Origin of the sequence: Clostridium saccharobutylicum DSM 13864, from assembly GCF_000473995.1 — a bacterium.
Lineage (GTDB): Bacteria > Bacillota > Clostridia > Clostridiales > Clostridiaceae > Clostridium > Clostridium saccharobutylicum.
This window is the reverse complement of the sequence record NC_022571.1, coordinates 1257844-1315514: the sequence shown is the minus strand read 5'-3', so window position 1 is coordinate 1315514 and position 57671 is coordinate 1257844. Positions and strand designations below refer to the sequence as shown.

Sequence of the window (57671 nt, the reverse complement as noted above, 5' to 3'; positions counted from 1 at the left end):
AAGCTTGGAACAAACATATTAATGTTTTACACCAAAAGGTGACTGAATTAAATGCTCATAAATTTGAATATCTACATTTTACAAATTCACTTGGAACTGACTTGAAGGTGGAACTTGTTGAAAATCATATTTGGTGTGGAGGCGAAGATACTGCTGAAGCTGGATTTAAATTTATTGCAAATATGCCAACTGAAGAAGTATACACAACACCTAAATTAGATGGTGTAAATGGAATTGTATTTAGTTCAAAACCTCTAAGTTATTGTGGAAATATAATAAATAATTTTTCACTAACATTTAAAGATGGTAAAGTTATTGACTATACTGCTGAAACAGGATTAGATATTCTAAAGCAGCTATTAGATACAGATGAAGGGTCAAAGAGCTTAGGTGAAGTAGCATTAGTACCATATAATTCTCCAATATCGAACTCAAATATAATCTTTTACAACACACTATATGATGAAAATGCCTCATGTCATTTAGCACTAGGTTCATCATATCCATCATGTATTAAAAATGGTGAAAACATGACTAAAGAAGAACTTTTAAAGGCTAAAGCTAATGATTCATTGACACATGTAGATTTTATGATAGGAACAAAAGACACTAATATACTTGGTGTTAAAAAAGATGGTACACAGATACAAATCTTCAAAGATGGTAATTGGGCTTAGTTAGGCACATTCAAAAAAATAACAAAATTAGATTTATGCTTTGTAATGTTATCCTAACTAGAAAGAAGCTGTATTCTTTTTCTAAGTGTTGCATTTATAATTTAACTGTATGTATTTCTCCATAAGAAGTTGCACCCATTTCTGCTTGTCCCCAACTTGTTTGAGGCGCATGCAGAAATAGGTGTAACTTTTGATGATAGAAATCCACAGCCGAATTATACAGCAACCGAGAAAAAGAATACAGCTTATTTCGATAAATTACCACCTAACTCTAAACTACAAGCTGTTTACCTATATAACTCTTTTGTATATATTAATTTCTCCTGACTTTTCGCGTAAAGCTCCCATCATTGGAACTATTCTCTTAAAGTGTTCAGATTCCATATGTTTATTTAAAGCATCTCTGCTTTCCCATTCTTCTATCATTGTTAATATAGTTTCATCATTTTCATCTTGATACATTTCATATTTTATACAACCTTCTTCTTTAACAGTAATTTCTGCTAATTCCTTTGCTAGCTTTAATACTTCCTCTATCTTATCATGCTTAACATTACTTTTTGCCACTACTTTTATCATTTTCAATCATCCTCTCATACATACTACAATATGAAACTTCATAACACTTTTATATTTTAATTGCGCTTTGCCATATTTTTCATTATATATAATTATGCAAATAATGTCTATAACCCCATCTCTTTAATATATTTTTATCGCTATAATTAAATTTCAAAAAATCCATGTACTGTAATTCTATAAAAATAATTATATTTTAAATAATTATTTACATAATTATTTTTATAATTGGAAAAATTACTATATGATATTGATTAATTAAAGGAGTGACAATTTATATGAATGAAACTAAAATAGAAAACAACGAAGGAAGAGTAAGTTATCATGATTCTGTTGAAGAAATGCTTAAAAGGATCAGAAGCGATGGGTTGTCCAACGTATTTGATAGATATAAATCACAAGAAAAAATAAGATGTACTTTTTGTCTTAAAGGACTAAGTTGTCAATTATGTTCAAATGGTCCTTGTAGAATAAATGAAAAAACTGGTCAAGAAAAAGGTGTATGTGGCATAGATCCAGATGCTATGGCAATGAGAAACTTCCTTCTTAAGAATATAATGGGAGCTGGTACATATAGTCATCATGCTTATGAAGCATTTAGAACCTTAAAAGCTACAGGCCAAGGAAAAACACCATTTAAAATTACTGATGTAGATAAACTAAAATGGATGTGCGAAAAAGTAGGTATAGATACAAATCAAGAAATTAATAATATGGCAGTCCAACTAGCAACACTACTTGAAGAACAACAGCACATTGATAAAGAAGATAAAAATATTATGGTAGAAGCCTTTGCACCAAAAAAGAGAAAAGAATTATGGAAAAAATTATCTATATATCCAGCCGGAACAGTTCACGAAGAACAAAATTGTGTAGCAAGCTGTCTTACCAACGTAGATGGAAGCCATGTATCATTAGCTATGAAAGCCCTTAGACTTGGTATTGCTACAATTTATAATACTCAAATAGGTCTTGAGATGACTCAAGATATACTATTTGGAACTCCTAAACCACATGAGGTTAATATGGATTTAGGAATCATGGATCCAGATTACGTTAACATAGTTTTTAATGGACATCAACCTTGGCCTGGAGTTGCAACAATATTAAAAGCAAGAACTAATGAAGTTCAAGAAATGGCAAAAGCTGCTGGTGCTAAGGGACTTAGAATTGTTGGTTCTATAGAAACTGGCCAAGAATTATTGCAAAGATTTGAAATGGATGATGTTTTTGTAGGACATATGGGTAATTGGCTTACTATTGAACCTCTATTAGCTACAGGTACTGTTGATGTATTTGCCATGGAAGAAAATTGTTCTCCTCCTGCTATAGATGTGTATGCTGAAAAATATCAAATAACTTTAGTATCTGTAAGCACTATTATTGATTTACCTGGAATTAAATATAAAATTCCATATGAACCTGCAGAAGTTGATAAAATGGCTGATAAGTTAATTGAACTTGGCATAGAAAACTTTAAAAAAAGAAAAGAAAGAAAAATTGAACCATTAGTTCCTAAAAAAACGCAAAAAGCTATAGCTGGTTTTTCTACTGAAGCTGTACTAAGCGCCTTAGGAAACAAGATTGAACCACTAGTAGATGTAATTGTAGCTGGTAAAATTAAAGGAGTTGTAGCACTTGCTAACTGTTCAACTTTAAGAAATGGACCTCAAGACTGGATGACTATAAACCTTACAAAAGAACTAATAAAAAGAAATATATTAGTTGTAAGTGGTGGTTGTGGAAATCATGCTCTCGAAGTTGCTGGTTTGTGTACAGTAGAAGCCGCTAATGAGATTGCTGGAGATGGCTTAAAAGAAGTATGTAACATGTTGAAAATACCTCCTGTATTGAGCTTTGGTACTTGCACAGATACTGGAAGAATATCAATGCTTGTTACAGCACTTGCCGATCATCTAGATGTTGATGTATCTGCTCTTCCAATAGCTGTTACTGCTCCAGAATGGATGGAACAAAAAGCAACTATAGATGGAATCTTTGCACTAGCATATGGTACTTATACACATTTATCTCCTACACCTTTCATGACAGGAGCCCCTAAATTAGTAGAACTTCTAACTGAAAAAGCAGAAGATGTAACCGGAGGAAAAATAGCTTTAGGTGATGATCCTGTTGAAGTTGCCAATAACATAGAATCTCATATAAATGAAAAAAGAAAAGGATTAGGATTAAAATAATTCCTGACAAACAGAAATGTAGTTGCCTTATTTAAAAAATAATCCAACTACATTCCTAAAATTTTCAGTTATATAACAATAACATATTAAATATTCAATTTACGCAAATTATTCTAAATTCTCACTCACTCTTTCCAAATTACTCCACACAACAATTCAAACAATTCTAATAAATTTTTCAGGTTTTTCCTGTTAATTGTTTAATTCTTTCTAGTCTATAATTTAAAGTATTTCTATGTATATTTAATCTACTAGATACACTATTAATGTCACCATTCTCCTCTACATATGCTTGTATAGTTTGAATTAGCTCTAATTTACTTCCAACATTATCAAGACTAGAAATCAAAGAAACTAGTGATTCCTTAGTATCATAAGATAAATGAATAAAAAACTTTAGCTCATTATAATTGTATATTAAAGTTGATGGCTTTATCTTAATGCCAAATTTCATTGCTAATTCTGCATTTTCTAATGAAATAGCAATAATCTTTTCTTCTCCTCCAATACTTATCTTGTTTATCTCTTTATTATTCTTCAACTCTTTTAATAACAAATTATATGATTGATCAGCTTCAATAAAAAATACTCCTCTATTATTATCTAAATCACAATAATGAGTATATTTATTGCATATTATTTTAAACTTTTGCGAATTTATATTCCCGTTCACAAGAATGGTTTGATATTTTTTAGTAAGATCCATTCCATAAATTTTAGCTCTCCCATAAAATTTCTCATCATATTCTATCTTTCTATGCACTAATTCATGGTAAAATTTCTGCATATTTAATTTTTTATTTTGAATTTCTTCATCAAGTTGACATTGTTCAATTAATAAAACTGCAGTCGCACGAACAAGCTTACTAAATCTCCTCACTTCATCAGGTGGACCTGTAATTCCTATTACACCTATTATATTGTCTTCTATAATTATAGGCTCATTAACTCCAGGTTTCATTCTCTCTTCTTCTTCATATACTTCATTTACAAATTGGTTATCAATTGCTTTTTTAGCTCCTTCATGAATATTTCCAATACGTCTTATATCTCCACTGCCTATAATAACCCCATTTTCATCCATAACATTTATATTATAAGGAATCACATTCATCATTTCTAAAACAATTTTTTGTGCTATAGTTTTTGATAATTTTATATTAATCACATCCCTTGAATAATATTAAGTATTAGCAAATGCGTAAATAATTATTTAATAACAAATTATTTATTATTTTAATTTTATTATCTCAGAACATAGTTCATAATACTAATCTTTTTAAGACAATTAAATATTATATATTTTTTTCATTTTCAAACTTTAATACGAATAAAAAGTGCGTCTAAAAATTAAACGCACCTTCAATCCTTCTATATATTTAGATATTCTAAGTCATAATTGCTTTGTAATAATTTTTTCTTACTATAATAAGTTCATAAGTCTTATTATATTTTCAGCTGTTTTTTCAATATTTTCTTGACCGTTTGCTAAAGCTTCCTCGATAGGTGCTACCCCTTTCATTATTCCAAATATTGAATCTATTCCTTTTTCATATAGGACATCTATACCTTCACCAACTCTTCCAGCTAATGCAATGACTGGCTTATTATATTTTTTTGCAACCGTTGCAACTCCCAAAGGAGTCTTACCATATTGAGTTTGAAAATCTATACTTCCCTCTCCTGTCCAAACCATGTCTGCATCTTTCACTTTTTCTTCCAATGACGCATATTCTATTACCATTTCAATACCTTTTTTCAAAGTACCATCTAAAAACGCCATAAGTCCTGCTCCAAGTCCTCCTGCAGCTCCAGCCCCTGGCTCATTCAATACATCTTTTCCAAGTTGTCTTTTAATTATATCTGCATAATGTTTTAAATTATTATCTAATATCCCTATCATTTCTTTTGTAGCTCCTTTTTGTGGACCAAATACGTTAGACGCACCTTTTTCTCCGCAAAGTGGATTATTAACATCACAAGCTACTTCTATAACAACATCCTTTAATCTAGAATCAAAGTTTTCTAAATCTATGCTATTTAGTTTTCCTAATTCTCCACCACCAAAACTTAATTCGTTTCCTTGTTTATCTAACAATTTCACTCCAAGTGCTTGTATAACACCTGCACCACCATCATTAGTGGCACTTCCACCAATACCGATCAATAATTTTTTTACTCCATGATCTAAACAAGCCTTTATGAGCTGACCAGTGCCATAAGTTGTAGTTAATAGCGGATTTCTTTTTTCAGTAGATACTAAATGTATTCCACTAGCGCTTGCCATCTCTAATACTCCTACATCTCCATCTCCTAAAATGCCATATTGTGCCTCCACTTCATTTCCAAGTGGTCCAACTACTTTTAAAGAATATACTTTACCATTAGTAGCATCTACTAATGATTGCATAGTTCCTTCTCCACCATCAGCCATAGGCACATGAATACATTTGATACTATCATTTACTTTTTTTATTCCTCTTTCCATTGCTTCACAAGCTTCTTTTGCTGTCATGCTTTCTTTAAAAGAATCAGGTGCTAATACAATAGTTAAATCTTTTTTCATATTTACCGCTCCTAACTTATTATATATATTTTAAAATTTGTATTATTCCATAAATTATTAACCTTTATTTTATTACAGAATCGTATATAAAATTCAATCTATTAACTTATAATTACTTTAAAAATCCATATATAATTGTTGCTACAATAGCCATAGTTCCTCCAACTATAGATTCGTATGGCATTAATTTCATACGTTCCTTTATATTCATTTTTACTGCATCCGCTGATGCATGAAAGAAATTCCCATGAGGAAGATGATCTATAACTACAGCTCCTGTATTAATCATAACAGCTGCACTTAAAGGTGCAATTCCCACAGCTAGTATTGCTTTTCCAAAAGTTCCTGTAGCTACAATTGATCCTGTAGAAGTTGAAGCTGTAGCTGCTGCCATTAATATACCTGATATAGGTGCTAAAAATACTCCTGAAATACCCGTTGATTGAATACAATATACTACTGCATCGCTTAAATTTGATTTAGAAATAATGCCCGCTATTGCACCTGCACCAATTAATATCATCACAGTTGGCGTCATCCTATTTAACCCTGCTGTTGTATAGTCAAGGATCTTATCACGTTGTCCCATTGCAAACAAGCCAATTAATCCTGCTATAGGTAATATATACATAGCATCTATTTGAAGGTTAGACAAAAAACTCATATGTAGCATTTTTCCAACAGGGTTAAACGCTAATAATATTACTGCAACTATTGGTGCTACCATTGCCTTTCCAAAGCTTGGTTTTGTTTTGTTATCTACTCTATTTGGTATTTCTGATTCCTTAATCATTTCTCCTTTTTTACTAATTAAAGTTGCAACAAAATATGTAACAATAAGCCCTATTACAGCTGGTATAAATGCACCTATCATTACCTGTGCTAATTCTACGTTAAATCCTTTAGCTACTGCAATTGTATTAGGATTTGGTGAAATTATATTTCCGGCCTTTCCACCACCTATCATAGCTAAAAGTATAGAAGACTTAGTAATTCCAACCTTTTTAGCTACTGGAAGTGCTATTGGCGCAACTATAATAACCGTAACTGGTATAAATACTCCAACAGCAGTAATTATCATACTTGATAATGCAATTGCCAGAAGAACTTTTTTCTCACCAAGTTTTTCTACTATAGTCTCTGCAATTTTTTCTGCTGCACCAGATTCAATTAAAATTCCTGCTAGTACCCCTGCTGCAAGTACTCGTACAACTGCACCCATTACACTATTAGTACCATCAATGATAAATTGTGTTGTTTGCGCTAAACCAGCACCACCAACTAATCCACCTACAATAGCACCTCCAAAAAGTGCATATACAGGATTTACTTTTCTTAATATTAGTATTATTGCAATCACTAACCCAATAACTGCTCCACTCCAATGAATAACCGTCATTTTATTTCCTCCTTAAAATCAAATAATTTCAAATTTTTTATTTATAGTAATAACCATACGCACGTTAACGTTTACTCGGATTATACAATATATAATAGTACATTTAATATTACATTGATATTGTTTACTTAACGTATTTTTTTGTTCATTTGCACAATATCCTTTATAGTACTTGACATATTATCCATTTTAAACACTAATTCAACTGAAAATTACTTTAACTTTGAAATCAATATAAAAATAAATTAAATTTATTTTTATAAGTAGTAAAAAGGTAACAAAACTAAAATACCAACAGTTCATTATTTTCATGAACTGTTGGTATTACTAATTTTATGGCTACCGGGGTAAGATTCGAACTTACAACATGCAGAGTCAGAGTCTGCCGTTCTGCCATTGAACTACTCGGTATTAATATAAACAATTTACTTAACAATACTATTTTACACATATTTAGTATTAATTTCAATAAAAATTTTAATATTTTAATTAATTTTTTTATTTTTAACAGAACATATTAAAATATTATAAAAACATACATGTTGCAAAAAATACTTCATACTAGTAATAGCAATTTACTTTTACCAAAAATATTAAATGTATAACGATATATTGTTAAATAAAAAAAGAAATAAGATACACATATTGGTATCCTATCCCTATTTAACAAATTTAAACCCTTAATTATTACAATTAACAAATTAAAGCATTGCTTCTAATGTTTTTCTTGTAGCTTTAATAAACTCAAATGTATTTACTCTTTTAATGTTATCATGTTGTGCAAGTGCTGCTAAATCTCCAGTCATAACTCCATCTTCAATTGTCTTTAATGAAGATTTTTCTAACTTATTTGCAAACTCAACTAAATCTTTATTATTATCTAGTTCACCTCTTTTTCTTAACGCACCAGTCCATGCAAATATCGTTGCAACAGAATTAGTAGATGTTTCTTCTCCTTTTAAATGATTGTAATACTGGTCTTGAACTGTTCCATGAGCTGCTTCAAATTCGTAATTTCCTTCTGGTGAAACTAATACAGAAGACATCATAGCAATTGAACCAAATGCAGCTGCTACCATATCACTCATTACATCACCATCATAATTTTTACAAGCCCAGATTATTCCACCCTTACATTTCATAATATTCGCTACGGCAGCGTCTATTAATGTATATATATATTTAATTCCTGCCTCTTCAAATTTTGTTTTATATTCATTATCATATAATTCTTGAAATACATCTTTAAAAGTATGATCATATTTTTTTGATATTGTATCTTTACTTGCAAACCATAAATCCTGCTTAACATCTAATGCAAAACTAAAACAGCTTCTTGCAAAGCTTTCTATGGATTTGTTTAAATTATGCATCCCCATAACAACACCATCATCTGAAAAGTTGTGTATTAATTCCCTTTTTTCTTCACCGTTTTCAGTAGTAAGTACAAGTTCACATTTACTTTTTCCTTCTACCTTCATTTCTACAGCCTTATATATATCCCCATAAGCATGTCTTGCTATTGTAATTGGACTTTCCCATGATCTAACATATGGCTTTACGCAGTCCACAGTTATTGGCATTCTAAAAACAGTACCATCTAATATCGCTCTAATAGTACCATTAGGACTTTTCCACATTTCTTTTAGATTATATTCTTTCATTCTTGCCCCATTAGGTGTAATAGTTGCACACTTTACTCCTACTTTATGCTTTTTAATAGCTTCCGCTGCATCAACAGTAACTTGATCATTAGTATTATTTCTATGCTCTAATCCAAGATCATAATATTCTGTATTTAATTCAATAAAAGGATTTAATAATTCCTTTTTTATTTCGCCCCAAACTATTCTTGTCATTTCATCTCCATCCATTTCAACTATTGGATTAGACATTTTTATTTTTTCCATTTTTTTGCCCCCTTAAATTGCTATTTAAATTTTAAACTTATAGTAATGATTATACAGTACCGTCTAAGTTTTATCAACTTTTTTTGCATGATTATATTTTCACTCTTGCAAAATCAAAGAATTCTATAGTTTTATTTTCATTTAAACGCCAAAATAAGCTCAACTACTGCAACACTCTTATATTTTTATTGCAAAATCTCAAATTACCCAAATCGCATTTTTTATTAATATATATATGTTAAAAATTGAAATCTACATTAAAACTATGTACCGTATAACTAAATAAATTTATAAATCATATTGCACCATATATACAGTTAGTAGATTAATTAATCAACAAAAAAACTCAGTCAATTGAACTGAGTTTAAATTCATATTAAATCTTATGTGTTATTTTATTTATTATCTACGTCCTCATACTCGACATCAATAACTTCTCCGGTTGTATATTCTTCTGGTGAAGTCTCATAATTATTTTCATCTTTATAATTATGATTATATTGAGATTGGCTATTACTTTTTTCAGCTTTCTTCTTCTTAATAAACCTGTTAATTCTTATTCCAATATAAGCTATTACTCCAAGCATTAAAAGGAACGGAAGAAGATGCAAAAATAAAGCACCTGCTAGAAATATTACACAAATTGTTCCTGCTATATATATATATCTTTTAAATTCTTTATTCATCATAATCAACCTCTGCGTTCATTAATTTCATGTACCTTATTCTATTATACATTAACACTGCCTTAATGTACAATGTTGATTGTTCCTTAATTTATTATCCTTTGAATATATGTAATACTATTCAATATAAAAGAAAAAGTGGTATTAAAAATTTTTCAACACCACTTTTTCTTTATTTTTCTGAATGCGCCTTAAGCTCTTAAGAATTTATCAACTGCTATTCCTGCTGCTATACCTTCACTTATAGCTGTTACAACTAATGATTGACCACGTCTTGCATCACCTGTTGCAAATACTTTCGGTACATTAGTCATAAAGTCAACATTACCAGCTTTTACATTGCTTCTTTCATCTGATTCAATACCAAAGGCATTTTTAAGATAATCTTCTGAACCTGTGAATCCCATTGCAAGTAATATAAGTTCTGCTGGCCAGTTCTTTTCCGAACCTTCAACATGAGCTGGGAACATTCTTCCATTGTCACCTTTTTTCCATTCAACTTTTACAGTATCTACGCTTTCTAGATTTCCATCTTTATCTGAATGAACTGCTGTAACTGTTGTTAAATATTCTCTAGGATCTTTTCCATATAGTTCTATAAATTCTTCTTGGCCATAATCAACCTTAAGAACTTTAGGCCATTCTGGCCATGGGTTGCTTTCAGTTCTTTCGTGAGCTGGTTCACCCATTATTTCAAATTGAACTACTGATTTACATCCATGTCTAAGAGATGTTGCAACGCAGTCTGTTCCTGTGTCTCCACCTCCAATAATAATTACATTTTTATCTTTTGCAGAAATGTAATTATTATCTTCATGATCTGAATCTAAAAGACTCTTAGTATTAGCTTTTAAGAAATCTACAGCAAAATGGATACCATTAACATTATCTCTTCCTTCAGCTTGAAGATCTCTAGGCTGAGATGCTCCTGTCGCAAGAACTACTGCATCAAATTCATCTAAAATTTCCTTTGCATCATAGTTGTCACCAACATTTGCATTGTTTACAAATTTTATGCCTTCTTCCGCCATAAGGTGAACTCTTCTTAAAATAACTTCTTTATCAAGTTTCATATTAGGAATTCCATACATTAATAGTCCACCTGGTCTATCACTTCTTTCAAATACTGTAACCTTATGACCACATTTATTTAACGTATTAGCAACCGCTAATCCCGATGGACCAGAACCAATTACTGCAACTTTCTTTCCTGTTCTCTTAAGAGGTGTATTTGCTTTAACAAATCCATTTTCAAATGCATTATCTATTATAGATCTTTCATTTTCCTTAATAGTTATTGCTGGACCATTCAATCCTGCAGTACATCCAGCTTCACAAGGTGCTGGACATACTCTTCCTGTAAATTCTGGGAATGGATTAGTCTTATTTAATCTTTCATAAGCTAATTCCCATTTTCCTCTGTATACTAAATCGTTCCATTCAGGAATTAAATTGTGAAGCGGACATCCTGATACCATACCTGAAAATAATACTCCAGCTTGGCAAAATGGTACACCACAATCCATACATCTTGCGCCCTGAATGCATTGCTTTTCTAGAGGAAGCCTTTGATGAAACTCTTTATAATCTTTCAATCTTTCTTTAGGTTCTCTATTTCTGCCTACTTCTCTATCATACTCTAAAAATCCAGTTGGTTTACCCATTCTTCTAGCCCCCTATATTCCTTTAATTTCTTGGAAAGTCTTAATTAACGCTTCTTCTTCATCAGATCCAAGATTCTTATACTTTTCAACAGTTTCTAATACCTTCTTATAATCCTTAGGAATTATTTTATGGAACTTAACTTTTTCTGTTTCAAAGTTATATAATATTTTATTTGCTTTAGGAGAGCCAGTAACTTTTACATGTTCTTCAATTAGAGCTTTCAATTCTTCTTCATCATCTATGTTTAACTCTTCTAGTAAAATCATTTCTTCATTTAAGTTTATTCTGAAGTTTGGATCTTCCTCATAAATGTAAGCAACTCCACCACTCATACCAGCTGCAAAATTAATTCCTGTTTTACCTAGAACAACAACTTTACCACCAGTCATATATTCTAATCCATGAGCTCCTACTCCTTCAACAACAGCAGTTGCACCTGAATTTCTAACGCAGAATCTTTCCCCAGCAATACCGTTTATAAATACTTTTCCTGAAGTTGCACCGTATAAAGCAACATTTCCAATTAAGATGTTATCTTCTGCAATAAATGTAGATTTCTTTGGAGGGTATACTATAAGCTTACCACCTGATAATCCCTTACCAAAATAATCATTAGCATCTCCTTCAACTTCAAAAGTTAATCCTTTTGGAATAAATGCTCCAAAACTTTGTCCTGCCGCACCATTACATTTTATACTTATAGTATCTTCTGGTAATCCGTCAGTTCCATTAACTCTAGTTATTTCTGATCCTAGTATAGTTCCAAGAGCTCTGTCAGTATTAGTTACATCAATTTCAAAATTAGTCTTTATTTTATTTTCTATGGCATCTTTAAATTTATCTAAGAATATTTTTTCATCTATTACTTTGTTTAATTTAAAGTCATATTTCTTAGTTTCATCAAATTTAACTACTTTACCTTTATATTTGTCTGGAGTATAAAGCACCGCACTTAAATCAACGTTCTTAGCTTTCCAACCATGAATATTTTCTTTTTGTTTAAGTTTATCTACTCTACCAATCATTTCATCAAGCTTTCTAAATCCAAGCTTAGCCATGATTTCTCTTAATTCTTGTGCTATAAAATACATAAAGTTAACAACATATTCTGGTTTTCCTTTAAATCTTTTTCTTAATTCTTCATTTTGAGTCGCAACACCAACTGGGCAAGTGTCTAAGTTACAAACTCTCATCATTACACAGCCTAAAGTTACTAATGGTGCAGTTGCAAATCCAAATTCTTCTGCTCCAAGAAGTGCAGCAACAGCAACATCACGACCACTCATAAGCTTACCATCAACTTCAACTCTAACTCTTTCTCTCAAATCATTAAGAAGTAATGTTTGATGTGCTTCTGCAAGTCCAAGTTCCCAAGGAAGTCCTGCATTCTTAATAGAGTTCTTAGGTGATGCACCTGTTCCTCCATCATATCCTGAAATTAATATAACTTCTGCTCCACCTTTAGCAACTCCAGCTGCAACAGTACCAACTCCACATTCAGAAACTAGCTTAACAGATACTCTAGCACCTGTATTAGCATTCTTTAAATCATATATTAATTGTGCTAAATCTTCTATTGAGTAAATATCATGATGTGGTGGTGGCGATATTAACCCAACCCCTGTAGTTGAATGTCTAGTCTTAGCTATCCATGGATAAACCTTAGTTGCAGGTAATTGACCACCTTCTCCTGGTTTTGCTCCTTGTGCTAATTTAATTTGAAGTTCATCTGCATTAACTAGATATTCTGAAGTTACTCCAAATCTACCAGATGCAATTTGTTTTATTGAAGATCTTCTTGAATCTCCATTTGCATCTAAAGTCCATCTTTCTTTATCTTCTCCACCTTCACCAGTGTTAGATTTACCACCGATTCTGTTCATTGCAATAGCTAAAGCTTCATGAGCTTCTTTAGAAATTGATCCATAAGACATAGCTCCTGTTTTAAATCTCTTAACTATCTCTGAAACTGATTCAACTTCCTCTATTGGAATTTCTTTAGAATTATAGTTGAATTCTAATAATCCTCTTAAATTTATTTCAGCTTCTTCTTTATCAATTAAAGAAGTGTATTCTTTAAATAATTCATAATTTCCTGTCTTTGTAGATTCTTGAAGTTTATGAATTGTTAAAGGATTATATAAATGCTCTTCTGCTCCATTCTCACCAGATCTAAGTTTTTCATATCCTGGTGAATCTAATGTAAAATCAGCAGCATAAGTCTTATCATTAAATCCTTTTTCGTGATTTATTTCTGCTTCTCTTTGAATTTCTTTTAATCCTATTCCACCAATTCTGCTTACGGTATTAGTAAAATATTTTTCAATAACTTCTTTACCTATACCTATAGCCTCAAATATTTGAGCTCCTTGGTAAGATTGTATTGTTGAAATACCCATCTTTGAAAGTATTTTTATTATTCCCTTAAGAACTGCTTTGTTATAATTATAAACAGCCTTATCATAATCTAATTCAAGTAATCCTTCTTCCCTTAATCCTCTTAAAGCTTCATAAGCCATATATGGATTTACAGCTGATGCACCAAATCCAATTAAAGTAGCAAAATGATGTACTTCTCTTGGTTCTCCACTTTCTAATATTATTGCAACTGAAGTTCTTGTTCCTTTTTGAACTAGATATTGATGAAGTGCAGATACTGCAAGTAATGAAGGAATTGGAACCTTTGCTTCGCATACATTTCTATCAGATAATATTAATATAGTATATCCTTTTTCATATGCTTCTTGTGCTTTTTCAAATACTTCATGTAATGCATCTTCTAAAGATCCGCCTTTATCAAATACAATATCTATTACCTTTGGTTTTAAATTTTCTTTATTGTATTCTTTTATTTTCGCTAATTCTTCATTATTGATTATTGGTGAATCAAGCTTAATTAATTCACAATTTGAAGACTTATCTTCTAAAATATTTCCTTCTGGTCCAAGATAAACATTAGACGCTGTAACTATTTCTTCTCTAATCGCATCTATAGGCGGATTAGTTACTTGCGCAAATAATTGCTTAAAGTAATTGAATAATGGTTGAGATTGTTTAGATAATACTGCTATCGGAGTATCTACCCCCATTGCTGCTAATGGTTCTGCACCAGTCTTAGCCATTGGAAGCATTGTTGTTTTTACTTCTTCATAAGTATATCCAAAAGTTTTTTCTAATCTCTTTCTAGTTTCTTTATCATATTCAATTTTGAATTTTTTGCTTTCTTTCATCTTATCTAAAGTAACTAAATTTTGTTCTAACCATTCACCATAAGGATTTTCTTTTGCATAAGTATCCTTTAGTTCTTCATCACTTATAACTTCCTTTTTAACTGTATCTACAAGTAACATTCTACCTGGCATTAATCTATCTTTCTTTTCAACAATTTCTGCTGGTACATCTAAAGCTCCAACTTCTGATGAAAGTATAAGTCTTCTATCTTTAGTTATATAATATCTTGATGGTCTTAAACCATTTCTATCTAAAACTGCACCAACTCTTTCACCATCTGTAAATACTATAGCTGCTGGACCGTCCCATGGTTCCATTAGTGTAGCGTTATATTCATAAAAATCTCTTTTTTCTTTGCTCATAGTTTTACTCTTATACCATGGTTCTGGAATTGCCATCATTACAGCTCTAGGTAAATCCATACCATTCATATATAAGAATTCTAAATTATTATCAAAAATTGCTGAGTCTGATCCTTCTTTATTTATGATAGGTAATACTCTAATTACGTCTTTTCCAAGCACTCTAGATTTAACATTTGTTTCTCTAGAATAAACCTTGTTAACATTTCCTCTTAAAGTATTAATTTCGCCATTATGAATCATAAATCTATTTGGATGAGCTCTTTCCCAACTTGGGAATGTATTCGTACTATATCTTGAATGAACTAATGCAAGAGAGGTTTCAACTCTTTCATCTTCTAAATCCTTGTAAAATACTCTTAATTGAGTAGATAAAAGCATTCCCTTATATACAATTGTCTTAGACGAAAAAGATGCTATGTAAAAAGTTTCATTTAAGAATTTGCTTATCCACGCTGCTCTTTTTTCTATGTTTCTTCTAACAATATATAATTTTCTTTCAAAATCTTTTTCTTTTTTTGTGCCATTAGGTCTCTTTACAAAAGCCTGCATAATATATGGCATAGCTTCTAAAGATGCTTTTCCAAGTATTGAAGGGTTTGTTTGAACTTCTCTCCACCCAATAAGTTCAAGTCCTTCTTCCTTTGATATATCTTCAAAAAGGCTGACAGCTTCTTTTCTAGCCTTTTCATCTTGAGGTAAGAACATCATTGCAACTGCATAGTCTCCCTCTTCTTCAAGTGTTATACCTTTTGATTGTAGCTCTTCCTTAAAGAACTTATGTGGTATGTTAAATAATATACCAGCGCCATCTCCAGTATTTTCATCAGCTCCCGTACCGCCTCTATGTTCTAATTTTTCTAGGATTGTTAAACAATCTGATAAAATTTCATGTGATTTTTCACCATCTATATTTACTATAGTTCCGATTCCACAAGCATCATGCTCAAAAGATGGATCATATAACCCTTGAGCATTCGGAATATTATTTTCCATTGTAATTCCCCCTTGAAATTTAATAATATATTTGTTTATAGCAAAATAACGAGTAATAGATATCTATTTTTTTGATATAATTACTCGCATTCTGCTGTAATTGATAATTTATTGTATTTCACTTAATATTAAACTAGCAATATCTTTCATTCTTTTCCCCGAATCCATGCTTATTTTCTGCATATATCTAAATGCTTCATTTTCAGTAAGTCCTGAAGTTGACATGAGTTGACCTTTAGCCTTTTCAATAAGCTTTCTATCTTCTAGAGTATGTTCTAATTTTTCTACCTGCTCTTTTAATTTTTTGATTCTTCTTTTACTTTGAAATATCAAATCAATGGCATTAGTTAAAAGTACATTTGAAATTTTAGTACCAATACAATATATATCTGTATCTTCTTCTATAAAGGATCTATATGGCTCATTTACAATAGCCAAAAAGCTAGTTAAATCTACTAAGTTTTCATACACATCCAGTAAACTCATGTCCTTAAACTTATATCCTACTAAAACCAGGTCTGGGGAATATTGCATAACTAATCTAATTAATTCATTTCCTGAAGTACATAGGGCTATGATATCAAACCCTTCTTGCGTTAGCAAAGTTTTTAATTTTTTTGCTATCTCAACATTGCTTAATGCTATAATAAGTTTTCCTTTTTCACTTTGGACCATTGCAATCCCCGCCTTAACTAAAAGTAATTACATTACTAGATTAGGCACATGAAAGAAAATAATAGACCAAAGATGCGACGTATATTTTGTGTCATGGAAGTAGGAACTTTTAGCTCATAGCAAGCAATTAACTGAAAGTTCCGACGCAGTATGAAGCAAAACAGACAAGCATACTGGTCCATTATTTTTTTGATTGTGCCTTAGTATTTATTTAGATAATTCTCTAATTCCCAATCATGTACTTTTGTTCTGTAATCATCCCATTCTGCTGCTTTTCCTGCAACATAATTTCCATATACATGATCTCCTAAAGCTTTTTTAGCTAATTCATTTTCTTTCATGTAATTTACTGCTTCATATAAATTGTTTGGCAGATTATCAATTCCATTTTCTTTTCTTTCTTGCTCAGTCATTGCAAAAATGTTTGCTTCAACTTCAGCAGGTGGTTGTAAATTATTTTTAATTCCATCTAATCCTGCTTGTAATAAACATGCTAATACTAAATATGGATTAGAACTTGGATCTGGACATCTTAATTCTACTCTAGTCCCTGCACCTCTAGCTGCTGGTACTCTTATTAATGCTGTTCTGTTTTTGCAAGACCAAGCTAGATATACTGGTGCTTCATATCCTGGTACTAATCTCTTATATGAGTTAACTAATGGATTAGTTACAGCAGCCATTCCTTTAATGTTCTTTAATAATCCAGCGATAAATTGATAAGCAACTTTACTTAATCCATTTTTATCATTTTCATCAACAAAAGCATTTTTTCCATCTTTGAATAATGACATATTTACATGCATTCCAGAACCATTAATTCCGAATATTGGTTTTGGCATAAACGATGCATGTAATCCATGTCTTTGTGCAATAGATTTAACAACTAGTTTAAATGTCATAATATTATCAGCTGTAGTTAATGCATCTCCATACTTAAAGTCAATTTCATTTTGACCCTCAGCAACTTCATGATGAGATGCTTCAATTTCGAATCCCATTTCTTCTAAAGCTAAAGTCATGTCTCTTCTAGCATTTTCTCCTAAATCTGTAGGTGCTAAATCAAAATATCCAGCTTTATCTTGAGTATTAGTTGTTGCTCTGCCATTTTCATCTGTTTCAAATAAGAAGAATTCACATTCTGGTCCAACATTCATTGTATATCCTAATTCTTTTGCATCTGCAATTGCTCTCTTTAGGACATGTCTTGGATCTCCTTCAAATGGTGTACCATCTGGCTTATATACATCACAAATTAATCTTGCAACTTTGCCTTGTTGTGGTCTCCATGGAAAAATAACAAAACTATCTAAATTAGGTCTTAAATTCATGTCTGATTCTTCAATTCTAACAAAACCATCAATAGATGATCCATCAAACATACATTCATTATCTAATGCTTTTTCCAATTGTTTGTCTGTAATCGCCACATTCTTTAATGTTCCAAAGATATCAGTAAATTGAAGTCTTATAAATTTTACGCCGTTTTCTTTTACTAAATTAATGATATCTTCCTTTGTGTATTTTGCCATTTTACAACTCCCCCTTTACATTTTTAAAAAAAGCGCACAATAGACAAGTATAAACTTCTATCGAACGCCTTTGCTCAATTCATATAATAACTAAATTATACTTCCCTTTTTTTAAGAAATCAAGTGATTTTTTTAGTAAATAAATATTTTCGTACTAAAAACTTTACAATATAAATAATTTGATACGTTTTTCTTTAGATTCTAAAGTTATCAGGATTATTTTTCCATTTTAAAAATTTATAGTCTCATTTTTTATTACAATATATATCCTTTATTATATAAATTTTATTTAACATTATACTATGCTCCATTCTGTAATTTTGTATATAATATTGTAATGAAAAAATTTTATAAATAATGCATAAATTTACAAAAAAAACGAAGTCACGAGACGGCGTACCTCTATGACTTCGTTGTCAGCATATATTTATCTGTACTTTATTATAAAAGGTATGCTAAATACTGTCAACTATCATATCTCTTAGTTCAATTTTAAGATATGCACAAAAAAAAATTTTTATTCACAATATAATTCTACAATTAAATACTCTTTTATTATTAATAATTATCTTGAACATTTTTAGATAAATTGCTACAATCTTATATATAAAATTTATAATATATTGGGGGCTATACTTATGAACACAATTATAACAAAATTTGGTGGCAGCTCATTAGCTGATGCCAATCAATTCAGAAAGGTTAAAGACATAATTTATTCTAATGATGCAAGAAAATATGTAATACCTTCTGCGCCTGGAAAAAGAGACTCTAAAGATTCAAAAGTAACTGACTTATTATACCTTTGTCATGCTCATGTTGCTGCTGGAATCGCTTTAGATGATGTCTTTAATCACATAAGACAAAGATATTCTGATATAATAAATGATTTAAAATTAGATTTTAGTATAGAAGATCAATTAAATACAATAAAGAAAGACCTTGAAGCTGGTGCATCAAGTGATTACGCTGCAAGTAGAGGCGAATATTTAAATGGTTTAATTCTTGCGAAATATTTAGACTTTGAATTTGTTGATGCTAAAGATGTTATAGTTTTTAAAAAGGATGGCTCATTAGATAATGAAGCTACAAACTGCGCTCTACACAACAGATTATCTAATGTTTCTAAGGCTGTTATTCCTGGATTTTATGGTGCTGATAAATCTGGTAACATTGTTACATTCTCAAGAGGTGGTTCTGATGTTACTGGAGCATTAGTTGCTGCAAGCATCAATGCAAATCTTTATGAAAATTGGACCGATGTTTCTGGTTTCTTAATGGCAGATCCTAGAATAGTTGAAAATCCAAAGCCAATCAGTAAAATAACTTATTCAGAACTTAGAGAACTTTCTTATATGGGAGCTTCGGTATTACATGAAGATGCTATATTCCCAGTAAGAAAAGCTGGTATTCCAATAAACATAAAAAATACAAATAGACCACAAGATGAAGGTACATTTATAGTACAAGATGAGGATGATTCAATTAAGCCAACTACAATAACTGGTATTGCTGGAAAAAAAGATTTTACTGTAATTTCAATTACAAAAGCTATGATGAATTCAGAACTTGGATTCTGTAGAAAGCTATTATCAATTCTTGAACAGCACAAAATTTCATTTGAAAATATGCCTTCAGGAATAGATACAGTTTGTCTTGTAATTTCAGATTCCGAATTAAAGAACAAACATCAAGTTGTTCTCGAAGAAATCCAAAACATATGTAACCCAGATTCTATAGAAGTTCATCCAAATATGGCTATGATTGCAACAGTTGGACGTGGAATGGCTAAACAAACAGGAACTGCTGCAAAAATATTCACAGCACTTTCAAATGCAGAAGTTAACATAAGAATGATCGACCAAGGATCTAGTGAAATGAATATATTAGTTGGAATTGAAAATGATGACTTTGAAAAATGCATCATTTCAATATATAATGCATTTAACTAAAGTTAACTTGTTTTTATATAAAAAAACTATTTCAATCTGAATTTAAAAGAGGCGTGGTATACCACACCTCTTTTAATATATATTATAATTTATTTTTTATACAACTTCATTATATTTGTTCATCTTACTTTTAACAAATCCAATAATCCCTGGAAGAATAGAAATTACTATTATTCCTATAACTACAATTGTAAAGTTTTCTTTAACTACTGGAATATTTCCAAAGAAATATCCACAAATAGAAACTACTAATACCCAAAGAATTCCACCTAATGCATTGAAAGAAATAAAATGTCTATAACTCATTTTCCCTATTCCAGCTACGAAAGGTGCTAATGTACGAACTATCGGAACAAATCTTGCAAATATTATTGTTTTCCCACCATGCTTTTCATAAAACTTGTTAGTAATTTCAATGTGCTCCTTCTTAATTAACCGTTCACTTTTTATCAATTTTTCACCCAAATGTCTACCTATTTCATAATTTGCTGTATCTCCTAAAATTGCTGCAACCATTAACACTCCAACTAATATATAAATATTTAATGCTCCTAATGCTGCAAAAGTAGCTGCTGCAAAGATTAATGAATCTCCTGGCAAAAATGGAGTTACTACTAATCCTGTTTCTAAAAATATTATAAGAAATAATATTAAGTAAGTTTCAAAGCCATAATTATTTATTACAGTACCTAAATATTTATCAAGATGTAAAAAGACATCTATTATATACGCATAAGTATTCATACTTATTCCTCCTTTAATCTCAATATAATTTAATAATACAGGATATACAAATAAGCAAAAAATCAGTTCATAAAAACCTAAAATTTACAATTAGTAATATAGATTATGTGCTAAAATTACTTATAAGAAATTTAAATTATATATAACTTGAAACATTTATAACAAATTTACCCTAAATCTCAAATCATACATTTTTAACTTTAAGTTTTCTTATAATATATATTTCATGCTCCATAAGAAATCCTTAATTATATTTAATATGGTTATTATACATTAATAATAGTTCAAATACATTAAATTTTTATTAAAAAACTATAAATTGTAAAGAAAATAAAATTCCTGCACTCTATTAGACATCAAAAAAGAAGCTATATTAATATAACTCCTTCATTGAAATCATAATTACAATTTTTTGTGCTACTGCAAATTTCTAATAATATTTTTTCTTTTTTTCTTATCTTCATACATTCTTTCATCTGCAATTCTTAAGAGCTCATCATAATCTTGTCCATCCTTTTCATACTTTGAATATCCTATGCTTATATTCATATTCTTATTTTCTTTTAAAAAAATATTTGAAACTCGTATTTTTATAGAATGTTTAATCTTTTCTATGTCATATTCATTTACATTTTCTAAAAATGCAATAAATTCATCGCCACCAGTTCTTCCCACAAAACCAATCTTACCCATCTCATCCTTTATTATTTTAGCTGCACTTATTATATATCTATCTCCATTTAAATGTCCAAAATTATCATTTATCTCCTTTGTTTTATCAAGATCTAAAACCATAACATAAAAAGATTCTTTTTTTCTAGAACTTTTCTTCATTAATTCTCTTTCAAATCCAATTCTATTATACACTCCTGTCATAGCATCAGTATGTGCGTGTTGATTAAGATTAGCAAGGATCTTCGCTATATGATTGCTCCATAATATTATATATGTTACAAATATAATTGCTCCGGCTGTAAAACATATTTGAATTAAGTTTCTAAATTTCATCCCTGATAAGCTTGATATCACATCAAAAAATGTACCTATGGAAATCAATCCCAAGCCACTTATCATTAAAGCAGACAATAATTTCTTATGACCAAATTTATTTAACACACTGAAGTTAATCCATATCATATAGACAAAAAGAAATGATACAAATATGAATACTATCACTTTTCTTAATTCAACCATAAAAAGCCACCTTCTTTTATAATTCACATTTAGTATTAATGTACATAAAATTATTAATATATAAAACATTATTTTAATTTTCTGTATAAGTTATTGTAGTTGAACATAACATAATGTTACAACTATTATATTATATATATAATCCTTTTATGTCTTAAATAAATATTAAATTTTAAAATAATTCTGGTAACTCTTTAACTATTACATGTAATGTTGCTATTGCATTCGCATTATCAACTGTTATATGGTTAGTATAAAAGTGGCTTTCTGTAGGTTTAGGTAACGTTTCATTATATATAACTAGAATATTACCTTCCTCACTAAAATTAAATTTATAATTGTTATTACTTCCATCGGGAACCATCTTTCCTATAAGATTTAACTTTCCATCAACTATTTTATATACATTAATGTTGTCTCTATCAACATTCCCTGTATCAACAATAAGATTTGCCACACTTCCATTATAAGCTTTAAATGTTGCCCCTAACCTAACATTAGTTCCCTGCAAAAAATCCTTTGATGTCGCACTTTCTATATTAGGCGTTCCATCTTCATTCATTCCACTATAAAGCCCATGAATTACTTCTTGTATTCCTCTAACGTTTATAATAGGTGTTTCTATAGGCTTACTTATTGATTTGCCTAATAAACTAGTATATGAAATCGTATTTGGTGTGCCAAATCCTAATGCTTCTTCATATTTCTTTGGTTTTACTTTAAAAGATACATAAAATAAGTTTTTATCACTGCCCCATGTCTTATATTGACCATCTTTATCTTCATACCAAGCTACATATTTACCAGTACTGTCCAGCCTATATTCAATAGTAGGTAAAGTTAATGTTAAATTGTCATCCCCTGTAACTTCCATATTCTTAACTAAATCCGAATTAGAATTTTGAACTAACTGAAAATTATCACCAAGATTAAAGTTTAATTTCAAATCACTAAAGACATATGATGACATTGCACCACCTTTTAGTCTCTTTGCAATTGCATCCATTATACTATTAGCTATATTGTTATCATCATTTAAACATGGATTAGAATTGCTTTCATCATAATTTTTATTTATAAAATAATCTTCTTTTTGTCCACCTGATTTTAAATGAAAATATTTTATAAAATGGTTGTTACCATTATTCTCATCATTATCATCGTTATATAAAATATCGTCAACATTGGCACTATTAATATTAGATAAATCCAAACTAATTAAATTGTACTTACCTTTTATCTCATCTATTTTAGCATCTATGTCCTTTATACTGCCACTTGCTTTTCCTGACGATATAAGAAGAATGTATTTTTTAGCGTTACTTCTTCCTCCTTGAAATAAAGTTTGTGCTTTATTAAATGCGTCTACTATATTTCTTGCTCCATTTTCAGGTCCAATAGACTTCAATACATTATCATTAAAACTTGTAATTTCTGATTGTGAACTTACAAAATCAGACTTTATAGTCGCACTATTATTATAAGTTACTAAAGCATAAGATGTTTTTTGATTCTTCAATGTATTATCATTAAGTATTTTATTAAATAAGTTGTCCTTAATTTTTCCTAACTTGCTGTCTCCCATTACATTCGAATTATCTAATAATATAACCACATCTTTAAGATCTGATCCATTATTGTTTGCAAAAGTAAAACTATTAGGATTTATTCCATAATTTAAAGTTATCTCTTGATTTAAATTATTAATAGGATTTGGTGCTGCACTTTCTAAATTTGCCTCTATATTAGGAAGTTCATTATCCTTTATTATTATTTTTAAATTATTTTGATTTATAGGTCCACTTATTGCATTACCTTCCCATGTAAATGTTACATTAGAATCCTTAAATATATTATTATATTCACCTGGTTTACTTCCTTTAATTATAAAACTAAATGGTATTGATGCTGCTTCATACCTCCATTTTCCATTCGTTTCTGAATTATCCACTTTATTATAAACAATGTTATCAAGCTTTACTGTATTTCCACCAATATTTAAAGTAAAACCATCATTAGAATTAAAATTCATATTAGCCGTTAAGGAATCTATGGTGTAGCTTTTTATAATTTCATCGGCTATTCCGCTGAAAACCCCATCTATTGCACCTGCGCCTGTTGCAAAGAAATGTTTATTATCAGATATTCCTCCCATAGATTCATGAATATCTTTCATAGTCTCATTTCCATAGTCCTCCAATCCATAACCTATCGAAAATATATTACTTTTATTTTGCTTTATTATAGCACCTATTTTTTCAGCATATTCCTTACAATATCCCTGTTCATCTGAATTACCTGGTCCTCCATGTGCTGGGTTAGTATTATCGATTGAAGTATAATAATCATAATATCTTCCATAGTTCCGCTCATATTTTTCCTCCGCTGAATAAAACGTTGGTTCTCCATCTGACATAAAAACAATTGATTTTTTTGCATCCGTTTCACCATTCTTTAACATGTATTCAGCTTTTCTTAGCCCTTCTCCTGTATTAGTTCCTCCATCAACTCCTAACCCATTAACTATGTTGTGCAAAGTGTCACTATCATCTAGAAAACCATTCTGATATGTTCCTGGATTAATAGTTGCGTTAGTAGAATAAGCTACAATGCCTATTTTTAAATTAGAAACACTTTTCATCTTATCGATAAAATTATTTGCCGCTTTCTTAAGTTCAGTTATCTTTGTTGAATTATGTTCTCCTATTTTTCCGTGTTCTTCACAATAATCATCTACATAATAATGACCATTTTTATAAATTATATCAATTCCCTTATAATATAATTGGTTAGCCTCATACCATGATACTTCATGTCTTCCCCTTTGATTGGTACACTTTGTATCAACTTCGTCATCCATACTACCTGATACATCTAATACTAAAACTATTTCTTTTTTTTGAGATTTCGCTTCGGTTTCAAAAGGCTGTGGCGTTATTGTTCCATTGATTGTTATATCTTCACCTATTAGCGCTGGATTTGGCGTAGCCGAATTTATCTTCACTTCAAATGATGGCTCATTTGGTAACTTCTGATTTACAGCACTTGCATTATTTGAATTAATATTTATTAAGGAAACTAATAATATAAAACATATTACTAATTCTATTCTCTTAAGTAAAATTTTTTTGCTTTTTATTATATTCAAAATGCCTTCTCCTTTCTATACAAGTTACGTTAAAAACTTTACAATATATGACTTCATGGAATTAATAATAATCTAACTTTATTATAGAAACTTATTTATATGCATCGATTAATCATTGTGTTAATCCATTATTTCTAAAAGTCACTTTAAAATCAATTGGATAATTATCAACGTTAGTAAATCCTTTTTTATTACTCAACTTAATAATAAATTCAACGCAATTAGCATCATTTAAATTTCCATTATATGATATTTTAAAACTTCCAATATTTTTAGAAAGATCTTGTGAACTCTCTACTTCTGAACCATCAGAATTTTTACATTTGTCTATAGTAAGTGTTTTTCCATTAATCCAAATTTTGAAATATCTAATATTATAATCATTATCATATGATTTAATTGTTAAGTTTTTCACTTCACCATCTTGAATTTGTGCTGATGTCATTTCTTCAGCTTGCATTCCAATATTGCTTAGATTCTCTTCAATTATTTGTCCTTCAACTTGCAAAGTGGATTTAACATCTGAATCAGAAAACACCTTATTACCAGTGATAAATATAGAACTCGCAATTGCCAATATAATCACTGTCAATGCTAGTACTATTATAATTTCAATCAATGTAAAGCCCGGCTTTTTCCTTTTCATTGCTAAATCCACCTTCTTATTTAATAATTTTCCATAACTTATTTTCCAAAAAGTTATTTAAATCATAGTTACAATTTGCACTTTCAGTATTAGTGTTATTAGAATTATTAGTACTATCTATTATACTTTCACCAAATACAGCTTTAAAAGTATCAATATTCTTTGCTTGAACTCTATCTATAACATCTGAATCGTAATTAACATTTACACTGTCTTTATTAATATTTAAATCACCTTTAGCAATAATACTTCCGTTAAAAGTAATACCAGACTCAATAGAAACATCTCCATCTGTTGCTATAACAGCATTCAAGCTATATTTACCATCTTTTTTTGCTACGTTTATTTCGATAGTATCATCACCCTCATCATTTATTTCATCTTTATCACCATCATACTGATTAATTATTATTTTTTTAGTTTTACCTTTAATTTCATCCTTCTTATTAAAGATAGCATATTCACCTTTATTCACCTGATCTTTTAAAACATATTCATTGGGAAGTTTATCCAGATTCATTAATGAATTAATTGTAGTTAATCTTGTATTGGTATAATCATCAATAGTAGCATATTGACCAAATTCATATACCTTTTTTGCAAATTCAACCCTCTTATTATATACATTATTCTCATCTCCATTGTTTTCTTCTAAACTTTGTTCATAATTAGGCATAATTACTCTTGCTGGTTTTTTGTCTTCTTTATAAACTATTGCGCCAACAGAATGTATTTTATCTTTATCAAAATTACCTCTCTTATATCCTGGCCACTTAATTCCTCCACTATCTACATCCTTACCACTCCAGTAATCAGCAAAATGCTTAGCTTTATTAAACACATTCGATTCATCTAACAACTGTAGAGGATTATAGTATTTAAATTTTTCTAATTCATTTAATGGAACAGAATACGCTATATAATTTTTTTTCACCGCACCTGATTCTCCTGTCTGATATCCACTATTTTGCTTATCTTTATCGGTATCAATGTGAGCTGTTCCCATTATATACACTGAATCACTAATATTAACGCTTGTTTTATCATCATTACCATTAATAATTATGCTACTAGATGATTTCACTTTATTTGCATTTTGTTCATCACTTGTAAAGCCTTTTCCCTCTAAATCTTTATAAGTTATATTTTTATCATTTATACCATAAAAATCTTTCATATTAACGGTAGAATTATTAGCCTTTAATGATAAATCGTTATCCAGTACGACTTGTCCAGTTCCATCACTTAAATCTAATGTGGAATTCTTAGCAAATCCCTGATCTCCGTCCGATATATTGCCAACATATAAATTCCTCCCATATAGATTACCATGTATCGTTGCATTTACCTCATCTTGAATATTAAAAGTATTTCTAGTTATAACATCTTTAGAAAAATTTATTGATTTACTATTGGAAATTGTTATTCCGCCATGATATTTCTCATACGTTCTGTCGCTATTGTCTAATTTTATTGTTGGTTCTTTTCCTTGAACAAAAATATTTCCATTAACATTTAAGTTATCCGCATTGGTTATATTCATATCTCCACCAATTGTTAATGCTCTATCTTTAAGAGCTAAATAGTCTTTTAAGTCTCCAGTGGAATTTTGTGAATATATGTCCTTATAATTAGGTACTGACATTTTATACTTTACTTGAAGTTTTCTTTCATTTGATGGTTTTTTACTTGATTTTGTAGAGTCATACTCAATTCCATTAACATCCTTTTTAGAATAAAAGTCTGATGTTACAGCTATATCATAATATTGTTGTCCACATATTTGGAATGACTTATCTTCATGGTGCCCATCTGATTTACTTATTCCTTTTGTTTCATTCGAACCTTCAGAAAGATTTTTTAAATCAATAGTATTAACACTAAGCTTGGGAGCTGGAGATTCATTATTTTCACTTTGAATCCCAAATTTTATTATCTTTTCAGTATCAACTAGAGCATTTATATTATTTATATCATTATCAGTAATTGAACTAACATATTTATGCCCCTCTATTGAATCTTGAAGTAATTTCTCAGGTATATTCTCTTCATCTTTAACATTAGATGTTCTCATAATGAAATTCTTAAAAGCTCTTTTAAATTCCTCATTAAGAAGAATTTCCTCAACTTGTTTATCTTCTTCTATTAAATCTCTTTTTTTAGCTATATCCTTATCAATATCACTTTGTTTTCTTTTATCTTTATCTTGTTTGCTATCATTTTCATGCTGCAAATTATAGATATCCTTATTTAATTCCTTAACATCATCTTCTATAGCTCTATAAGTTTCATCATTAGGACTTTTAGGATTTCCTTCTTGGCTTTTCAATGCTTGTACCTCATAATATCCATATTTAGTTGCAGCATCAAAATTTTTTCCTATTACATTATAAGTAACATCTAGCCCTGAATCCGAAGCATATAAATTTTCTGCTCTTTTGCTTTCTGCAATCCTAGCTTTATAATTTCCAATTATCATTGATAACATGGCAATAGATACTGTAGATATAAACATAAAAATTATTATCACAATAATTAGACTAGCACCATCCTTCTTCCTTTTCATAACTTCACCCCCTTGTATATTTATCTAAGAGTTTGTTATAACCCATGCATACTTTCTTTCAATACTACTTAATATTTTTCTTGGAGTATCCTGTAAATAAATTGTCTTTGTCTTCTTTTATTTGACCCTCTATATCTTTCTTATAATCTTTTATTTCAACTTTAATATCATATAAAGTTCCAATTTTAGATTTTTCAGTATTTTCAGCTCGATTATCATATATATTAACTTGACCTTTACGTATATCTGTGTTTACATTCAAACTATTAGATTTTTCAATATAAATATTTGAAGCAACTTCAGTTCTGTTATAAATATTTATTTCTATAGGCGCATCATTTTGAGAAGAATTATTAGTTTTATCATATTGACTAAAATTTATATATAAACTTTTATCTATATCATTAGTCATCGAAAGTAAATCACTACCTTTATAATCCTTAACTTTTATATCTTCCTTATTCTGATCAGTTTGTGATTTATCTAAATAAACAGATATCACTATTTTCCTTGAATTTTCATCAATTTCACTTGGCAAATTATTGGACTCATGTTGATTTGGATTATCTGTTATATAATCACCCGAATTCTCTTTACCTATATAGAATCTACAATTATTATTATTTAATCCATTAATTAAATTATTGTCGTTTAATATTACGTTTTCTCCATCAGCTTGTGTAGGCTTTAAAGTTACTGTTTCAGTGTATTTTCTCGAAATTTCATTAACATCACTGCCACTTGAATCCTTATCACTATAATTTTCATTCAAATATCTCTTATATATAACAGCATCCTCTGCTACTGCCTGAGGATACTTAAATGTTATATCTCCTACATTAATTGCTGCATCACTATTTATATTATTAGGTATTTTTAAATCATTAGCTTGTAATTCTTCCATTATTTTTTTTCCTTCCAAAGCTGACATTTGCTTTGCTTGTCCAGCTTTAGTTTGTTTTATAAGAACTAAATAAGCATTGTACACACCAACGGAAATGATTGCTATTAACGCCATACTTATTATTATTTCAATTAAAGTAAAACCTTCGTGTTTTTTCGAATTATTCTTCATAATCCTCACCTACTTTTGATTAACACTTATGTTACTTCCATTACCATCAACTGAAACTCTTGGATTAGATTTATCATCGCCATTAACATTAACATTAACTAACTTGTCTGTTTTATTGATTATTTTAAATACAAGCTCCGACTTATCATTTGAACTTATTCTGCTTTGGCTTAAAACATCTATAACTATATTATTTGATTTTGGTACAAATTCCGCTCCAAGTCCGTCATAGTTTACTGGATACTTTCCGTTTGATGTCTTATATTTACAATAATATTTATCTCCATCTTGAGTTAATATCATTTCGACTTCTTCTTTTAAATCGCTATCTCCATAAACATAAGAAGTTTTTAATGGGTCATCTGACTTTCCTACCATAACTGTTGGTAAATCTGAATTTGCATATCTAACTGAAGCTACAAAATCATTAGTATCATTATTCACCTGTACATTTCCACTTGCTGCTCCTGTACTAAATGGTACACTTTTTCCATATGTATTCTTTAAATCCCATTTTAAATAACTTTCTAACTCATCATTAATCTTTGGAATTGAATAAATTTCGAGATTAAGTGTTCCTTTTATTGAATCTAAAGTATCTTCACTTACATTTAATGAATTTACAACAATCTTTTTTTCGTTTTTTCCAATTGTATTTAACAATTTATTTAATGCATCATAACTTCCTTCAAAACTTACTGCACATTTAAGATAATGTACTGTATTTTTCCCTTTATCCTTCGAGTTGCTTGTATCCACATTAGTTGAACCTGAATTGCCTCCATTTGTATTAGTTGTATTTGAATTCTTTGAATTATTATTGTCGCTTGAACTATTAGAAGTATTTGTATTATTAGAGCTGTTGTTATTATTTTTCGTATCATTACTCTTAAAATTTTCATTATTAGCATTAGTTGTATTTTTATTTGAGTCATTCAGTGAATTGCTTTCGCTATTATCATTCTTTCCAGTTACATCATCATATTTATCAACTATTCCTTGTATAGAACTTTCACTTAAACTTTTATCCTCTTTTTTTGAATTTTCTACACTATTTGATACAATTGGATCAAATTTAATTCCGCCCTTTAATCCACTGTCACTCAATAGCTTATCCAACTCCAATATTATATGTTCTTCACTTATTGTTGGATAAAATGGTAACGCTTCATCACCAATTTTAGCTTTCAATATTTTTACATCACTTTTTCTATCACCCATAGAACCTATTGTGTTCATAGCTTCATTATATTTTTGCTTAATTTGACTTTCCTTTTGAATCCTCTCGTCAATTTTCTCCATTTGAACAGAATATATAAACTGATAATATCCGATCCCAATTAATATAATTCCTAAAATATATAACATTATTTTTTCTCTATTACTCATCTTCATAATCATTCAACATCCTTTAATACGCATTTTATATCAAAAGAGTATTCATTTTCCACAGAATTTGAATTATCTATAGAATTTACATAAACATCCTTAATGTTTGGTAATTCACTTAAATTATGTTTTAATTCTGCAACTGCAATTCTATTAGTTGATACTCCTTTTATGCTTACTGTGTTTTCTGTTATGTCTATTTTTTTAAATGAAACTTCACTTGGTACAGTTGAACTTATACTATTTAATAATGTATCCGAAACATTATCTCTTTGTTTTACAGAAACTGCAACATCATCTAGTGCACTATTATATTCCTTCAATATACTTATTTGTTTATTTATATCTTCTGCATCTTTTAACTGTGACTGCATTTGTGAGTCGTTAAGTTTATTGCTATAATCGTTTATACTTTTGCCTAAAATATATATTCTAACAGTATTAACAATTAAAGTTATAACTATTAAAAATCCTACTATGCCCATTGCTCCATATATGTATAATTTTGAATTTATCTTTTCTTTATTTCTTCCTAAATACGGTTCAAAAAAATTTATATCTTTCATAATTTCCACCTCCCCTTAAAGTCTTATAACTGAACCTATAACATTTATAAAATCATCAACAGGTTCACCGTCGTCATTTGACTTGAATGTGATTTTAGAAAGACCTTTTCTTCTTCTTGTTTTTATCCCAAGTTTTGATGTCATATATTCATCTATTCCATTTAACTTAGAAGTCCCGCCAAAAATAATTATTTTATTAACTTCATTTCCCATATTCTTATTCTTATAAAACTGAATTATCTTTTCTATCTTTTCTATCCAATCGTCTATCATATCCCTAACATGTATATTTAAAGGATCTAATTCTTGTTGTAAATTTATATTTTCGATTTTATAACTTTCTACTTCATAATCTTTAACATCATTCATTTGTACTAATATTTCATCAATATCATTTCCACCAGCTTTTATTATTCTGGTAAAATCCAATTGACCATTTTTATATATATTAACATCGATAAAGCTTGCTCCCATATCAATAAAAGCAACTGAATCTTCTGAGTTATATTCATATTCATTATTAATATCTGTAAAGTTAATAAACTTATTTACTGCATTATAATTTACATCTAAAGCATATGGCTTTAAATTTAGTTTTGATAAAATATTGTAATATCCTCTAGCTATTTTCTCAGGATATGCAATAACTCGAACATTAAGCTTTTTAACTTCATTTATTTGTTCTTCGCCTAAAATAGTCTCCTGCAATATATAATCTTCCAAATTTATAGGCAGATATTGCTGAATTTCATATCTTATCACTGTATCCATTTCTTCTTTCTCCACTTTAGGAATCAAAATTTCTCTGTTTATAATTAATGTAGAATTAGTTGTACATATAGCATCTCTGGCTTTTATATTATTTTCTTTTAATACTTTATTTAATTTATCATATAATTTCTGTTCTTTTTTTATTTCTCCATCTATAACAGCACCTTTAGGTGTTTGCACTGTAATATATTTATCTATGGTTAAATCATTTTTATAATACATCCCATCAACTATCTTTATAGTTGTGCTTCCAATATCAAAAGCAATCACTTTTCTCTTTTTTTCTGGAGTACTTAATTTATTGATTTTTTTTAAATTTTTTAAGCATTTAATTTTTAAATCTCCTAGATCCATATTCATTAAAGCTTTAAAATTAATTGATTTTCTTTCTTTTTTATCTATTTCTTTATTATTTATATCTAATTCAGATTTCTTTTTCACCCTCATAATTACACCTATACCCCTATTTTTTTCTTATTTTATAGTATTTCTATATAATTTATTTTATATGTTTTCATGGTTTGTTTTTCAATCTAATAATAATTTTACATGTTAGTTTTTATTATTAGATTTTACGTGTAAGATTAATAATCTTACACGTAATTTATGAATTAGTTATATTTTTATTATGATTATTTTTTTGCTTTTGTTACTTCAGCTTTGTAATCTGGATATACTTGTTCTGCAGATCCAGTATAACTTACTGTTATATTTCCATCATCCCCAACAGTATAGGTAAAAGTGGTTGATCCATTTGCTGCTTTAGCTTTTGGAAGTTTATTTCCATCCAATTTATCATACACAGTAGTATCATCTTTATTTACTTCTGCAGTAGTAAGTTGTTTACCATCTGCTATCTGCTGTGCAACTATTGTAGCAATATTTTTAGCTGTTGCTTGGTCTGCTTTTTGATCAGAATTCTCTATAATTTGTCCAAATTTAGGTATTGCTAATGCGACTAATATTGCTATGATAGCTATAACAATAATCAATTCAACTAGCGTAAATCCTTTCTTCTTTTTCTTTAGTAATTGGTTCATTTTTTTGGTTGTTAATTGATTCATTTCAATTCCCCTTACTTCTATTAATTTATTTTAATGCACTCTGGATCGCACATTGTGCATTGCTTTCTTATTTTTGCATTTGACTATAACTATCAAACATTGGCATCATAATTGATATAACCATAATTCCAATAATAACTCCCATTATTACTATTAAGATTGGTTCTATCATTGCAACCGACGTTTGAATTGTTGCTTCTAATTCTTCATCATAAAAATCTGCTGTCTTATTTAATATATCATCTAAAGATCCTGTTTCTTCTCCTATCTTTACCATTGAATACAACATTTCTGGGAAAATTTCACTTTCCTTCATTGAAGAATATAATCCTTGTCCTCTAATTACCTTATCTCTTATTTTATGCAATGCATTTTCAACAATTATATTTCCCGCAACTCCTGCTACAATTTCTAAAGCTTCAATTAATGGTAATCCACTTGCTATTAATGTAGATAATGTTCTTGTAAATCTTGACACTATAATCATTGAGTTAAGTTTTTTTAATACAGGTAGTTTTAACTTTAATTTACTTGCAGTAAGCACACCCTCATCTGTTTTAAAGAAAACTCTAAATCCAAATAAAACTAGTGCTATAAAAATAGTTATCAGAATCCAATTTTTTGCAATGCCAGAACTAAATCCAAGCAACAATCTAGTTATTAATGGTAAGCTTGTTCCACTTTCATCAAATATTTGAGAAAATGTTGGCATCACAAATGTCAATATGAACACAATTGCTACCATTGCTACTAGACTTAATATTATTGGATAGATTAATGCACTTTTAACTTTATTGTTAATTTTATTTTCTTTTTGATAATGAGTTGCCATTCTAAACATTATTTCATCTAAATTACCACTTGCTTCTCCTGATGCTACTAAGGAAACAAAAAGATTTGGAAACACTTCTTTATGCTTTCTCATAGAATCAGATAAAACTCCACCTCTCTCAACTTCTTCACTTACTTGTTTTGTGGCTTGTCTCAATTTTTCATTTTCAATTTGGCTGCTTAATATTTCTAAACATGTTAAAATTGGTACTCCTGCATTTAACATTGTGTAAAACTGTCTACAAAATACAGATAAATCCTTTAGCTTTACTTTTCTATTGAAATTAATTTTAATATCTTTACTTTCTATTACTTCCTGCACCATTAGGGGATAGTATCCATTACTTGAAATAAAGTCTATCACATCATCTCTAGAATCTGCTTCATAATTTCCTTCAATTTTTTCTCCATCAGAATTCATGACTCTATACTTGAACCTTGACATATAAACCTCCTTTCCTCATTTCTGATATGAACTATATAATTTGAACTGATATCTATATACAAAACATCAAATATTTTTCTTGTATCTAACACATTGAATATATTCTTTTTGTTATAACATATGTACTACATCTTGGTAAACATTTCATTTAAAATGTAAACACTATACTACTATTTTTGTATCATTGCTATTGTAGAAAGTTCTTCAATTGTCGTTACTCCACTTAAAACCAATTCTTTGCATTCGCTCTCCAATGTTTTCATTCCATTTTCTATAGAAATATCTCTAAGTATATCCGAATTAGCACCTGAATTTATAGCTTCCCTATGAGTTCTTGTCATTTCCATAATTTCATAAATACCAATTCTTCCAGAGTATCCTGTTTCATTGCAATAACCACAACCTTTTCCCTTATTCAAAATCAGCGGCTTATATACATCGTGTCCTAAAATTTCTTTTTCATGATCACTTGCCATATATTCTTCTTTGCAATTATCACATATTTTTCTAACTAGTCTTTGTGCCATTACTCCAACTACAGATGTTGAAACTAGATACGGCTTAACTCCCATATCTATAAGTCTAGCTATAGATGAAGGTGCATCATTAGTATGAAGTGTACTTAAAACTAAATGTCCTGTAATCGCAGCTCTAGTAGCTATTTCAGCTGTTTCTTCATCCCTGATTTCTCCAATCATCACTATATCCGGATCTTGTCTTAATATGCTTCTTAATCCACTAGCAAAAGTCAATCCAGCTTTTTCATTTACACTTACTTGATTTATACCATTCATTGTATATTCAACAGGATCTTCTACTGTTATTATGTTTACACTACTAGAATTCAACTCACTTAATATTGAATATAAACTTGTTGACTTTCCGCTTCCTGTAGGTCCGGTAACAAGTATTATTCCATGTGGGTTTGAAATTATTCTATTTAATTTCTTAATATTTTCTTTTCCCATTCCTAGTTGCTCTTTTTTTAATATGGATCCACCAGTATTTAAAATTCTTATAACTATCTTTTCTCCATTAACTACTGGAAGCACAGATACTCTAAGATCTACATCCATATTGTCTATAGTAACCATTGTTCTTCCGTCTTGTGGTATCCTCTTTTCAGCAATGTTAAGTCCTGCAAGTATTTTTATTCTTGTAACTATTGTCCCTAAACTTTCAATTCCAAGAGTATTTATAATTTTTAATTTACCATCAATTCTATATCTTATTCTAACTTCATTTTCAAATGGCTCTATATGAATATCTGACGCATTCATCTCTATGGAATTTTTAAACATAGACTCAACCATTTTTACAACTGGTGCACTATTTACTTCATTCATATCTGTTAAAGATACTTTGGAATTTTTACTAAATTTATTGCTTTCTTTCGAAAGTTGCATTACAGCATTATTAACCTGTTGACTACTATAATATATACCTATGAATTTACATATATCCTTCTTTTTAGCTATAAAAGATTCTATTTCAAATCCTGTAGATATTGCAACATCATCTATTGCAAATATATTTAAAGGATCTGATAATGCTACCTTAATTTTATTATTATCAAAGCCAAATGGGATTAATATATATTTATCACATAAATTTTCAGGTATTAAAGTTATTGCCTTTCTATCAAAATTTATTGTGTTTAGGTCAACTTTCTTTATCCCCGTTTGTTGTTCTATTGATTCAATTATGTCATCTTCTGTTACTATCTTACTATCTAATAATATTTCTCCAAGTTTTTTTCCAAGGGCCTTTTGAGACTTTAATGCTTCTTGCAATTGATATCCAGTAATTTTACCTGCATTGACTAAAATATTTCCTAGTCTTCTTTTTTCAGTTGCCACTTCCCCGTCTCACCTTCTCTTTCTAAACAAAGAAATTCCAATAAAAGTTTAATATTTCATTCTGCCAAATCATAGCTATTAAACTTCCAATTGCTATGCATGGACCAAATGCTATTTTTTCCTTAGCTTTCTTTAGTTTTAAACATAAAATAATTATTCCTATTGCTCCGCCTAATACAATTGATAAAAATAATCCAAGCATAATACCCTTCATACCTAAAAACAATCCACAAACAGTAGCTATTTCAATATCACCTTCCCCCATACCTTTTGTTAATACTACTATTAACCATATAATTACAAATCCTATTATTCCGCCTAAAATCAAATCAGTACTTTCATTTTTATAAAGAATCGTCTGAATTAATATAAATATTATTGCTATAATTCCCCCAAAAATCGTAGTGCTCGTAAATACAAATTGAGTATCATAATCTATAAATCCTATAACAATCAAAATCGATACTAAAATGCAATATTTTAAAGCAACTAATGTCAATCCAAATTGAAAGTATACGATTAAATATAGTACACAATTAAATAATTCTATAAGTGGATATCTCATAGAAATTTTTTCTTTGCAATATCTACATTTTCCTCTAAGAAAGATATAACTCATCACAGGTACTAAATCTAATGGACTTAAATTATGATTACATTTTGCACAATGTGATGGTGGAAATACAATGGATTCTTCCCTTGGTATTCTATAAATACACACATTCAAAAAGCTACCTATAACTAGTCCCAAAATTAAAATCAAGACATATTCCAAATTCCCACTCCCCTTATATTGGTTTATATTCATTTTATTTTCATTAATTACATATTTAAACATATTATTTATTAATTATATTCTTTTTTGTATATTTTTTCAAGAATTATTTCATTTAACTTCATAATATTTTAAATTAACATAGCTTTAACTATTTCTGCATAACAAAGTGACCACATTAAGCTCCCTTCGGAGTTATTTTCTTATCTATTTTTATACAGCATTAGCCCTAAAGCTACAACCTCAGGCTTTCAATGCTAGAAAATTCTATAATTTTCTGTACAATAAAAAAGCCGACCTTTATAAACTATAAAGGTCGGTTGCACTACTAACTCACCATATATAAAGCGCCCAATTACAATATATGGATCACAGTTTCCTTATAACTAAATTATCTTACATACATCTCATAATATTACTTTTAATAATATTATTCTTGCATATATTATGTTACCACTTATTTTTTTACCAGTCTAGCATTTTATTTATAATTAGCACAAATTATACTTTAAATGTTTAAATAATAACAAACTATTAATATTATATTAATTAATCTTGTTATTTCTTACCCATTTCTCATATTCATCACGAGATATTATATTATTATTAACTAATCTCTTTAAATCCATATCTATCGTTTGCATTCCAAACTTAGATCCCATTTGAATAAAACTATTTATTTGTTCATAATTACCTTCTCTAATCAAATTCTTTATACTTGGCGTACATACCATTATCTCCATTGCAGCTGTTCGTCCTGATCCTGATGCATTTGGAAGCAAGACTTGCGAAACAACACCTTTTAGCAAAGATGACAGCTGAATTTTAACTTCATTTTGATGACCAGATTCGAAAGAATTTATTATCCTATATATGCTATTAGCTGCTCCCATATTATGCAAAGTTGAAAATACCAAATGACCTGTTTGCGCTGCTCTCAACGCTATTTCTATTGTTTCAGGATCTCTCATTTCTCCTACCAATATAACATCTGGATCTTGCCTAAGTGCTGCTCGTAAACCCATAGCATAGCTTTTAGTATCCTGTCCAACTTCCCTTTGATTTACCATTGATTTATTATTTTCATAAATATATTCTATAGGTTCCTCTAAGGTAATAATATGTTTTTCCCGAGTGGAATTTATTTCATTCACCATAGCTGCAAGAGTTGTGCTTTTACCAGAACCTGTTGGCCCAGTAACAAGAACTAACCCATCATTTAATTCAGTAAAAGCTTTTAAAGCAGTAGCTTCTGTTAAATCTTTAAGTCTTGGTATAGATTCTTTAATAACTCTCAAACATATAGCAAAGCTGCCTTTGCATTTATAAACATTAACTCTGAAATTGGCAACTCCTGGTCTGTTATATTTAAAATCTATCTCTCCATCATCCAAAAATTTATTAAATTTATCTGGTATTAATTCCTTAATATATTCTTCGACAATTTGATGCGGTATTATATTTTCGCTTGCATTTACCAAAACTCCATCTATTCTCACCTTCGGAATCAATCCCGATGTAATATGTACGTCAGATACCTTATTTATGTCTATATCATCTAGCAATCTATCTATTTGAGCCATAGTTTTTCTCCTTTTAATCTATCAAAATATTTTTTATAATCTAGCATTCTTCTATATAAAAATACCATTCTTTTCCTAAATATGTCAACGTAATTAATTTTCCAACAGTTTATTTCCCTTTTACTTACACATATTTAAATAAAGAAAAAAAACCTAATCTACATTTTTTTATTTTGAATGTTAAAAAACCACTTCTAACATGAGTAATGCCAATTGCACTACATCCATGTTAGAAGCGGTTCAAAATCACTTTATATGTTGTTAAAACATAATCTAACTTTTACAATATTTTAAGGATTTTATTCTTCCCATCCTTCAGGGAATTCAGCGTTGTGGTAAACTTCTTGAACATCATCATCATCTTCAAGTAAATCTAACATCTTTTGGAACTTCTTAGCATCATCTTCGCTAATTTCAGTGTATGTATCTGGAATTCTCTTAACTGCTGCATCTAAGAATTCAATACCTTCAGCTTCTAATGCTTCTCTCACCTGTCCGAAGTCTTCTGGTGTTGTAGTTACTACAAATACTTCTTCTTCATCTGCTGAAAAATCTTCTGCTCCAGCATCTAATGCCATCATCATTAATTCTTCTTCATCTTTGTCAGCTTTTTCAATGATGATTTCTCCTTTTTCTTGGAACATGAATGATACACAGCCTGATGTTCCCATGTTTCCGCCACCTTTTGTAAAGGCACTTCTTACATTACCAGCTGATCTATTTTTATTATCAGTAAGAGTTTCAACTATTACAGCTACTCCGCTAGGGCCATAACCTTCATAAACTATATTTTCATAATTTACTGATGATAATTCACCAGAAGCTTTTTTAATTGCTTTTGATATAGTATCATTAGGCATATTTGCAGCCTTTGCTTTAGCAATTATATCTCTTAACTTTGCATTTGTATCTGGGCTTGCTCCACCATTTTTAACAGCTACAACTATTTCTTTACCTATTTTAGTAAAAATCTTACCTCTTTTTGCATCTGTCTTACCCTTTTTTGCTTGAATGTTATGCCACTTTGAGTGTCCTGACATATGTTTTCCTCCTTACTTTAATATAAATTATCTAATTTTGTATAAAGATAAATTCATTGTTTATCTTCTCATTCTTTAACAGAAAATCCAACAAATATTATACCACATTGTCTATGCATTTACAATTTTTATATTTGTACAAATAATCTATTGCCTTCTTTAAAGTAAATTCCCTCTTCACTTTTTCTTACTATCACTTTACCATTTGTTACTTCAACTATTTCATTTTCTATTTCTTCTGAAATGGCTTCTTCGCATAATATGTGCACAATAACTTTATCCGTATATTCAATTTCCTCAATGTGCCATGAGTTTTGACCACATATATATTGAATCTTCCCAAACAAATCATATTCAATTTCAAAACTCAATTTTAATCCTGATACTTTTTCAACAATTCCAGCTGCTTTTATAGCTATACTAGCTCCTTTAATGTAAGCTCTAGTTAATCCCCCTGTACCAAGAAGTACTCCACCAAAATATCTTGTCACAACTACTGCACAATCTGTAACATTGCTTTTCTTCATTACTTCAAGTATAGGAATTCCTGCTGTCCCTTGCGGTTCACCATCATCAGAATATCTTTGTATATTCATATTGCTTCCAATAACATATGCCCAGCAGTTATGCCTAGCTTGTTTGTGTAAGCTTTTTATTTCATTTACAAATTCTTTAGCTTCTTCTTCATTTTGTACTCTTTTTGCATATCCAATAAACTCAGATTTTTTTTCTTCAAATCTATCTTCACCCAAATTTTTTATTGTAATGTAAGGCATCTTTAAACCTCCTCAAAGTTTCATTTCTAAGCAAACCTTTTAAATTTGTTTTTAGAAATATGAAAGAAAATAACATTTCTCACTTCTAGTAAATTTTATTTTTTATTATTTTTCTCCGTTAGATCCAACAATACTTCCTTAAGTATCTTCATTCCTTTTTCAATTTTATATTTGTCTGTCTGATAAAAAGATATTCTAAAAGAATCTTGTCCATACATTTGTGATGTGAAAAACATAGCACCTGGAGTAATATATACATCCCTTTTTATAAGTTCAATAAATAATTCTTTTGTATCTATCATATTATCTTTCAGCGTTAAATAGAAGTTTAATCCACCTTTTGGATCAATATACGTAATTATATCTTTAAACTCTTCATCTAAAATAAATTTCATGTATGTATATCTTTCAATATACTCATCATTTAGATACTTAATATTTTCTTTCCATCTTCCACTTGCGATGTATAATTCTAATGCCCTTTGCATCAAACTAGATGTTGTTATATCTGTATTATGCTTTGAATTTTGAAGCACTTCTCTAAATAATGTTGGTGCAACTAAATATCCTAATCGTATTCCTGGCAAAAATATTTTAGAAAAGCTTTTTATATATATTACTCTGTTGTTTGTATCAAGCCATTTAAATGGTATATAATCCAATGATTGTTCATATATAAGTTCTGATAAATAATCATCTTCTATTATGTAGAAATCATAAATCTGTGCAAGTTGCAGAATTCTTTTTTTCTTCTCTAAGCTATAACTTATTCCTGTGGGATTTTGAAAATAACTCATTGTATAAAAACATCTTATCTTATTCTTCTGTAAAATTTTCTCAAACTTATCCAAATTAATTCCATCTTCTTCTATTGGAACCTCAAATAAATTAACTTTTCTCCATTTAAAAACAGATAGTGCTCCAACATATGTTGGCTTTTCAACTATGATATTATCATTTATATTTAATATTCCCTTTGAAGCTATATCAATGCCTTGCTGTGCCCCTGATACAATTATTATATCTTCTTCATTTAATTTTGAATTCCAAAACACTTTATTTATTGTATTTATAAGATTAGTATATCCATTTCTATTTTCTGAAAGAAGCGCATTAGCTCCGTCTCTTTCCAAAACTTCATTAATGATATATTTTAAATCATCTATAGGAAATAACACTTCGCCTGTAGTTTCTCCAGTAAAATCAACAACTTCTGTTAAATCTTTAGTCGATATCTTCTTTAAAGCTCTAGAATATTCTTTTCTAAAACTAGACGATACATCTTTTATTTTAGCATAGGTCCCACTTCCAACTTTTTGATATGCGTATCCCTCTGATTTAAGTTTATTATATGCACTTACTATCGTTACATTATTTACACCTAATTCTTTAGATAATGATCTTATAGTAGGAAGCTTATCTCCCTCTTTTATTTTTCTTTTGTCAATTAAATTTTTTATAAAATTGGCTACTTGAATATACTTTGGAACCTCATCTTTAAATTTTAAATTTTTATAGAATTCCATTAAATCACCCTTAATTATAAATCTTATATGAATACACACTTTCGTTTATTAGCTTCTCCTTAGAAGGTAAATCCAACTTCCTAGAATCTTTCACCACTAATTTTTTCTTGTACAATTCCTTTAGTATATCTTCTATTTTTATATCAAATTCTTTAAACAATTCATCATTTTGTATCTCATATGAACTTAAAAAAGTATTTTTTTTATATAAATAATCTAATAAAAATTTACCTGCTAAATTTATGTTATCATCCAAAAACGTTTCTACATATTGTACTGTATTTTTAATATTTTCTTTTAATCTCTCATTATAAAATAAATTTTCAATCATTATGTCAAATTCATTATTTAAATTCATTACCATTTTTACTGCATCTTTACTAACAGTATATCCATTTAAATTTAAATATAATTTAGAAAAGCTATCTAATGCTCTAATTAATACTTCATATGAAGTAAACAAACTATCATTTTGTAGATATTTTTTTGTTACGCCAATATCTTTTATAAGCTTTCCTAAATAAACCAGATTCCATCTTTCCTTATATTTATCGGAACTATATTTAGCTTTATTAAAAATACTTTCAATCTCATCATCTCTTGAAAATATTATTTTAGAAGAGATTAATAAATTTCTTACAAATCCCTTCTTTCCATCACTTTCATATAATTCCATGAATCTGTTTTTGTTTAAAATTTTCATATGTACCGGAATATCTAACATTTCAGAGTATACATCTCTTATTTCTTCAAACTGATCTTTGTATACCACAAATAAATCTATGTCTGATTCTTCCCAAAGATCCCCGCTTACTATACTTCCATATACAAAAATGGCTAATACCCTTTTATTTGTTTTTAATATACTTATTAATTTTTCAGAAGCTTTTTGATAATTTAATATAGATTTCAACAATTTCTTAATTCACCTTCTTTGGCTATAGTCTAACTATATAACATTATAACTGATTTAATTAACTATGCACAGTTATTGCCGTATAATTATGCACTAATATATATAAAGATTCTTAAATTTAGTTTTTATCATCCCAAATCTAAGAATCTTTATTAAAATCAAATGGCGGACAATTTTTATCCATATTATTTACTGTCTCAAGAAAGATTGTCAATCTTCTTGATAGTGCATTTATAATATCTTCAACTTCATCATTCATCTTATAACTTAATTTTAATGCATTCTTAATCTCTTTCTTATCTCCAAATGCATTACCTTGAAATGTTGTTGCAGTAAATGACATATTATAAGACGCAAACGAAATAATATTTAGAGCATCTAAAAGCGGTCTCACTTGTCTTGTAAAATAAAGCTCCGTTAAAGTATCAACTCTAATAGAATTAACATTATCTCTAATTAGTGCTACATTAGCTATAGAATCACTTACATTTTTAAGCTTATTTAAAAGTTCCTGCTGTTTAACTTTTAATTCCTCATAAGATTCATTAGTATTGTCAAAACTAGTTGATGATGCATTTGAATTATCATTTATATCACTACTTTTAGATGAATCTTGCGAAACATTCTGCTCAATATTTTTATTATTATTTATATTTGCATTGTTTTCATTATTACCTAAATTAATAGTTTCATTTTCACCATTATCTGAACTTGCCTCATAAAAACTCACCGCATCTGATTTTTGCTTACTCACTTGTTGTTTAGGCAAATTATTAGCTTTGTTTTCAGTTATTCTACTCTTCTTTGATTTGCCCTTTTTGGAATGCTTCTTATGTCTCTTAGAACTCATAGCTTCATATCCCTTAATTAATGTTCATATCTAATATATTAATTAAAATATTCAATTATTCTTAAAGTATATGAACTATGTTATTAAGATTAATATGTACAGTAAATATGAATTCAGACTCACTATTTTTTTAATATGCTTTAGGTTCATAAAAATAAATAACAGATCCAAGGTTGCCATGAATATTTTTCATCAAGCAATGAGCAAAGAACCTACATCTGTGATTTTGTGTGAATCGCTTACTCAGTGAGTGTATGCCAATCAATCTTCCTCTGATGTAAAATAGGTTGGCAAATGAACTTGTTATTTATTTAATTGTGCCTTATATAACATAATCCTGAGTTTTGTTGTATACTTCATCATCAACTTCGACCATCATAAATGTTCCATTATCCCTATATTCTTCTTCAATAACTCTACCGTTTCTATGTAAAAATGATTGAACATCACTTTTTTCATATGGTATTAAATATTCTGCTTTTCTATAGTTATAAGGTAATTTTTCTTCTACTAATTCTAATAATTCTTCTAAATTAGTTCCTTCTTTTGCTGAAACTTCTATTATCACATTGTCATTTACAGCTTCTTTAATTTTCGCTATTTGTTCTTCAGTTGCTTTATCTATTTTATTAAAAACTAATATTGTTTCCTTATCTATTGCACCAAGTTCAGTTAATACTTCATTTACTGCTATATATTGCTCCACTGCATAATCTGATGATGTATCTATTACATGACATAATAAATCTGAATATATTACTTCTTCTAAAGTAGATTTAAATGCCTCTACTAAATCATGTGGCAATTTTCTTACGAATCCAACTGTATCTGTAAGAGTTATTACACCTTTATTTTTTAATGTTATGGCTCTTGTTGTAGTGTCTAACGTTGCAAAAAGCATATCCGCTTCAAACACTTTTTCCTTTGTTTTATTTTCTTTTTTAGCTGCTAAATCACAAAGTGCATTTCTTAAAGTAGATTTTCCTGCATTAGTGTATCCAACCAATGATACCTTTGGAATATTTTCTTTACTTCTTTTTTCTCTTTGGACTTCTCTAGTTTTCTTTATCTTCTTAAGTTCAGATTTCAAATCATAAATTGTCTCCATTATATGTCTTCTATCTGTCTCAAGTTTCTTTTCACCTGGACCTCTAGTACCTATTCCACCACCGGTTCTAGATAATATAGTACCTAACCCTTGTAATCTACTTAATCTATATTTAAGTTGTGCTAATTCAACTTGTATCTTAGCTTCTTTTGTTTTTGCTCTAGTTGCAAATATTTCTAATATTAATGTAGTTCTATCAATTACTTTAGCTCCAAGAGCACTTTCTAAATTCCTAACTTGAGATCCTGAAAGTTCATCATCAAAAATTATAACATTAGCTCTCTCTATTTGTCTCATAGATGCAATTTCTAAGACCTTACCTCTTCCTATGAAGAATGCGGCATCTATTTTATTTCTACTTTGAAATATAGTCTTTAATACAGGTATATTGCAAGCCTCTGTAAGTTCTCTTAACTCTTCTAAACTTTCTTTAGTATCTGAACCTACTAATATAGCTTTTTCTTCTGTTTCTTCTATAACATCATTATTCTTAATTAGATTTTCAATAAATTTTATTTTATCTAATATATTTATTGATTGCATTTGTTCCAGAGAAAGGTTTTTTCTTTCTTCTGATTCTAATTTATCATTATATACTGTAAGCATTCCTAATGAAAAATCTACTATTTTCCCTTCTATTATAGCAACTGATACAATAGCATCTAATTTCAATTTTAGTAATGCTGTTAAATCCAATGCCGAAAGATTACAGTAGCCATTTGGATGAGTATGAATTACCCTAACCCCTGATAATCTTTTTTCTTCAATATCTATTATTGGTACCTCAACAGAAGTTGAGTCTCCTATTGCAATAGATGTTACATTACCTTTTCTATTTATTGCTACACTTACTTCTCTTTCAATAAAGCTTGAAATTCTAGAAATTATATCCAAAATTTCTACATTACAAATTTCATCCTTTGAGCTTCTTATTGAATAAATACTCTCTAATTCATCAATTATGGACTTTCTTATTCCTTCAACATTTCCATCTATCATATAAACACCTCACATACGCTATCTTGACAACTTTCATATAATTTTATACTATTAATTCATTAATTACAACTTATACAGTGTACAATTGACATTGTTAATCGTTTAGTAAAGTTGAGCATTTAAATAAATATAAAAGGAGTTTTAACAAAATGGAAGATAAGAAACGTAATATTCTTTTTTCTAAAGAACAAATTAATTCAAGAATAGAAGAGTTAGGAAAAATTATAACTGAGGATTATAAAGGTAAAAATCTTTATGTTTTATCATTATTAAGAGGAAGCTTCGTATATGCTGCTGATTTAGTTAGAGCAATAGAATTAAATACAAAAATAGGATTTATGACTACATCAAGTTATGGAAATAGCGAAACCTCTTCTGGTTCTGTTAAAGTAGTTAATGATATTCCTGATAATATCGAAGGATGGGACGTTCTTATCGTCGATGATATTGTTGACACTGGTATAACAATGGATTTTGTTGTAAATCACATAAGTAAATTAAAACCTGCTTCAATCAAAACTTGTGTACTTCTTGATAAACCTTCAAGAAGAAAAGTTGATATAAAACCAGATTACTGTTGTTTTGAAATTGAAGATTTATTTGTAGTTGGATATGGTTTAAATTATGGGGATTTCTATAGAAATGTACCTTATGTATTTAACTGGGAATAATACATAGATTAGATTGAATTTTATTTTTCTGAACCTATTTTATAAATAGGTTCAGTTTATTTTTTTAGTTATTTTTTTGATCATTACTCTTATCATTATTATTGCCATTATCGTTATTATTGGTGTTTTTAGTTAAATCTCCAAGTCCAAGAGTCGTATTTGGTATTTTACCTACTATTATTGTATCTGAAACAGGTATTTGAGTTGTGACATCTACATCTTGACTTTGCAATGGCAATTTCATTCTTATTTTAGCAGCAACATTTAGATATATTTTATGCCTTGTTTGATTTATTCCTGCACTTTCAAATTTTGATTCATAGCTTGTAGTAATATTACCTATAGGCTCTATTTCCATATTTATTTTAGGTCCTAAACTATAAAATGCACTTTTATTTGTCATCCATCCCAAAGGAACTTTTATTGTAGAATTGTTCATATCCCCTAACTTTTTATTACACTCTGTAGCCAATTTTGCTGCTATGTAATTTAATTTTGCAGTATCTGCCTGAATTAAAATTATATTTCCATCCTTATCTTTTTGAATTTTTATCATTTCATCATATTTAAATTCATCTGATAAAATATTTATACTTTCGTCATTTATTACTTCTAAAGTTTGAGATTTCGCCATTGTTTTTGCAATGTCTATTATTGATGGCATGACTCGCGTATCAAAAAACGCTATTATCAAATTAAATACAACAATAAGTACAATAATAAGTAATATTAATGATATATACTTGTGACTTTTACGTTTTGTATAATATTGCATTCTCAACACCTTTATATTGAGTTATTTATTTACTCATAATATAATTATGCTATAATGGTATAAAATATTATTAAATTTTATAAACCGTATAATTTTTAGGAGGATAAAATGGCAGTTAACAATAACGCAAAAAAAACAAATGTAACTCCTCGAAAAAAAAAGAAACCTAAACAAAAAAAATCAAAAAAAATTTTTAGAGGTATAATCTTTGGTTTACTATTTTGTTTTTTAGCAATTTTTGTTGTAGGAGCAGGATATGCTTTTGCTATTATAAAGACTACACCTCCTCTAGATGTTAAAGCTGTATTATCACTTAACCAAGCTTCAAGCGTATATGATAGCAAAGAAGACTTTATTGATAATCTTCAAACAGATGAGGAACGGTATGTTATTGATTCTAGCAAAATGCCTACTAAGTTAAAAAATGCTTTTGTGTCCATAGAAGATGAAAGATTTTATTCACATAAAGGAATAGATATTCAAAGAATTTTAGGATCTGCATTACTTGATGCACGAAGGTTATTGACAGGACAAAAAGGATTGCATGGTGCTTCCACATTAACTCAACAATTACTTAAAAATACAATTTTAACTAATGATATATCAATCGAAAGAAAAGTAAAAGAAATTTATTTAGCTATTAATTTAGAGCAAAAATTAACAAAAGATCAAATTTTAACAGCTTACTTAAATACAATTCCAATGGGTGGGCATGCATACGGAGTTGAAGCTGCATCCCAATTATATTTTAGTAAAAGTGCATCTGATTTATCATTAATAGAATGTGCTTATTTAGCTGGTATAACACAAGCGCCATCATATTATAGTGCTTATAATGAGAACAATCAAAAAGACTCAACACCATATATTACAAGAACTCTTACTGTACTAGAGATGATGCATAAATTACAATATATTTCCGATCCTGAATACACTAAAGCTGTTAGTGATGTTAAAGGCGGCAAATTAGTATTTAAACAAACCAAAAAGGATTATAAATTAAACTATGAATGGTTTGTATACCCTGCTGTTTCTCAAGTAAAAGAAGATTTAAAAGAAAAGTATAAATATACTGATGAAGAAGCTTCAAAATTAATGGTAAATGGCGGCCTTAAAATCTATACCACAATGGATAGACAGCTTCAAGATTATACACAGGCTACATTGGATAATTATAAGAATTTGGGAGTTAGTAATGGTGAAACTTATGATAAAGATGGTGTTCCTTTACTACAAGCCTCTGCAACAATTATGGACTATAGAAATGGTCATATAATTGCAATGGTTGGAGGCAGAGGTAAACAGAAACCTCAATCAACTAACAGAGCTTATAATGATTTAAGACCTATTGGTTCTTCGACAAAGCCATTAACGGTATATGGACCTGGAATTGATCAAAAAATTATAACAGCTGCTTCGCCTATAGATGATGCTCCAATTCCCGAAGAAATTGGTAAGAAATACTCAGCTAACGAACCTTATAATCCTTTAAATTCTCCTAATCAATATTCAGGATTAATAAGTGCAAGAGAAGCCCTTACTCATTCTAAAAACACTGCTGCTGTTCTAACTGAAGATAAAATCGGATTAAAAACTGGTATCTCCTATGGAGAAAAGTTAGGCCTAAAATATAATTCAGCATCTAAATCATCAATTGCTGCTCTATCATTAGGTCAATTCAACAATGATCCTAATGATAGAGATGGTGGTAATACTTATACTTTAGCTGGAGCATATGCTACTTTTGGTAATAGTGGTATGTATACAAAACCTATTTTATATACAAAAGTTGTTGATTCAAATGGTAAAGTTATACTTGATAACACTAAGCCTAACCAAACTAAAGTATTTTCACCTCAAACAGCTTATATCTTATATGATATGTTAAAAGGTCCAGTAAATGAATATAATGCTACTGGTGCTAAATGGGGCGATATGCCTGTTGCTGGTAAAACTGGTACTACTTCTAATTCAACCGATTTATGGTTTGCAGGACTTTCACCATACCTTTCTGGCTCTGTTTGGATTGGATATGATAAACCAACAAAACTTATGGGTAGTTCTAGTGGATGTGCCAGCCTTTGGGGAAAAATAATGGCCAAAGCTCATGAAGGCATGGATGCCAAAGACATCGAAGAACCTACTGGCATAACAAAAGTTGACGTATGTAAAGATTCAGGAGATCTCCCTGGATCACTATGCAATCGTGATCCTAGAGGAAATAGAATAACAGAGGAATTATTTATTGATGGTACAGAGCCAACAACAACTTGCACTACTCATGTATCTTCTAGAGGTGGTGTGTATATAAAAAAAGATCATCCAAACCCAGTTACAGAAGACTATTCTGTAGTATTAGGAGGATCTGGATCTGGTCAGACTACAAGTAATTTCACAAATAAATGGAATTCAATATTTCATAATAAATCTACACCCGCTAATAATAGTAATAATTCTAACAGTAATGAATCTGATTCACAGTCACAATCAGAAGATACTAATACTAATACCAATACCAACACCAATAATAGTGGTAAAAATGAAACTATAATTAATAATAATAAAAATAGTCATAATTCCATGGGACCAGGTGATACAGGACCTTCACCATCACAGAATAATACAACAATTATGCCCATGAATTAATTAAAAAGCCGTTTAAAAGCTTAATTACGCTTTTAAACGGCTTTTATTCTTATATTATAATCTGTCATACTGACTTACTTTTCTTAAATGCGACTTAAAGCACATTCAAAAAATAAAAGTCCATGCACTAACTTGTTGTCACTTCCTTTTCTGCTCCATCTTTTAATGTATTTAGTATATTTCCAGTCTCAGCACTCACAAATATCTTCCATTCAACTTTTTTATTATTTTTATCTTTACCTTTTATATTTACCAAATAACAAACTTCCGATATTGTTTTAGAATCTGTATCAATAGTATTATCTGCATATACTAATGGTATTTCATCTTCTAAAGTTCCATCTTTATTATATTTTTCAAATGATTCTAATGCTATTTTTTCTGCTTCTTCCTTAGAAATATTTATTACTGGTTCTTTACATTCCCTTTGCATTGTAGAGTTCGAATATCCGTCTAAAACTCCACTTTCTTTATCAATATTCAATTTTATTTCATCAAAATAAAGAGGATATCCATGTTCTTCTTTAGTATATACAAATGAATAATATGGCAAAGATTCATTATCTTCATTACTTTTAGATGCTTTTATTATCACATCTCCATCATATATATTTTTTAGATAGTAATCTGCTAATTCTTTTCCCTCTTCAATATTTAATTTAGTTATATTTTTAGGTATTTCTTTTTTAGCAAATCCTATTACATTATCTTCCTTATCTAAATCTATGCCAAAATTTTGAGTCACTATAGTTTTATGTCCTAATTCATTTTTACTTGTCAGAATTTTAATCCTGTCATATTTCATGCTATCTAAAGGCTGATCAGTATTTATTGCTTTAATTAAATATAACTTAGCAATGAAATCTTTAGACGCTTTCATATCTTTTGCACCAGGTCCAATAAAATTGTATACTACGATGCCTATAACCATGAGAAGAAAAACTAAAACAATACTTGCTTTTATAGTACCTTTTTTTAATTTCATTAATACCCTCCTAATTTAAATTAGTGTAATTTTATTATATCATATTATTCTTATTTACGTATTTTACCTTTAAAATGTATGTTATATTGGACGCATTGAAAAAATAACCGGTTCATTTACCAAGCACAAATTAATTAATCAATTTGTCTATATAACATCAAATGTGATATAATTTTCCATGATTATATTATCTTTCTAATATTATTTATAATATTATTTTAAGCTAAAAACTTTTAAACATATTGATTTTTCAATTTAAACTTTATATAATATCCTTGTTTGTTTAGTAATTTTAAACTGATTGTTTAGTAAAAGTTATTATTACATATTAATTTAGTAGGTGAAATTATGGAAATTGGACAAAAAATTCGTACATTAAGAATGGAAAGACAATTGACTCAAGAAGAACTTGCCAATAGATGTGAATTATCCAAAGGTTTCATATCACAAGTTGAAAATGATTTAACTTCTCCATCTATTGCTACCTTAATCGATATCCTAGAAATTCTCGGAACAAATCTCCCTGATTTCTTTAGTGATACAAAAGAGGAAAGAGTTACATTTTCTAAAGATGACATGTTTGAAAAAGATGATGACGAATTGAAATACTCTTTAATGTGGTTAATTCCAAACGCTCAAAAAAATGCAATGGAACCAATTATGATTACGCTTGAACCTGGTGGTCAATATATTGAAGAAGAACCTCATGAAGGTGAAGAATTTGGCTATGTATTATCTGGTTCTATAGTTCTTCATTTAGGAAAAAAGAAATATAGAGTAAAAAAAGGAGAAAGCTTTTATTATAAAGCAAAAGTAAATCATTATATTTCTAATCCCAACAAATTACCTGCAAAAGTAATTTGGATAAGTACTCCTCCTGCATTTTAAACTTTAGGTATCTATTCTATAGCTAGTACAAATTTTAATGAATATTATCATTTTCTCTTATATAATTAAAATTAATTTTATATTGTTTTAATAAGCTATCTTTAAATAAAAATAATTTAAAGATAGCTTATTTTTATAATTTATTTATTAAGCAACTCATCTATATTTTTTAATTCAGAAAACCAAAGTTTTATTTCATCATTTGCACTTTCTAAAGTATCTGATGCATGAACGCAATTCTCAGTTTTACTCCTTGCATATCTATGTCTTATAGTACCTTCTTCTGCATCCGTTGGACTAGTTGCTCCATTAATCTTTCTTACTCTTGCAATTACATCTTCCCCTTGTAATATTATTGCACATAATGGACTTCTTGTTATAAATGTTATAAGTTCCTCATAAAAATCTTTTCCTTTATGCTGAGAATAATGCTTTTCCGCAATTTCTCTTGTGGCTTGCATTAATTTTAAGTGAATTACCTTTAATCCATTATCTTCATAACAGCTTATAATATTTCCTATTAGATTTCTCTCAACTCCATCAGGTTTAATTAATACCACACTTCTTTGCATCATGTTACACCCTCCAATACTGTAATATATTTCCCATCCTAATATTATTACCCACCATATTCTTATTATACTAATAATTCAGAAAATTTAAAATAATTTTATAATTTATATTAATATATGATATAATTTGTTATTATATTAATACTTAGGAGGAACAACAATGATTAGAAATTCCTTAATAGTCGATGGTAGAGTTCAAGGCGTTGGATTTAGATTTTTTTCACAGATGGCTGCATGCGATTTAAACTTAACAGGATGGGTAAAAAATCTTTATGATGGCAGAGTTGAAATCGAAGTCCAAGGTACAGAGGAAAACGTTAATAAATTTATCACTAAAATAAAAAAAGGGGCTGGATTCTCTAAAGTTACAAATATAACTTTAAACAGTATTCCTTTAGTTTTAAAAGAGAAAAAATATTTAATTAAATACTAAAATTTTAATATTTTCATTAATCTAGCTTTTAAATTTTGACTGTCATATTCAACTTCATCTATTTTTCTTATAGGCATAATTTCCATTAAACTATTTGTTATAATTACTTCTTCTGCCTCTTTTAAATCTTGTACTGTTATACTTTTTTCATTGATACTACAATTTTCAATAATTCTTCTCCTTATTATCCCATCTAATAATCCATCTTCAATTTTAGGAGTAAAAATTTCTTTATTGCAAAGAATAAAAAGATTTGCGCAACTTGTTTCTGTAACATAGCCATTTTCATTTAAAAAAATAACATCATCATAACCACTTTTTTTAGCTTTTTCTTTTTCAATTAAATTCTCTATATAACATGTAGATTTTATGTAAGATAAAATTGATGTGCTGTTTCTCCTTACTTTTGAAATAGTTAAAGACATACCTCTATCATAATGTTCTTTTTCATAATTAATTTCTCTTTGTGTAATTATAATATTAGAAGGAGTAACAGTTATTTTTAAAGCTTTATCCTTTATATTTAGCTTACTTAAATATTCTTTAAGAGTCGTTTCCTCTAATGGCAATAATCCTATTTTGTCCATGGATTTTCTTAGTCTATCTATATGTTCATCTAAAAATACTGGTACATCCTTGCAAAGAATTGTTTCAAATACTCCTCTTCCGAAAAACACACCATCATCAACACTTACTTTATCACTATTATATATTATTTTTCTCATTATAATACCCCCATTAATGCCTTAGCTTTATGAATTGTCTCAAACCACTCTTCTTCTTCTATAGATTCCCAAGTAATTCCACCTCCAACTCCCAAATATGCTTTATTCTCTCTCTTAATTATAGTCCTAATTACTATGTTAAAATCACTATTTCCTCTCAAATCAAAATATCCTATAGAACCTGTGTAAATATTTCTTTTAAGTTTTTCAAGTTCCTCTATTATCTCCATAGCCCTTATTTTAGGTGCTCCTGTTATAGATCCCCCTGGAAAACATTCTCTAATGCATTTTACAGAAGATATACCTTCCTTTAACTTTCCTTCTACAGTTGCAACAAGATGAAATACTGTAACATATTCTTCTATTTTAAAAAGTTCTTTCACCTTTACAGAATTAGGCTTACAAACTTTACTTAAATCATTTCTTTCTAAATCTACAATCATTAAAAGTTCACTTTTGTCTTTTTCAGAGTTCATCAATTCTTCTCTGTATTTTTTATCCTGTTCATCGTTTTTTCCTCTAGGTCTAGTTCCTTTTATAGGCCTAGTTTCTATCACCCCATCAATAATTGATAAAAATCTTTCTGGAGAAGAGCTTATGATTTGAAAATCTTCAAAATTCATATATGCTGAAAAAGGTGCCTTATTACTACTTCTTAATTTTTCATATATCTTAAAAGGATGCTCATTATTTTCACACCATATTCTCCTCGTCATATTAGCTATATATACATCACCATTTCTTATATATTCTTTAACTTTCGCTACAGACCTTTCATAATCCTTTTTGTTAAAATTAGAAAAAAACGTGTTATTTGATTCTTTTACTTTAATTAACTTCTCTTCACTGCAATCATTGTAACTCTTCAAACTCTTTTCTATTCTTGATATACTATTTATTGATTCTTCAATCTGTCCTATAGCAGTTATGTACGTTTTCTTATTATGTAAATCAAAAATAATCAAATTATCAAAAAAAATAAACATACTATCTGGAACACTAAAATCTTCGCTTGAATTGTCTGGTAATTCTTCTAATACTCTTGCTATGTCATATGAAAAATATCCAATTGCTCCACTTACAAATGGAATATTACTCTTAATATTAAGTTTATATTTATCTATGAGATTTTCTAATTTATCAAATGGATCAACATCATCATATTCTTCATTATCAATTAGTACTTTTCTTCCTTTTGAAATAAATTTTTTATATCGATTTAATCCAATAAACGAGTATTTTGAAAGTAATCTATCTTCTTTTGAACTATCTAAAAAAATACTATATGTACTGTCTTTAAAAATGCTATATGTATAAAATGGATCATAATATTTGTCTAATTCCTTTATTTCAAATTTAATCATTATTAAATCTCCTACATTCTATAATAAAATTTTGTAAAATTTTATGTCCTTCTTCTGTAAGTTCTGCCTCAGGATGAAATTGAACCCCATAAATAGGAAATATATTATGACTAATTCCCATAATTACACCATCTAGAGTTTCTGCTGTAATTTGCAATTGCTCTGGAAATTCCTTTTTATCAATAATTAATGAATGATATCTAGTTACTTTAAGCGGATTTTTAACACCAAAAAATATTTGCTTATTATTATGCGCTATCTCACTTATCTTTCCATGCATTGGCTTCTCCCCTTTAATAACTTTACCTCCAAAATAATGCCCTATACATTGGTGACCCAAACATATTCCTAATATTGGTATTTTCCCTTTAAATTTATCGATAATTTCTAAACATCTTCCTGCATCATTTGGTGTTTTTGGTCCAGGTGAAATTATTATCCCTATATATTTATCTTTATCTATACTCTCTATATTAATTTTATCATTTCTAACAACTTCTATTTCTTCTTCAATCTCTTCAAAATATCTAACAAGATTGTATACAAACGAATCATAATTATCTATCATTAATAACATAAAATCATTCCTCTTTATTTAATACTTATGCAATCTTTAATAAGAAAAATGAGAAAATATTCTTTTAATCTGTAATTTCTAAGAATATCTTCTCAAACATTGTTTTACTATTACTTTAACATTACTTTATTATTATTATAAATGTTTATAATTTATAAACTAGGATATTATAATTTTCCAATATCTCGTGTCTCGTTAGATAATTTTCTATAATTCCAAATCTTTTAATCTTCCCTTTTTCTTTAATCTAATTAATAATTCATTTGGATCTTTGTTTATTATAAGACTGTCTGGAAAATCTATAGATTGCAACATATTAATTGCTTCTGTAAATTCTCCTATTTTAGTACAGAAATGTGCATCACTATTTATTATTAACTTGGCATCAAGTTCTTTGCACAATGAAGCAATTTGAGTACAATTCTTACTGCTTCCTGGTCTAGATGTTGTGAATGAGCTATTATTTATTTCTATCAAAACATCATTTTCCAATGCACATCTTACTACTTTTTCATAATCAACTGGAATTCCTGGATTTCCAAGATGCCCTATTATATCAATTTTTCCGCTTTTAATTGCATTAACAAATGCTTTTGTATTTTCTTCACTATTTCCTACTTTATAAACTTCATCATGAATACTACCGATTACAATATCCATTCTATCTAATGTACTAGTTTCCATGTCTAAATTTCCTTCATAATTAATTATGTTTGCTTCTATTCCGTAAAGCATAGTAACACCATATAATTCTCTTGGTAGTACCTTATAATTATGAAAATACCAAACATGTGGAGAATGTGGCATACTGCTACCATGTTCTGTTGTTCCAAGAACTTTTATACCTTTTTCTGAAGCAGCCTTTGCATTTTCCATTAGTGTTGAATAAGCATGCCCACTAGCTATAGTATGAGTATGTACATCTAATGCATATTTCATCAAATCACCTTTTTTCATCATATTTTCTTCAATTACTATATTATCATAATTAACGTACTAATTAAACTCAGCTAAACTAATGTACCATATATGAAAAAATAATAAACTTTAATATTATTTTTATATGATACTACAACTTATTAAATTTATTTTAAATCTATTTTTTACAACTACGGAAATTTTCAACTGCTTTCTTACATTACAAATATATGATATCATTGAATTATGCATATTTTAAATATGATTTTAACGCGACGGAGGAAGATTTTATGATTAAGTTAATTGCAACAGATATGGATGGAACATTATTAGATGAAAATGGATATTTACCACAAGGTTTTACTGATATTTTAAATCGTTTAATCGCAAAAAACATAAAATTAGTTATCGCTAGTGGACGACCATATTATACATTACAAACTAACTTTGGTCCTGTTGGAAGACATTTATCTTACATATGTGAAAATGGAGCTTTAGTTGTTGATGACAATAAGACAATATATAAAAGTGTTATAGATAGTAATATTGTCAAACAATTAATTAAAGAATCAAAATCTATCAATGGAAATGCAACAGTTTTATGTTCTGAAACTTGTGCTTATGTAGAAAGATATTCTGATGCTCATTTAGCTGAAATAAAAAAATATTATACTAATTTAGAATTTGTAGATGATTTATTTAACGTTAATGATGAAATTATTAAGGTTACTTTTTGTAATTTAGAAAATTCACTTGATAACTTAAATAATATATTTAAGCCTAAATTTGCACAAGAACTTAATGTTGTCGGTTCAGGT

45 protein-coding genes, 1 tRNA gene and 1 riboswitch (2 of these 47 only partly in view) are annotated in these 57671 nt (G+C 28.9%); of the genes, 8 read left to right on the top strand and 38 right to left on the bottom strand.

What is annotated here, in order from left to right:
* Positions 1-677, top strand: partial view of an aminopeptidase gene (locus CLSA_RS05725; protein WP_022744461.1) — the 3' portion only. 550 nt of this gene lie to the left of the window's left edge; only the last 677 of its 1227 coding nucleotides appear in the window; the start codon falls outside the window, past its left edge; it ends in the stop codon at positions 675-677.
* A 291-nt stretch (positions 678-968) separates the two neighbouring features.
* Here the strand turns inward: CLSA_RS05725 and CLSA_RS05720 are convergent, their stop codons facing one another.
* Positions 969-1256: a putative quinol monooxygenase gene (locus CLSA_RS05720; protein ID WP_022744459.1), complete on the bottom strand. Its 288-nt coding sequence runs from the start codon at positions 1254-1256 to the stop codon at positions 969-971.
* 278 nt (positions 1257-1534) lie between these two features.
* Here CLSA_RS05720 and cooS point away from each other — a divergent pair, with 278 nt between their 5' ends.
* Positions 1535-3454 carry an anaerobic carbon-monoxide dehydrogenase catalytic subunit gene (gene cooS, locus CLSA_RS05715; protein ID WP_022744458.1) on the top strand — a complete coding sequence of 640 codons (1920 nt, stop codon included), beginning with the start codon at positions 1535-1537 and terminating at the stop codon, positions 3452-3454.
* A 178-nt stretch (positions 3455-3632) separates the two neighbouring features.
* On the opposite strand, the gene CLSA_RS05710 is transcribed toward cooS, so the two are convergent.
* From CLSA_RS05710 to glnA, 10 genes are all read right to left on the bottom strand, one after another.
* Positions 3633-4622 carry a CdaR family transcriptional regulator gene (locus CLSA_RS05710; protein WP_022744457.1) on the bottom strand — a complete coding sequence of 330 codons (990 nt, stop codon included), beginning with the start codon at positions 4620-4622 and terminating at the stop codon, positions 3633-3635.
* A 255-nt stretch (positions 4623-4877) separates the two neighbouring features.
* A complete protein-coding gene (locus CLSA_RS05705) occupies positions 4878-6020 on the bottom strand; it encodes a glycerate kinase family protein (protein ID WP_022744456.1) in 1143 nt (380 codons plus the stop codon).
* A 112-nt stretch (positions 6021-6132) separates the two neighbouring features.
* The gene (locus CLSA_RS05700) at positions 6133-7419 is read right to left on the bottom strand and encodes a GntP family permease (RefSeq protein WP_022744455.1); all 1287 of its coding nucleotides are present in this window, start codon (positions 7417-7419) and stop codon (positions 6133-6135) included.
* Positions 7420-7755: 336 nt separating this feature from the next.
* A tRNA-Gln gene (locus tag CLSA_RS05695) sits at positions 7756-7830 on the bottom strand.
* Between the two features lie 290 nt (positions 7831-8120).
* Positions 8121-9329 carry an NADP-dependent isocitrate dehydrogenase gene (locus CLSA_RS05690; RefSeq protein ID WP_022744454.1) on the bottom strand — a complete coding sequence of 403 codons (1209 nt, stop codon included), beginning with the start codon at positions 9327-9329 and terminating at the stop codon, positions 8121-8123.
* 395 nt (positions 9330-9724) lie between these two features.
* Positions 9725-10018: a hypothetical protein gene (locus CLSA_RS05685; RefSeq protein ID WP_022744453.1), complete on the bottom strand. Its 294-nt coding sequence runs from the start codon at positions 10016-10018 to the stop codon at positions 9725-9727.
* A 188-nt stretch (positions 10019-10206) separates the two neighbouring features.
* Positions 10207-11679 (bottom strand): glutamate synthase subunit beta, encoded by a 1473-nt coding sequence (locus tag CLSA_RS05680; protein WP_022744452.1) that lies wholly within the window; start codon positions 11677-11679, stop codon positions 10207-10209.
* Between the two features lie 12 nt (positions 11680-11691).
* Positions 11692-16269 carry a glutamate synthase large subunit gene (gltB, locus tag CLSA_RS05675; RefSeq protein ID WP_022744451.1) on the bottom strand — a complete coding sequence of 1526 codons (4578 nt, stop codon included), beginning with the start codon at positions 16267-16269 and terminating at the stop codon, positions 11692-11694.
* 108 nt (positions 16270-16377) lie between these two features.
* On the bottom strand, positions 16378-16944 hold the full coding sequence (locus tag CLSA_RS05670; protein ID WP_022744450.1) for an ANTAR domain-containing response regulator: 567 nt from the start codon (positions 16942-16944) through the stop codon (positions 16378-16380).
* Positions 16945-17144: 200 nt separating this feature from the next.
* Positions 17145-18476: a type I glutamate--ammonia ligase gene (gene glnA, locus CLSA_RS05665; RefSeq protein WP_022744449.1), complete on the bottom strand. Its 1332-nt coding sequence runs from the start codon at positions 18474-18476 to the stop codon at positions 17145-17147.
* 638 nt (positions 18477-19114) lie between these two features.
* Between glnA and CLSA_RS05660 the strand changes: the two genes are divergently transcribed.
* Positions 19115-20428, top strand: a complete 1314-nt coding sequence (locus CLSA_RS05660; RefSeq protein ID WP_022744448.1) for an aspartate kinase — start codon at positions 19115-19117, stop codon at positions 20426-20428.
* Between the two features lie 96 nt (positions 20429-20524).
* Here CLSA_RS05660 and CLSA_RS05655 read toward each other — a convergent pair whose 3' ends face one another.
* The 20 genes from CLSA_RS05655 to hflX all read right to left on the bottom strand — a co-directional run bounded on the left by CLSA_RS05655 (position 20525) and on the right by hflX (position 46299).
* A complete protein-coding gene (locus CLSA_RS05655) occupies positions 20525-21172 on the bottom strand; it encodes a DedA family protein (protein ID WP_022744447.1) in 648 nt (215 codons plus the stop codon).
* 417 nt (positions 21173-21589) lie between these two features.
* Positions 21590-22366 (bottom strand): GGDEF domain-containing protein, encoded by a 777-nt coding sequence (locus CLSA_RS05650; RefSeq protein ID WP_022744446.1) that lies wholly within the window; start codon positions 22364-22366, stop codon positions 21590-21592.
* A gap of 172 nt (positions 22367-22538) precedes the next feature.
* On the bottom strand, positions 22539-25514 hold the full coding sequence (locus CLSA_RS21960) for a vWA domain-containing protein (protein ID WP_022744445.1): 2976 nt from the start codon (positions 25512-25514) through the stop codon (positions 22539-22541).
* 112 nt (positions 25515-25626) lie between these two features.
* A complete protein-coding gene (locus tag CLSA_RS05640; protein WP_022744444.1) occupies positions 25627-26160 on the bottom strand; it encodes a PilW family protein in 534 nt (177 codons plus the stop codon).
* 16 nt (positions 26161-26176) lie between these two features.
* A complete protein-coding gene (locus CLSA_RS05635) occupies positions 26177-28726 on the bottom strand; it encodes a hypothetical protein (protein ID WP_022744443.1) in 2550 nt (849 codons plus the stop codon).
* A 64-nt stretch (positions 28727-28790) separates the two neighbouring features.
* A complete protein-coding gene (locus CLSA_RS05630; RefSeq protein WP_022744442.1) occupies positions 28791-29801 on the bottom strand; it encodes a type IV pilus modification PilV family protein in 1011 nt (336 codons plus the stop codon).
* A gap of 9 nt (positions 29802-29810) precedes the next feature.
* The gene (locus CLSA_RS05625; protein WP_041716119.1) at positions 29811-31196 is read right to left on the bottom strand and encodes a hypothetical protein; all 1386 of its coding nucleotides are present in this window, start codon (positions 31194-31196) and stop codon (positions 29811-29813) included.
* A gap of 2 nt (positions 31197-31198) precedes the next feature.
* Positions 31199-31756 (bottom strand): PilN domain-containing protein, encoded by a 558-nt coding sequence (locus tag CLSA_RS05620; protein ID WP_022744440.1) that lies wholly within the window; start codon positions 31754-31756, stop codon positions 31199-31201.
* A gap of 15 nt (positions 31757-31771) precedes the next feature.
* A complete protein-coding gene (pilM, locus tag CLSA_RS05615) occupies positions 31772-32974 on the bottom strand; it encodes a type IV pilus assembly protein PilM (protein ID WP_022744439.1) in 1203 nt (400 codons plus the stop codon).
* A 185-nt stretch (positions 32975-33159) separates the two neighbouring features.
* Entirely contained in the window at positions 33160-33591 is a 432-nt protein-coding gene (locus CLSA_RS24215; RefSeq protein ID WP_022744438.1) for a prepilin-type N-terminal cleavage/methylation domain-containing protein, read from the bottom strand.
* 67 nt (positions 33592-33658) lie between these two features.
* Positions 33659-34867, bottom strand: coding sequence for a type II secretion system F family protein (locus CLSA_RS05605; protein WP_022744437.1), 1209 nt, complete (start codon positions 34865-34867; stop codon positions 33659-33661).
* Positions 34868-35037: 170 nt separating this feature from the next.
* Complete coding sequence (locus CLSA_RS05600; RefSeq protein ID WP_022744436.1) at positions 35038-36726, bottom strand: GspE/PulE family protein; 1689 nt, start codon at positions 36724-36726, stop codon at positions 35038-35040.
* 22 nt (positions 36727-36748) lie between these two features.
* Positions 36749-37501: a prepilin peptidase gene (locus CLSA_RS05595; RefSeq protein ID WP_041716117.1), complete on the bottom strand. Its 753-nt coding sequence runs from the start codon at positions 37499-37501 to the stop codon at positions 36749-36751.
* Between the two features lie 305 nt (positions 37502-37806).
* A riboswitch (cyclic di-GMP riboswitch) is annotated at positions 37807-37889 on the bottom strand.
* Positions 37890-38046: 157 nt separating this feature from the next.
* Positions 38047-39084, bottom strand: a complete 1038-nt coding sequence (locus tag CLSA_RS05590) for a type IV pilus twitching motility protein PilT (RefSeq protein ID WP_022744434.1) — start codon at positions 39082-39084, stop codon at positions 38047-38049.
* A gap of 299 nt (positions 39085-39383) precedes the next feature.
* A complete protein-coding gene (locus CLSA_RS05585) occupies positions 39384-40124 on the bottom strand; it encodes a YebC/PmpR family DNA-binding transcriptional regulator (protein ID WP_022744433.1) in 741 nt (246 codons plus the stop codon).
* Positions 40125-40252: 128 nt separating this feature from the next.
* The gene (locus CLSA_RS05580) at positions 40253-40900 is read right to left on the bottom strand and encodes a YigZ family protein (RefSeq protein ID WP_022744432.1); all 648 of its coding nucleotides are present in this window, start codon (positions 40898-40900) and stop codon (positions 40253-40255) included.
* Positions 40901-40995: 95 nt separating this feature from the next.
* A complete protein-coding gene (locus CLSA_RS05575) occupies positions 40996-42426 on the bottom strand; it encodes an aminotransferase-like domain-containing protein (protein ID WP_022744431.1) in 1431 nt (476 codons plus the stop codon).
* Positions 42427-42436: 10 nt separating this feature from the next.
* Positions 42437-43342: a nucleotidyltransferase domain-containing protein gene (locus tag CLSA_RS05570; RefSeq protein ID WP_022744430.1), complete on the bottom strand. Its 906-nt coding sequence runs from the start codon at positions 43340-43342 to the stop codon at positions 42437-42439.
* Positions 43343-43481: 139 nt separating this feature from the next.
* Positions 43482-44192: a hypothetical protein gene (locus CLSA_RS05565; protein ID WP_022744429.1), complete on the bottom strand. Its 711-nt coding sequence runs from the start codon at positions 44190-44192 to the stop codon at positions 43482-43484.
* Between the two features lie 322 nt (positions 44193-44514).
* Positions 44515-46299, bottom strand: coding sequence for a GTPase HflX (gene hflX, locus CLSA_RS05560; protein ID WP_022744428.1), 1785 nt, complete (start codon positions 46297-46299; stop codon positions 44515-44517).
* 149 nt (positions 46300-46448) lie between these two features.
* Between hflX and hpt the strand changes: the two genes are divergently transcribed.
* Positions 46449-46970 carry a hypoxanthine phosphoribosyltransferase gene (gene hpt, locus CLSA_RS05555; RefSeq protein WP_022744427.1) on the top strand — a complete coding sequence of 174 codons (522 nt, stop codon included), beginning with the start codon at positions 46449-46451 and terminating at the stop codon, positions 46968-46970.
* Between the two features lie 64 nt (positions 46971-47034).
* On the opposite strand, the gene yunB is transcribed toward hpt, so the two are convergent.
* On the bottom strand, positions 47035-47745 hold the full coding sequence (yunB, locus tag CLSA_RS05550; RefSeq protein ID WP_022744426.1) for a sporulation protein YunB: 711 nt from the start codon (positions 47743-47745) through the stop codon (positions 47035-47037).
* A gap of 108 nt (positions 47746-47853) precedes the next feature.
* Between yunB and CLSA_RS05545 the strand changes: the two genes are divergently transcribed.
* Positions 47854-50391, top strand: coding sequence for a transglycosylase domain-containing protein (locus CLSA_RS05545; RefSeq protein ID WP_022744425.1), 2538 nt, complete (start codon positions 47854-47856; stop codon positions 50389-50391).
* A 127-nt stretch (positions 50392-50518) separates the two neighbouring features.
* On the opposite strand, the gene CLSA_RS05540 is transcribed toward CLSA_RS05545, so the two are convergent.
* Entirely contained in the window at positions 50519-51376 is an 858-nt protein-coding gene (locus CLSA_RS05540) for a YcdB/YcdC domain-containing protein (RefSeq protein WP_022744424.1), read from the bottom strand.
* 348 nt (positions 51377-51724) lie between these two features.
* Here CLSA_RS05540 and CLSA_RS05535 point away from each other — a divergent pair, with 348 nt between their 5' ends.
* Positions 51725-52264 carry a helix-turn-helix domain-containing protein gene (locus CLSA_RS05535; protein ID WP_022744423.1) on the top strand — a complete coding sequence of 180 codons (540 nt, stop codon included), beginning with the start codon at positions 51725-51727 and terminating at the stop codon, positions 52262-52264.
* A gap of 140 nt (positions 52265-52404) precedes the next feature.
* Here CLSA_RS05535 and ndk read toward each other — a convergent pair whose 3' ends face one another.
* Positions 52405-52839 (bottom strand): nucleoside-diphosphate kinase, encoded by a 435-nt coding sequence (gene ndk, locus CLSA_RS05530; RefSeq protein ID WP_022744422.1) that lies wholly within the window; start codon positions 52837-52839, stop codon positions 52405-52407.
* A gap of 157 nt (positions 52840-52996) precedes the next feature.
* Here ndk and CLSA_RS05525 point away from each other — a divergent pair, with 157 nt between their 5' ends.
* The gene (locus CLSA_RS05525; protein WP_022744421.1) at positions 52997-53269 is read left to right on the top strand and encodes an acylphosphatase; all 273 of its coding nucleotides are present in this window, start codon (positions 52997-52999) and stop codon (positions 53267-53269) included.
* On the opposite strand, the gene CLSA_RS05520 is transcribed toward CLSA_RS05525, so the two are convergent.
* The 4 genes from CLSA_RS05520 to CLSA_RS05505 form a co-directional block, all read right to left on the bottom strand.
* Positions 53266-53994, bottom strand: a complete 729-nt coding sequence (locus CLSA_RS05520; protein WP_022744420.1) for an aminotransferase class IV — start codon at positions 53992-53994, stop codon at positions 53266-53268. The two genes, CLSA_RS05525 and CLSA_RS05520, sit on opposite strands and share 4 nt — an antisense overlap.
* The gene (gene pabB, locus CLSA_RS05515) at positions 53994-55358 is read right to left on the bottom strand and encodes an aminodeoxychorismate synthase component I (protein WP_022744419.1); all 1365 of its coding nucleotides are present in this window, start codon (positions 55356-55358) and stop codon (positions 53994-53996) included. The genes CLSA_RS05520 and pabB overlap by 1 nt, the downstream gene beginning before the upstream one ends.
* The gene (locus CLSA_RS05510; protein ID WP_022744418.1) at positions 55351-55935 is read right to left on the bottom strand and encodes an anthranilate synthase component II; all 585 of its coding nucleotides are present in this window, start codon (positions 55933-55935) and stop codon (positions 55351-55353) included. Before CLSA_RS05510 ends, pabB begins: the two co-directional genes overlap by 8 nt.
* Positions 55936-56142: 207 nt before the next feature.
* The gene (locus tag CLSA_RS05505; protein WP_022744417.1) at positions 56143-56874 is read right to left on the bottom strand and encodes a phosphatase; all 732 of its coding nucleotides are present in this window, start codon (positions 56872-56874) and stop codon (positions 56143-56145) included.
* Positions 56875-57143: 269 nt separating this feature from the next.
* On the opposite strand from CLSA_RS05505, the gene CLSA_RS05500 reads away from it, so the two are divergent.
* Positions 57144-57671 carry the 5' portion of a Cof-type HAD-IIB family hydrolase gene (locus CLSA_RS05500; protein WP_041716115.1) on the top strand. It continues 258 nt past the right edge of the window, so only the first 528 of its 786 coding nucleotides appear in the window; its start codon is at positions 57144-57146; its stop codon lies beyond the right edge, outside the window.

What these genes read in the sequence shown, in the direction of transcription:
- CLSA_RS05575 (WP_022744431.1), bottom strand. Translation starts at nt 42,426, where the DNA reads ATGGAATTCTATAAAAATTTAAAATTTAAAGATGAGGTTCCAAAGTAT.
- CLSA_RS05685 (WP_022744453.1), bottom strand. Translation starts at nt 10,018, where the DNA reads ATGATGAATAAAGAATTTAAAAGATATATATATATAGCAGGAACAATT.
- hpt (WP_022744427.1), top strand. Translation starts at nt 46,449, where the DNA reads ATGGAAGATAAGAAACGTAATATTCTTTTTTCTAAAGAACAAATTAAT.
- glnA (WP_022744449.1), bottom strand. Translation starts at nt 18,476, where the DNA reads ATGGCAAAATACACAAAGGAAGATATCATTAATTTAGTAAAAGAAAAC.
- CLSA_RS05625 (WP_041716119.1), bottom strand. Translation starts at nt 31,196, where the DNA reads ATGAAGATGAGTAATAGAGAAAAAATAATGTTATATATTTTAGGAATT.
- CLSA_RS05690 (WP_022744454.1), bottom strand. Translation starts at nt 9,329, where the DNA reads ATGGAAAAAATAAAAATGTCTAATCCAATAGTTGAAATGGATGGAGAT.
- CLSA_RS05720 (WP_022744459.1), bottom strand. Translation starts at nt 1,256, where the DNA reads ATGATAAAAGTAGTGGCAAAAAGTAATGTTAAGCATGATAAGATAGAG.
- CLSA_RS05605 (WP_022744437.1), bottom strand. Translation starts at nt 34,867, where the DNA reads ATGTCAAGGTTCAAGTATAGAGTCATGAATTCTGATGGAGAAAAAATT.
- CLSA_RS05650 (WP_022744446.1), bottom strand. Translation starts at nt 22,366, where the DNA reads ATGGTTGAATTAAGAAAAGTGATAGTATTCATATTTGTATCATTTCTT.
- CLSA_RS05520 (WP_022744420.1), bottom strand. Translation starts at nt 53,994, where the DNA reads ATGAGAAAAATAATATATAATAGTGATAAAGTAAGTGTTGATGATGGT.
- CLSA_RS05680 (WP_022744452.1), bottom strand. Translation starts at nt 11,679, where the DNA reads ATGGGTAAACCAACTGGATTTTTAGAGTATGATAGAGAAGTAGGCAGA.
- cooS (WP_022744458.1), top strand. Translation starts at nt 1,535, where the DNA reads ATGAATGAAACTAAAATAGAAAACAACGAAGGAAGAGTAAGTTATCAT.
- CLSA_RS05510 (WP_022744418.1), bottom strand. Translation starts at nt 55,935, where the DNA reads ATGTTATTAATGATAGATAATTATGATTCGTTTGTATACAATCTTGTT.
- CLSA_RS05635 (WP_022744443.1), bottom strand. Translation starts at nt 28,726, where the DNA reads ATGAAAAGGAAGAAGGATGGTGCTAGTCTAATTATTGTGATAATAATT.
- CLSA_RS05540 (WP_022744424.1), bottom strand. Translation starts at nt 51,376, where the DNA reads ATGAAATTAAAAAAAGGTACTATAAAAGCAAGTATTGTTTTAGTTTTT.
- CLSA_RS05545 (WP_022744425.1), top strand. Translation starts at nt 47,854, where the DNA reads ATGGCAGTTAACAATAACGCAAAAAAAACAAATGTAACTCCTCGAAAA.
- ndk (WP_022744422.1), bottom strand. Translation starts at nt 52,839, where the DNA reads ATGATGCAAAGAAGTGTGGTATTAATTAAACCTGATGGAGTTGAGAGA.
- CLSA_RS05705 (WP_022744456.1), bottom strand. Translation starts at nt 6,020, where the DNA reads ATGAAAAAAGATTTAACTATTGTATTAGCACCTGATTCTTTTAAAGAA.
- CLSA_RS05585 (WP_022744433.1), bottom strand. Translation starts at nt 40,124, where the DNA reads ATGTCAGGACACTCAAAGTGGCATAACATTCAAGCAAAAAAGGGTAAG.
- hflX (WP_022744428.1), bottom strand. Translation starts at nt 46,299, where the DNA reads ATGATAGATGGAAATGTTGAAGGAATAAGAAAGTCCATAATTGATGAA.
- CLSA_RS05535 (WP_022744423.1), top strand. Translation starts at nt 51,725, where the DNA reads ATGGAAATTGGACAAAAAATTCGTACATTAAGAATGGAAAGACAATTG.
- CLSA_RS05630 (WP_022744442.1), bottom strand. Translation starts at nt 29,801, where the DNA reads ATGAAGAATAATTCGAAAAAACACGAAGGTTTTACTTTAATTGAAATA.
- CLSA_RS05565 (WP_022744429.1), bottom strand. Translation starts at nt 44,192, where the DNA reads ATGAGTTCTAAGAGACATAAGAAGCATTCCAAAAAGGGCAAATCAAAG.
- pabB (WP_022744419.1), bottom strand. Translation starts at nt 55,358, where the DNA reads ATGATTAAATTTGAAATAAAGGAATTAGACAAATATTATGATCCATTT.
- CLSA_RS05525 (WP_022744421.1), top strand. Translation starts at nt 52,997, where the DNA reads ATGATTAGAAATTCCTTAATAGTCGATGGTAGAGTTCAAGGCGTTGGA.
- CLSA_RS05700 (WP_022744455.1), bottom strand. Translation starts at nt 7,419, where the DNA reads ATGACGGTTATTCATTGGAGTGGAGCAGTTATTGGGTTAGTGATTGCA.
- CLSA_RS05580 (WP_022744432.1), bottom strand. Translation starts at nt 40,900, where the DNA reads ATGCCTTACATTACAATAAAAAATTTGGGTGAAGATAGATTTGAAGAA.
- yunB (WP_022744426.1), bottom strand. Translation starts at nt 47,745, where the DNA reads ATGCAATATTATACAAAACGTAAAAGTCACAAGTATATATCATTAATA.
- CLSA_RS05505 (WP_022744417.1), bottom strand. Translation starts at nt 56,874, where the DNA reads ATGAAATATGCATTAGATGTACATACTCATACTATAGCTAGTGGGCAT.
- CLSA_RS24215 (WP_022744438.1), bottom strand. Translation starts at nt 33,591, where the DNA reads ATGAATCAATTAACAACCAAAAAAATGAACCAATTACTAAAGAAAAAG.
- CLSA_RS05660 (WP_022744448.1), top strand. Translation starts at nt 19,115, where the DNA reads ATGAACACAATTATAACAAAATTTGGTGGCAGCTCATTAGCTGATGCC.
- CLSA_RS05670 (WP_022744450.1), bottom strand. Translation starts at nt 16,944, where the DNA reads ATGGTCCAAAGTGAAAAAGGAAAACTTATTATAGCATTAAGCAATGTT.
- gltB (WP_022744451.1), bottom strand. Translation starts at nt 16,269, where the DNA reads ATGGAAAATAATATTCCGAATGCTCAAGGGTTATATGATCCATCTTTT.
- CLSA_RS05620 (WP_022744440.1), bottom strand. Translation starts at nt 31,756, where the DNA reads ATGAAAGATATAAATTTTTTTGAACCGTATTTAGGAAGAAATAAAGAA.
- pilM (WP_022744439.1), bottom strand. Translation starts at nt 32,974, where the DNA reads ATGAGGGTGAAAAAGAAATCTGAATTAGATATAAATAATAAAGAAATA.
- CLSA_RS05590 (WP_022744434.1), bottom strand. Translation starts at nt 39,084, where the DNA reads ATGGCTCAAATAGATAGATTGCTAGATGATATAGACATAAATAAGGTA.
- CLSA_RS05655 (WP_022744447.1), bottom strand. Translation starts at nt 21,172, where the DNA reads ATGAATACTTATGCGTATATAATAGATGTCTTTTTACATCTTGATAAA.
- CLSA_RS05640 (WP_022744444.1), bottom strand. Translation starts at nt 26,160, where the DNA reads ATGAAAAGGAAAAAGCCGGGCTTTACATTGATTGAAATTATAATAGTA.